This is a genomic window from Acidobacteriota bacterium, from assembly GCA_026707545.1.
GTDB lineage: Bacteria > Acidobacteriota > Thermoanaerobaculia > Multivoradales > Multivoraceae > Multivorans.
The window spans coordinates 2,940,147-2,997,203 of record JAPOWR010000001.1; the positions used below are offsets into that span (position 1 = coordinate 2,940,147).

The window sequence follows — 57,057 nt, forward strand, 5'->3', positions numbered from 1 at the left end:
GGAGCAACAGCGTGTTCATCCGGCCTCGGGTCTCGGTGTAGAAGCGCGCCCGCTGAGGCTGGTCCGGATCGACCTCGGCCCACTCGAGATAGGGGTTCTTGAACCCGGGTGACTCGATGCCGAGAAGTCGCGCCCCCGTGACCTCGAGCACACCCGTCCACACCCTGTAGACGCGCGGATTGTCCCGGTCGGGGGCGAAGACCTCCGAGGACGACTCGAAGCCGATCTGCAGCCAGGCACTCGATTCGAGCGGCGCCGACAGGTAGCTGCGGCTGCACAGGACCCGCCCGTTCCTGATCAGGTCGATGCGATCGATCGGCGACGTGCCGGAGACCCGGCAGGAGAACTCGCGCCGTTCCGTGTATGGCTGCCGCGTTCCCATCGGCTCCCCGTTGAGGGTGGCCGACAGCAGGATGCGCTGGCCCGACGTGGCGTAGGCACGCCGCGAACGGAGGGCATCGAAGACCCCGTCCGTCGTCTTCTCCGGCGCTACCGCCGCTGCCAGGCCGGGACCCTGGACGTGAGGCGAAAAGAAGAGCCCCGGGTTGTAGCCCGGCTTCGCGCGGTGATCGTCTGACGCCGAGATGAAGCCGATCTCGAAACCGTTCTGCAGGTAGCGGTTGCCGAACCACTCGAACGTCCCATGGTGTGACGTGATCTCCACCAGCGTCTCGAGATCGCCCGCGCTCTGGTTCCAGTCGCCGGCCTGGTGGGCATGGGGGATGACCAGCACCTCCGACGGAGCGTTCTCGGCCCGCAGGCGTTCGTACATCTCAGCCAGGGTCGGCGCCTCCTGGTTCGGCACGCGGGGACGGTCCCGGGAACGGAAGAAGACGTTGTGGTGACCGCCCAGATCCCGCCTGGCGCTCCATTCGTAGCCGAGGATGGCCAGGAACTCGCCCTCTTCGGTGAAGTCGCGGCTGAGTTCCTGGAGATGGCGCCACTCCAGGTCGTCCATCGACGAGTCGTGATCGGTCAGGGCGACGAAGTCGAGCCGCGCGTCGTCGCGGGCATAGCGATAGAACTGCTCACCGCCGCCCTGGCCCTCGGCGAAGCCCGCGTGCCCGTGCAGCTCGCCCCAGTAGATTCGCTCTGCCGGCGCCGCCTCAACCCAGACCGGGTTGCTCTCGGCCTCCAGCCGGCCGTCCGCGGAACGCACGACAAACCGAGCGACCCCCGGATCGCTCACGGTCACCCCCTCGACCCGGGCAGCCGCCGCCGAACCCGCAGGCACCGTGGCGACCGTCTTCCCGTCGAGCAGAACGACGTACTCCTGGCTGGTGACGCCGCGGGAACGGTTGACGTAGCGGTCCTCGCTGCGCACGACCAGATCGATCTCCTCGCCCACCGCGACGACCGACGGGGCGAAGACCGCCAGGGATTCGACCTCGTCCAGGCTGACGACTTCGTGGTACGGCCAGCTCGGCGTGAAGTAGACACCGGCGCCTTCGAGATCGACGTAGACCGGCAGCACCAGCGCTTCGGTTGTCAGCGTCTGCAACCTGAGTCCGCCCGACCCCTGCGACCGGTCGCCGTAGGTGAAGGTGACGGTGTCGCCCTGCTCGAGAGTGCCGTCGGCGAGCCGGAACACGACCATCGGCTCCTCGTCCTGGAAACCGCCATGCTTCCCCGACAGCGGAATGCGGTCCTTCTCCCAGCGTGTAGCCATGTTCGACGAACGGAGCGACACGTAGTTGTCCGCCATCGGATCCTCGTGCTGCATCGACTCCTGGTCGGCCATGATCTGTGCGCCGAGAAGGAACGAGCCGCCGGTCGCCATCCCCATTGAGCCGACGGTGTAAGTCTGCTCGACTTCGGCCCACTCGCCGGCGACCAACGACTCGCCCGTCCTGACCGTCACGTCGCCGATGGCGTCCGGGCGTTCGTCGCGAATCGCCAGTTCGCGGATCTTGTCGTCGAGAGTTCCGAGGATCCGTTCCGAGATGCCGCGGCCCTGTTCGTGCTGGCTGACAACCCGCATGACCGTCGTCGTGCTGTCCATCGGCAGGGTCCGACCCGTGACCGCGTAGGCGTTCAGCCACTCCCAGAACACGCCGGCGCGCCCGGTCGCGTTCTCCTGGTCGGACGGCCCCTCCTCGACCTCCAACTTGAGCTTCTCCACGCGCGACCGCAGGTCCGCATCAAGGTAGTCGTCACCGGGCGCCGGCGCACAGCCGACGACGACGGCGAGCGCTGGCAGGGCCCTCCTGAATGGAACGCTCAACACTCGAATCCGACGCTCCTTCAAGTCTGAATAGCGGCAATCAAGGTAGCACGGCCAGCCGGCCACCCCCACGACGGCGGCAGAATCCCGGCCGGTAGTATGTGCTGTTCCAACACGAAACAGGACAAGCGGAGGGGCCATGGGACTGCTGGACGGCAAGGTGGCCATCGTTACCGGCGCGGGCAACGGCCTGGGCAAGTCGCACGCCCTGCTCCTCGCCAGTGAAGGCGCCCGCGTTCTGGTCAACGACCCGGGCTGTGCACGGGACGGTTCGGGCGAAAGCGACGTTGCGGACGAAGTCGTCGACCTGATCCGCACCGAAGGCGGTGATGCAGCCGCCAGCAAGGTTGCGGTCGGACCGTTCGAGGCCGCCGCGGAACTCGTCCAGCAGGCAGTCGACGCCTTCGGCGGCGTCGACGTCCTGGTCAACAACGCAGGCATCCTGCGCGATCGCACGGCCCTCAAGATGAGCGAACAGGAGTGGGAGGCCGTTCTCACGGTGCATCTGAGCGGCACCTTCTCCTGCCTGCAGGCCGCCGCCCGCGTGATGCGCGAACAGGGGCGGGGCGGCCGGATCATCAACACGACATCCGTTGCCGGCATGCAGGGCAACTTCGGTCAGAGCAACTACTCCGCCGCCAAGGCCGGCATCTACGCCGTGACGCGCACCGCCGCCATGGAGCTCCAGCGCTACAAGATCACCGTCAACACGATCTCCCCCACCGCCTACACACGGATGACCGCGGACAATCCCGGTGTCACCGAGAGCTTCGGGGATCGCTACGGCCCCCAACACGCCTCGCCCCTGGTCGCGTTTCTGGCCTCGGACCACGCCGCCCACATCACCGGTCAGACGCTGGGAGTCGAAGGCACGCACATCTTCGCCTACCGGATGATGAGCACGGTGGGCGTCAAGCAGTACGTGGGCGACGACCCCTGGAAACCATCCGCGATCCGGCATGTCATCGACCAGGTGATCGGCCACTGATGTCGCTCCCCCGCCGTGCCGCGGCCGGAGTGGTCGCGTCGCTGGCGGTGCTGTCGATCGGCTGCCGACAAACGTCCGAGTCGGCTCCCGCCGACCGGGATCTGAACCGCCAGATCGCGCAGCTGATCGCGGACATCGAGCGCGAGCCCACGTCGGCGGCCAACGTCTTCCGCCGAACCGACACCTTGTGGGACTGGGCAAACCGCTTCGCACTTGACGGCCGAGTTCTGCCTGCCGACCTGCCTCTGGCGGTGGCGCTGATCCGCTTCGCCGAGGCGGACGGCGGTGAAGTCGATCTGCCGCCGGCTATCGACCTGTACCTCGAGACGCACCTGGAGCGCTTCGACCGGTACGTTCGCGAACTCGAACTGAAGGAGTCCGAGCCCCAGGCGGTCGGCGAGTTGCGCATGTCGACGCCCGGCCCCCTGATCGCCGGCGGCGCGGCCACCGTCGAGCAGACATACATCGTCGGCTCCCGCGGTCTCGCAGCGGGCGGTGGACTCCTGGTCGGCAAGTCGGGAACCGGCAACGAGACGCGACCCCAGAACCGGGATCCGGCCGGGGACAACTTCGTGTCGGTACGAAGCTCCAACCCCGATGCCCGGTTCGAGGCCGTCCAGGTTGAGTGGAACGGGGTCCATTCGCACGTGCCGGGCAAGCGCCCGCTGCCCGGTTTTCGGCTTGAAGGCTCTGCCCTACAGCCCGGTGACACGGTCACGTTGACGTACGGTGGCGGGTCCAGCCGTTTCCACGTGCCGGCCTTCAGCAACGACGAGTTCGTGCTCCCGGTCTACGTGGACATCGCCGGCAGCGGAACCTACCTGACTCCCGCCTTGCCCGGAATCGAGGTCGTCGGCGAGCCGGAGGTTCACGCGGTTCGGATCCTGGCGCCCTCCGTCGTGGCTGCGGCCGAGCCCTTCGAGATCACGGTGCGCAGCGAGGATCGGGCGATCAATCGGGCCAGCGGGCCGATCCCCGCCTACGAGGTCCTCCTGGAAGGCGACACGATCGCCACGATCGAGGGCGGACAGGGCGCTCTGTCGGTGGTGGAGGGAATCGCGATCGAGGTGCCCGGAGTCCACCGACTCGAGGCGCGCTCACTCGACGGCAGCCTGCATGCCAGCAGCAACCCGATCCGCGTCGAACTCGAGCCGGAGCTCCGCATCTACTGGGGCGACACGCACGGCCACACCGGACTGGCCGAAGGGACCGGCTCGGCGCGGGCGTTCTTCGAGTACGCCAACCGCGACGCCCGGCTCGACTTCGCCACCCTTTCCGAGCACGACATCTGGATGGATGACAGGGAGTGGCTGGATCTCCAGGAACTGACCCGCGAGTTCACCGAGGAGGGCCGCTTCATCGGCATCCTGGGCTACGAATGGACGGCGTTCAGGAACCGGGGTGGGCACCACAACGTCTTCTTCCGCGATCCCGGAAGCCGGCGTGTCCCGGTTCAGGAAGCGACCCGGCTGCCCGATCTCTACCGCGGGCTGCACGAGCTCTACGATCCGGACGAGGTCCTGGTCATTCCCCATGCCCACCGCGCAGCCGACTGGACGCGCAGCGATCCGGAGCTCGAGAAGCTGGTCGAGCTGTACTCGGTCCACGGCAGCTTCGAATGGTTCGCCAACCGCTATCTCCAGAGCGGTTTCGAACTCGGGTTCGTCGCCGCTTCCGACGACCACCACGCCAAGCCGGGACTGGCGCCCGGCCCCGTCTCGAGCGTCTCCCAACCGGGCGGTCTGGCCGCCGTCGTGGCGCCCGAACTCAGCCGGGATGCCCTGTTCTCGGCGCTCCGCAACCTCTCGTCCTACGCTACGTCGGGACAGCGCATCCTCCTCGAGGCGACCGTCAACGGAGCTGCCATGGGCACCCGGCAAGAGAACGCCGAGCGGCGCGAAATCCGGGTCAGGGTGTCCGGCACGTCGCCGATCGACGCCATCGACGTGGTCCGCAACGGCGAGATCATCCTCACCAAGCGCTACATGACCGCGGCGCTCGGCTCCAGAAGCTGGCTCCAGGTGTCCTTCGAGTCATCCTCCGAGGTCTTCGGAGAGCAGGTCGACAACCCACGCGGCTACCGGCTCTGGGAAGGGACTCTCGAGGTCGAGGGAGCCCGGGTTCTGCAGGTTGTTCCGGCTGGCCTCGACAACCCCCTCCGGGACCAAGTCTCACGACTCGCTCCGGGCGCCGGTCACGGCGCGAGATTCCGCATCCTGACCCGCGGCCGCTCTGATTCGTTCCTGGTCGAACTCGACGGAGCGGGTCCCCACACGTTGCTGAGTTTCCACCTGAACGAGAGCACCGAATCCGGTTTCGCACCGGGAATCCGGCCAGCAGCGCGGATAGCCGCAGCCAACGTCGCGATCCGGCTGGACGAACTCGAGGCGGGCCGGCTCGACGTCGAGCTACCCGTCGGACCGCATCCGGATCGCCTCAGTGTGCAGGTGATCGATCCCGCCGCCGCGCTCGATCGGGAAGTCGAGTTCGTCGATCTGGACGGGGTCCAAGACGGCGACTACTACTATGTCCGCGTAACACAGCTCGACGGGGGCCGCGCCTGGTCCAGCCCCTTCTGGGTCGGAAACCGACCTGCCAGCAACGGAGGACAATAGGAACTTGGCTGGAATCGTCACCTACGGCGCCTACGTACCGTACAACCGGCTCGACCGCGGTGCGCTGGGTGGCCGGGGCGAACGGGCCGTGGCGGGCTACGACGAGAACTCGGTATCGATGGCGGTCGAAGCAGCGCGCGAAGCCCTGCGTGGCGGCGCCCCCATCGACACGCTCTGCTTCGCCACGACCACACCCGGCTACGCCGAGAAGCTCGACGCCGCCACGATCCACGCGGCGCTCGACCTGCCGGCCAACGTCGGAGGGCACGACCTCGGCGGCTCCGGCCGCGCCGGACTGGCTTCGCTGACGCTAGGCAACGACATGGCCCTGGCGGGGCGGAGGCCGCTCGTGTGCCTGAGCGAAGTGATGGTCGGCGCCCCCGGCGGCGCCCGCGAGGCGAGTGCCGGTGACGGCGCCGCGGCATTCACCTTCGGTCCCAGCGCCGAGGCCTGCGCCGAAGTCCTGGCCGCCGGCTCGATGACCGACGAGTTCATGGACGTTTGGCGAGCGCCGAGCGAGCCGTTCGCCAACCAGTGGGAAGAGCGCTTCGGAGCCCAAATCGTCGTGCCGCTCATGCTCGGCGCCCTGGAGTCGGCTCTATCGAGCGCCGGCATCAGCGCCGACAGCCTGTCCAAGGTCATCGTGGACAGCACGAACCCACGCGCGGTGCGCGGTTTCGTCGCTACGGCCGGAATCCCGGTGGACCGCCTGGCCGACGATCTCGCGGCTTCCGTCGGCCGTGCCGGCACGGCACATGTGGGTCTGGCCCTGGCCAACGCGCTCGACGAGGCCGACCCCGGCGACCGGATCGCGGTCATCGCCGGCATCGACGGCGCCGACGCGATCATCTTCGAGGTGACCGACAGGATCGCCGCCAACCGTCCCGAGCGCAGCGTCGAACGCTGGATCGAAGCCAAGCGCAACGACCTGGACTACAACACCTACCTCAAGTGGCGCGGCGTGCTTCCGTTCGAGAAGCCCCGGCGCCCCGACCCGAAGCGGCCTGCGGCCCCGCCCTCGTACCGGGCCGAACGCTGGAAGTTCGCCTTCGTCGGATCCCGCTGCACGAACTGCGGCACGGCGAACCTGCCGCCCCAGAGAGTGTGCGTCGAGTGCGACTCGGTCGACGAGACCGAGCCCGAGTCCTTCGCGGACGCGGCCGCACAGGTCGCCACCTACACGCAGGACAATCTCGCCTACTCCCTGCAGCCGCCGGTGGTCGTCGCCATGCTCGACTTCGACCAGGGCGGCCGGCTACCGTGCCAACTCACCGACATCGACCCACACAACATCAGAATCGGCGACCGGGTCGAAATGACGTTTCGCTGCCTGCACACCGCCGAGGGGATTCACAACTACTTCTGGAAGGCCAGGCCGCGACGCTGAACAGGGGACCGTCAGGCCAGGAACAGGGAGAAGATCATGCCGAGTCACGGAATCAAGGATCGCGTCGCCATCATCGGAATGGGCTGCACCTCCTTCGGCGAGCACTGGGACCAGAGCATCGGCGACCTTTCCCTGTCGGCGTCGCAGGAGGCGCTGCGCTCAGCCGGCCTCGACCGCGACCAGATCGACGCGTATTGGCTCGGCAGCGCCGGCACCCTGGCCTCCGGACTGCTCATCGCCGAGCCGCTCAAGATTCGCTACAAGCCGGTCACCCACGTCGAGAACTTCTGCGCCACCGGCAGCGAGGCTCTTCGCAACGCGGCCTACGCCGTGGCCAGCGGCGCCTACGACATCGCGATGGCGCTCGGAGTCGAGAAGCTGAAGGACTCGGGCTACTCCGGCCTCTTCGACCTGAATCCGACGACGGACGGCACCGAACTCGAGATGACGCCGCCGGCGGCGTTTTCCATGATCGTGCCGGCCTACGCCGAGAAGTACGGCGTCAGCGAGGACACGCTGAAGGATGTGATGTCCCACATCGCGTACAAGAACCACGCCAACGGTGCCAAGAACCCCAAGGCCCAGTTCCGGCGCGAGGTGCCGCTCGAACGGATCAGGTCTTCTCCCACGATCGCCGGCAAGCTCGGGCTCTTCGACTGCTCGGGAGTGAGTGACGGCGCGGCCGCTGCGATCCTGTGCAGGGCCGAGGACGCCCACCGCTACTGCGACGATCCGATCGTGCTCAAGGGCGTCGGATTCGTGGTCGGGCCGGCCGAGGGAGTCAAGAAACCGGAGTACGACTTCACCACCTTCCCCGAAGTCGTCGCCAGCGCCGAGGACGCCTACCGGCAGGCCGGCATCACGAATCCGCGCGAGGAGATCAGTCTCGCGGAGGTGCACGACTGCTTTACGCCGACCGAGCTGGTCCTGATGGAGGATCTGGGCTTCTCCGAGCGCGGCAACGCCTGGAAGGACTGCCTGGACGGCCGCTTCCAGCTCGACGGCCACCAGCCGGTCAACCCCGACGGCGGGCTCAAGAGTTTCGGCCACCCGATCGGTGCCAGCGGCCTGCGCATGATGTACGAGGTCTGGCTGCAACTGCGCGGCGAGGCCGGTGAGCGGCAGATCGCCGACCCGCAGATCGGGCTCACCCACAACCTCGGCGGCCTTCCCGGCAACTGCGTGAGTTGCGTCTCCGTGGTCGGCAAGGCAGCGTAGACCCAACAACGTTCGGATCTTCTGGTACAGTGCACCAGCACCTTCGAACGAGGAGAACTCACGATGAAGCGTTGGATGACGATTGCAGCTTGCAGCGCCGTCGCCGCTGTTGCGCTGGGGTGGGGTGGCTTCAAGACGTACCGCTTCATGCTGGAGAGCGGACTGATCCGGTTCAACGAGTACGACATCCGGACGGAGGGCATCCTTCAGGTCGGCGAACCCGCGCCCGACCTTCCGCTGGCCCTGGTCGACGGTGGCGAGGCGCGTCTCTCCGACTTGTGGGCAACGAAGCCTCTCGTTCTGGTCTTCGGCAGCTATACGTGACCGCCCTTCCGGGCCCGTGTGGCCCGGCTCGAAGAGATGCGGGAGGAGTGGAAGCCGGCCGTCGAGTTCAGCTACGTCTACATCAAGGAAGCCCACCCCGAGGATGAGTGGCAGGCACCGAAGAACGTAGAAACGAACCTGATCTTCAACCAGCCCAGGACGATGGTCGACCGCATGGACCTCGCCAAGAAGTTCGTCGAAGCGATGGATGTCAAGACACGAACCCTGGTCGACGACATCGCCAACACGGCCAATGCCTGCTACGCCGGCTGGCCGGAACGCATCTACGTGATCGACCGGGGAGGCACGATCGCCTACAAGGGCGGCATGGGGCCCTTCAACTTCGATACGGACGAACTCGCGGAGTTCCTCGAGGCCAACTACGGCGGGCTGCGCGGCGCGAGCGAGGCGACCGCGGGCTAGCGCGGGTTTGGCGGCTAGAACGCCTACTCCTTTGCTCCCGAGTCTGACCGGTCAGCCGGCTTGTTGACCCGGTAGGTCAGCCGCGCCGCGGCGCGCCGCGTCAGGAGGCGCATCAGGAAGATGACCACCCGGTTGCGCCAGCCCGGCACGACCGAGGACCTTCTGCCCAGCCCCCGGAGGCTGGCTTCCACGACCTGCTCCGGACTCGTCCATCCGGTGATCGGCTGAGGTTCGCCCATCCCCGCTTTCTGCTGATACTCGGTGGGCGTGAACCCCGGGGAGAGCACGATGACATCGATTCCGTGCTCGGCGAGTTCCGCCCAGAGCGCTTCGCCGAACATCAGGTTGAACGCCTTCGACGCGCCGTAGACGGCCTCGAACGGTACCGGCTGGTAGGCGGCCGTGCTCGAGAGGAAGATCAGCGCACCGCCCCCTCGCTCGACCAGACGCGGAGCGAGAATTGCCGCCAGACCTACGGCCGCCCGGTTGTTGACCTCGGGGATCTGCAGTTGAAGCTCGGGATCCTGGTCGATGAAGCGGCCGTAGGTGCCGAAGCCCGCATTGGACACCAGCATGCCGACTTCGATTCCGAGACGGTCCACCGCATCGAACACAAGCCGCGGACCCTCGCGGTCCATCAGGTCCTGAGGAACCACGTGCACGGTGACTCCCCAGGCGGAGCGCAGTTCCCGCGCCAGTTTCTCGAGCCGGTCGGCGCGACGGGCGACCAGCACGAGAGCCATGCCCTCCGCTGCGAGCCGGCGCGCATAGGCCTCGCCAATACCGCTCGACGCGCCAGTGATCAAGGCGGCGCCGCCGTAAGCCTTGATCTCGCCGACTCCTAGACGACCGCCTGAGGCGTCGCGACCCGGGGATCGTTGACGCCCATGCCATCCACCAACTCCTGGAAGCGCGGTTCGCCACGCAGGCAGTCGAAGGCCGGATGCACCTTGGTCCAGAGCACAGCCCCGAACTTCGCCCCGAGCGCGGTCTCCAGGCAGTTCAATGCAGCTTCCTTTTCGTCCAGCCAGGCGTAGAGCATCGCCAGGGCGGCGGACCGGTCCTCACCGTTGCTCGACCGCTTCAACTGCCAGTCCACCATCCAACGAAGAACGCCCGGCTCCCCGTCCTTCGCGTAGACGCTCCCGATCGCTTCGGCTTCTTCGTGGCGCCCAGTGTTCCGCAGGTGAAGCTGACGCTCACGGACTGCCTCGTCCGTTCGACCCAGAGCGCTGTAGCAGGCCGCCAGCAGCGAGCGCACGATGGGATAGTCGCCTTCCAGGGCGAGTGTGTGACGAGCCTGCTCGACGCCCTCTTCGAAACGGCGCCCGTAGTACAGGATCTGGCACAACCCCTGGGCGAACACGGGTGCCAGGGGATCCAGGTCGACGGCAACTCTGATCTGACGCTCCGCTTCCTCGACACGCCCGACCGGCGCCAGGAAGTGGTTCCCGTACGAGTAGTGGGCCATCGAGTTGCCCGGGTCGAGTTCCAGAGCCCGAAGGAACGCCCGCTGCGATGCCGCCCAGTCCCATCGAAACGCCGCGCTCAAGAGACCCTGGGCCCGATACGCGAGGACGCTCGAGTCGTTGAGTTCCAGCGCCCGGTGGACCGCGGCTTCCGCCTTGGCCACCGTCTCCGAGACCGGCAGGTAGCCGTACACCGCCAGGTTGACGTAGCAAACCGAGAGTTGGGCATGGCCGCGCGCGAACCCCGGCTCCAGCTCGATCGCCCGCTCAAGGAAGCCGATCGCCTGCTGGAGACGGCTGCCGGTCTGCTGATTGGCACAGTAGCGGGCCTCCAGGTAGAGCCGATAGACCTCCTGGTTGTCGGTGTAGCGCGGTACGAAGGGGCCGGGATGCGGATCCAGGAGCTTTGTACGCACCCGCGCGACGATCGCTTCAGCGATGTCCTCCTGGATATCGAAGACATCACCGAGCTCCCGGTCATAGTGCTCGGACCAGAGCTGCGTGCCGTCCGAAGTCCGGATCAGTTGCGCCGAGATGCGGAGGCGTTCACCAGCCTGGCGCACGCTACCTTCGAGAATCGACGAGACGCCCAGGCTCTCGCCGAATCCGGAGGCGCCGAGATCGCGCAGGCGACGGTCGAACGACGACGTCCGGCCGACAACCCGCAGACCCTCGACCGCCGCAAGAGCGTCGATGATCTCTTCCGCGACACCGTCGCAGAAGAAGTCCTGCTCCGGATCGGGAGTCATGTTGGTGAAGGGCCTGACGGCGATGGACCCTTCGAGAGTGGCTTCGACGGGAGCAGTGAACCGGTAGCCGCGGCCGGGAACCGTGACGACGTACTGGGTTTCCTTGTCCTGCCCCAGGACCTTCCGCAGGACCGAGAGATTGTGCATCAGATTGCTCTCGTCGACCGCGGCGTCCGGCCAGACGATGGCCATCAGCTCCTCCTTGTGCAGGAGCCGGTCACTGTTCTCGACGAGTGCCCGCAGCGTGTCGAAGATCTTCGGGCGAATCGCGACCTTCTGCCCGTTTCTGAGCAACTGCCGCTGATCGACATCGAGCAGATAGGGCCCGAAGGTGTACGAGCGGCGGTCAGGCAGGGTGGACATCGGCGATCGGGAAGAACGGCCCGTCGCCGCACCCTATCTCCCGTCGTGCTCACGCCGAATCCGGGGACAGCCCGGACCAGGGGCCGCACCACGGGCACCGGGCGACAGCCGCGACGGAGCCTGTGATCGACCGATCTTAGCGTCTATTTGAAAACCTGTGCGTCAACGCTTCTCGGGAAGCGCGAAAACGTACACGTTGCCGCCGCGGGCGCGGGCAGCACCCTCTGGCGTGTGGCGGAGACTTCCCGGCCCGGTCGAGATGGCCACGTACTGGCGACCGTCGACGGCGTAGGAGATCGGGTAGCCCATGGCGGGAGCGCCCAGGTTGACTTCCCACAGCACTTCGCCGGTCTCGTGGTCGAAGGCGCGGAAGCCCCCGCTCGAATCGCCGCCGAAGATCAGGCCGCCGCCGGTTGCGACGACCGAGTACGTCGCGCCCTCGGTCTCGAACAGCCACTTCGTTTCGCCCGTCACGGCTGAGATCGCGTACACCGTGCCGAGGTACTCCTCGCCGGGCGCCTGGATGTGGTCCGCGGCCAGGTTGTAGATCGCGACCTGCTGTTCGAACGCCTGCGCCCGCGGACTGTTCGTGTCGCCCGTCACCAGCATCCGCGCGCACATGTTGCGCAGCGGGTAGTACATCGTCCGGGTCAGCGGGCTGTAGGAGCCGGCCTCCCAGTCCTTGCCACCGATCCAGGTCGGGCACACGAGCATCTCCTGCTCCAGTTCCGTGAAGATGATCTCGGTGTTCTCGACCGCGCGGCCGGTTTTCTCGTCGATGTCGACGACCACGTTCTGCGGCACGGTCGGCCGCGCCCACAGGAACTCGCCGGTCTCACGGTCCAGCGTGTAGACGAAGCCGGTCTTGCCGGGGATGCCCGTCATCAGCTTGCGGGTCTCGCCCGGTTCAAGGCCCTCCCGGATCCAGCGCACGGCCTCCGGGTCGGGCGAAACCGGGAGGTCGACGAGGATGCGTTCGAACGGATGGTCCAGGTCCCAGTGGTCGTTCAGGTGCTGGAAGTACCAGCGGATCTCGCCGGTGTCCGCCTCGAGCGCCAGGGTCGAGTTGTGGTAGAGGTGGGTCAACTCCGTGCCGCCCAGCATGAACTTCGGCGCCGGCGATGTGACGGCTGTGCCGAAGTAGATGAGTTCGAGTTCCGGGTCGTAGCTGGGCACCATCCAGGTGCCGACGTGGTGCCGCTTCTCGAACGGCACGTCCCCCCAGGTCTCGTCCCCGGGCTCGCCCGGCGCCGGCATCGTCCGCGTCCGCCAGAGTTCCTTTCCCGTCAGCGCGTCGAGCGCGATCATGATGCAGGACTCCGGCCCGCCCCAGGGACGGCAGCTCCTCCCCGAGACGACGCGACCGTCCGCGACGATCGGGCCCGAGCTGTGGGTGGCGGGATTGACCTTCCAGTCCAGGATCTGCGTCTCCCAGACCAGGTCTCCGGTCTCGGCGTCCAGGGCGAAGGCGTGGTTGTCGTCGCTGTTGTTCAGGATCAGCCGGTCGTAGATCGCGATGTTCCGGTTGTTCTTCGCGTTGAAGCCGACCTGCGCGTAGAGGTCCTCGGGCTGCTCCCTCGTGTAGCGCCAGATGAAGTCCCCGGTCGTCGAGTCGACCGCCTCGATCGTGTCTTCGAACGAGGGGATGTAGAGAACGCCGTCGTAGGCCAGGGGCGTGATCTCGGAGGTTCCGACGGCGACCTCCCGTGACCAGATCAAACCGAGCTGTTGGACGTTTCCGCGGTCGACCTGGTCCAGCGGGCTGTAGCCCCAACTATCGTGCGTGCGGCGAAACATCAGCCATTCCGACGCCGGCGGATTCTCGAGCATCTCGTCGGTGACCGGCACGAACGTCGATGCTGCATCCTGAGCTGACGATCCAACGCCGAGCCCGATGCTCAAGGCCAGGGTCAGAACCGCCAGCCCGCGGCTGGGCAGGCGAACACTCTTCACCGCGGCGCCTCCGTTCCTCACTGTCTTCAAGACGAACCGGGGACTGTAGCAGCCGCGACAGGCCGCGATCCGGGTGACATGATCGACCAATCCCATGCGGATCGAAGTGGACGGAGCGACGCTCTACGTCGAGGTCGCCGGCGACCGTGAAGCGTCGGCCGTTCTGTTCTGGAACGGCGGCGGCTGCACTCTCCGCATGTGGGACAGGATCGTCGAGCGGCTGGGCAGCGGCTATCGAACTGTCCGCTTCGACATCCGCGGCACCGGTCAGAGCAGTCCAGCGGCGGACCCCTCCCAGTACACACTGGAACGGTACGCCGCGGACGCAGTCGCGATCCTCGACGCGCTCGAGATCCAACGTTCCCACGTCTGGTCGATGGCCTGGGGGTCGCGCGCGGCTCTCGCCTACGCCGCGCTCCGGCCCGAACGAGTCGACCTGCTTGCGCTCTACGACGCCGCCATCGACCCGCCGGACGTTCCGGCACAGCGGGAAGGCAGCCGCGAGGCCGTCCGCAAGCAGGAGGCGGCGGGCATCAGGCGTTTCGAGCGCCCGGTCGGCTGGAACCAGCACGCCAACCCCGACTCGGTCCGACCTGCGATGCAGGCGATCTTCAGGGGTTTCGACCTGGCAGCAGCGGCGCGGGGCCTGGCGATGAAGACCCTGGTCGCAACCGGGGACCATGACCCGAACCTGCCATCCAGCCGCGATCTGGCCGCCATGGCACCCGACGCGGAACTCGTCGTGATGGAGAACGTCGGCCACGGTTCAGTGCTCCAGCGCCCCGACCTCGCCACCGCGATCTTCACGGACTTCGTCGAAGCGAACACATAAGGAGAACCCGACATGAGGCAGCACGACACCGCTGGAACCGGCGAATCGAGCCGCCGCGACTTCCTGAGCCGGAGCGCCGGCTTCGCGGCGCTGGCAGCCTCGACCGGCTTCGCGGGCGCCGTCTCACCGGCCGCCGCTGCGGGCAGGTCAGCCCAGGAAGAGGCCGGTCCGGATCGAATCACGATTCGGTCGGTCGACGCCTACCCCGTCTACATCAACCAGCGTTCCGAGGGCCTGCTCGATCCCCCGGTCTTCGACGGTGACGACGACCCGCGCCGCTGGCGCTACGGCGGACCCTTCGAGCAGCTTCCCTCAGCGATCATCGCGATCATCAAGACGGACGCCGGGATCACCGGCTTCGGCATGGGCGCCGGCGGCAGCGCCGCGGTCGAGATCATCGACGGCCATCTCAAGCACCTCCTGGTCGGCACGAACCCCCTCGACGTCGACCAGCTCTGGGACCAGATGTACAGCTCGGCGGTGCTCTACGGCCGCCGCGGCATCTTCGCGATGGCGCTCTCCGCCGTCGACACGGCGCTCTGGGACATCAAGGGCAAGCACGCCGGCAGGTCGGTTCACGCGCTGCTTGGCGGAAGTCCGGACGACCGTGTCGCCGTGTACCAGACCGGCGGCGACATCGCCGCCGGCAAGGCCCTGGGGATCAGGCACTTCAAGCGCATCCTGCCAATCGGGCCGCACAGCACGGAGGCCGAAACCGAGCGATACATCGAGGACGTTCTCGCCGCCCGCGAGGCGATGGGGCCCGAGGGCAACCTGATGACGGACTGCGTCTCGCGCAACGGCACCGTCGAGTGGGCGGTCGGCGTCGCCGAACGGCTGCGTCCGGCGAACCTCTACTTCATGGAGGAACTCCTGTCGCCCGACAACGTCTTCGGCTACGCCGAGCTGGTCGAGAAGATCGGCGGCGGAGGACCGGGCTGGACGAAGGTGGCCTGCGGCGAGCACGAGTACACCGAGCACGGCTTCGAAGTCCTGGTACGGCTGGGATCGGCCGAGGTCCTGCAGCCGGACATCACCTGGTGCGGCGGCCTGACGGCGGCGAAGCGCATCGCCGACCTGGTCGAAGCGGCCGGCCTCGAACTCGTGCCACACCGCGGCGGCAGCCTCTGGGGGCTCCCAATCTCGCTGATCGCCCCGAGCTGCACGATGGCGGAGAGCTTCGCCACCGGTTCGCCGATCCTCGACGCCATGCAGGCGCCGTTCGAGAACGGCGACTTCCTGGCGCCCGGTGAGCCGGGCTTCGGCACCGCGCTGACCGAGGAGATGGTCCTCGACCACCGGCTCCAGCGCTGAACCAGCCGTGAAGTAGCATCGCGCCTTCCGCATGAAGTCGTTGACGCGCCTCGCCTGCTCGCTGGCCGCGATATCGCTCCTGAGCGCCGGCCCGGCCGCCCAGGACACAGCCGCTCAGGAGACCGCCTTCGTGCCGGTGACCCAGGAGATGCTGAACGACCCGGAGCCGGGTCAGTGGCTGCATTGGCGCGGCACGCAGAACGCCTGGGGCTACAGCCCGCTCGACCAGATCACGACCGCGAACGTCGGCCAGCTTCAACTGGTCTGGGCGTGGGCGATGGACGACACCGGTCCCCAGGAGGCCGCGCCGCTGATCCACAACGGCGTCATGTACCTGCCGAATCCCGGGGCCGTGGTCCAGGCCCTCGACGCCGCCACAGGGGACCTGCTCTGGGAGTACCGGCCCGAGCCGGTGGGCGACGGCTCGGGCGCCTTCGGCCGCGGCGTGCAGAAGAACATCGCGATCTTCGGCGACCGCATCTTCGGCGCCAGCCCCGCCGCGACGATCTTCGCGCTCGACGCCAGGAGCGGGAAACTGATCTGGGAGACCAGGACCGCCGACACGAGCCTCGGCTACCGCTACACGGCGGGCCCGATCGTCGCCAACGGCAAGCTGGTCACCGGCATCACCGGCTGCGGCCGCTACAAGGACGACGTCTGCTTCATCACCGGCCACGATCCGGACACCGGCGAGGAACTCTGGCGCACGTCGACGATCGCGCGGCCCGGCGAGCCGGGGGGCGACACCTGGGGCGACCTGCCGCTCCGCTTCCGCGCCGGCAGCGACGCCTGGATCGCCGGAAGCTACGACCCGGAACTCAAGATCGTCTACTGGGCCACCTCCCAGGCCAAGCCCTGGGCCCGCGCCGTCCGCGGCACGGACGGCGACGCGCTGTACACGAACTCCAGTCTGGCGCTCGACCCCGACACCGGCGAGCTGCTCTGGTACTACCAGTACCTGCCCGGCGAGACCCACGACATGGACGAGGTGTTCGAGACCCTCCTCATCGACGTCGACGGTCGCAAGAAGCTGTACAAGATGGGCAAGCTCGGCATCCTCTGGCAGCTCGACCGGGAGACCGGCGAGTTCCTGGACGCGATCGACATCGGCTATCAGAACCTCGTCGACGTGGACCGCGAAACGGGCGAGGTGACCTACCGCCCGGAACTCATCCCGGAGATCGGCGTCGAGATCAACATGTGTCCGAGCACGTCCGGCTTCAAGGGCTGGCGCGCCATGTCCTACGACCCGAACACCGGCGCGCTCTACATCCCGGTGACGATGAACTGCGAGCTCGCCACCTTCGGACCGGTCGAACGCGTCCTCGGCGGCGGCGGCGCGGGTCCGGTCAAGCGGATCAACACGCTGCACCCCTACTCCGGTGGCAACCTCGGCGAACTGCTCGTCATCGACGTGCGCGAGGGGGACATCATGTGGCGGCACCGCACGGAGTCGCCGATCAACACGGCCGCGCTCGCGACCGGAGGCGGCGTCGTCTTCGCCGGCGACTACGACCGCTACGTCTACGCGTACGAGGCGAGGACCGGCGAGATCCTCTGGCAGACCCGGTTACCCACGTCGGCCCAGGGCTTCCCCGTGTCCTACCTCGCCGGCGGCCGCCAGTACGTGGCGATTCCGGTGGGAACGGGCGGCGCCAGTTGGGCGACGATGCTGCCGCGCGACCTGACTCCCCACATCCGGCGGCCAACCAACGGTAACTCGATCCACGTGTTCGCCTTGCCGGCGGATCTGCCGGTTGCGACCGCGCGGAGCCGGACGGCAGCAACCGACCGCGACGGGGCAGCGGTCGGGGCCGGCACCTCACTATCCGTCTGGGACGGCGTCTACACCGCCGCGCAGGCGGAGCGCGGCGCCGCGCCGTACCTCGAGAACTGCGCCACCTGCCACGGCGAGGACCTCGGCGGCGGCAGCAACTCGCCGGGCCTCCGCGGCGTCAGCTTCCAGTTCCTGTGGGGAGGCAAGACGCTGCACGAACTCTTCGAGGCGATCCGAACCACCATGCCGACCGACAATCCGGCCAGCCTGCCGCGCGAGACCTACCTCGACATCCTCACCTACATGATGCAGGTGAACGAGTTCCCCGCGGGCGACGGGGAACTCGACGCCGAGGGTCTGGGCAACATCCTGATCACCGAAGAACCCGGCGCGTAGCTGACGTAGGACACAGCTCGCCGGTATTGCGAACTGCTACGGATCGTATTACGATCCGTAGCATGCACGCACTCTCCGTCAAGCTGCCGACCGAGCTCCACGCTGCCCTGGCAAGCGAAGCGCAACGACGCAACATCACGCGGTCCGCTCTGCTGCGAGAGATCGTCGGGGAAGCGCTCGACCGCGTTCCGACGCCAGCGACGCCGAGTTGCGCCGAACTGGCTAGCGATCTGATTGGCGCCGTTCGAAGCGGCCGCCGCGACTTGGCGACGAATCCCGATCTTCTCGAGCAGGCTGTCGTCTCGGACGCTCGACGTGCCGCCGACCGTCGTCGCTGATACCGGTCCGATCGTCGCGCTGCTCGACGCGGATGAAGCCCATCACGAGTGGGCCCGGGAACAGTTCCAAACGCTCGCGGCGCCACTGCTCACCTGTGAGGCAGTCCTCTCCGAAGCCTCCTTTCTCCTGGCGCGCGTCGGTGAGGATCCGAGCCTGCCGGTGACGCTCGTCGAACGAGGAGTACTGAACGTCACCCGAGTACTCGCGGCGTCAGAGGACGTTCTCGCCGTCGGTCGCCTGATCCGCCGCTACCGCAACGTGCCGATGTCCCTCGCCGACGCCTGCCTGGTGCGGATCGTGGAACGCTCGGACCAGGCTTCCGTGCTAACCCTCGACTCCGACTTCCGGATCTACCGGCAGGGCGACCGCCGCGTGATTCCCGTGCTCACTCCTTCGTAGCTTCATCGAAGTCGGGCACGGTCTCGACCAGATGGGCCAGACTGCCGAAACGGAACGTCTTCGACGGCACGGGAACCAGCCTCACAGCGGGCTTGCCCCTGCGGGCGATGATCACCTCGTCGCCTGCTTCGGCCGCCACGATGAGCTTCGACAATTGGGACTTGGCTTCGTGCATGTTGACGAGCATCGCTGTTCCTCCTGGCCGTCAGCCCCCAACCAAGGCCCAAACGAGCCTACTCCTCGACGGCTACTGGAATCGCCTCGACCAGCAGCGCCAGCGCCGTCTGCAGCGAGGCGTCGGCACGCCCGCCGAACGAGCCCTCGTACAGTCCGAGCCGGACGACCACCATCTCGTGTGACGGCACGATGATCGTGCTCTGGCCGCCGGCGCCCTGCATGCTGAACGCGCTGTTCGGCAGCGACGGGTAGCGCTTGCTGCCGCCGCGCGGCGGGTTGTTGATCCAGAAGAAGCCGCCGTAGATCGGCCGGCCGTCGGCGACCCAGGCCGGTGCGGGAGTGCTGACGAACTCGACGAAACCCTCGGGCAGCACGCGCTCCCCGGTCGGCGCAACGCCGTCGTGGAGGTAGAGCTGGCCCAGCCGCGCCCAGGTGCGGCCGGATCCGAAGCCGTAGCCGTTCAGCAGGAAGTTGCCGTAGGGATCCGCCTCGGCGACGAAGCGCCGGACGCCGATCCGGTCGAAGAGGTGCTTCTGGGGGAACTGGTGGTAGTTCTCGCCGCGGCCCTCGACCGCCAGCCGTACCAGGTGGTTGGTCAGGATCGGGTCGCAGTTCCGGTAGCGGCCGATCGTGTTCGGCGGCCATTGCGGCGGCCGTTCGGTGGCCCAGAGGTGGGAGTTCACCGTGCCGGTGTAGAGGTAGAGGTGGTCCGGATAGCCCATGGCCACCTCGTCGTACTCCGGGTCCCCGGCGTTCACGCAGCGCAGGCCGCTCGACATGCGGAGGATGTCCTGGATGCGGATCGTGCCGCGAACGTCGTCCGGGTCCTCGTGCCAGGAATCGACCGGCGCCAACTGGTCGAGCGTGTACTCGCCCTGCGCGATCAGCACGCCCATCAGCGTCGCCGACAGGCTCTTGTTCATCGACCAGCTCTCAAGGGGCGTGTCCTTGTCGATCCCCTCGCGGTAGCGCTCGGCAATGAGCCGGCCGCGATGGAGCACCACGAACGCCAGGGTCATCGCCTCCGGGTCGAAGGCGGCGTCTACGGCTGCGACCAGCTTCTCCGCGTCCACGTCGTCCGGGACCGGCTCGTCCGGCAGAGCGTCGCCCATCGGCCAGGGAGCGTCCTCGTCCAAGGTGCTCGTGACCGGAACCGTCTCGTAGAACGGCGCGTCCTCTCCCTTCGGCAGGGCTACGCAGCCCTGGTCGCCGTGGAGCATCGCCGTCCGGGTCACGCCCGAGTCGGTGGTGATGTGGACTTGCCCGTTCTCTCGGTCGAGCCGACGTCCAAGCAACCGATCCCGGTACCGATGACGGGAAGTGAAACCGCCGATCTGTGTCCAGGCGTCCTCGAAGTCGAGCCCGGTCAGGAACACCGCCGAGCACAGGACCTTGGCGAACCCGGCGGCTTCGTGCTCGATGAAGTCGCCGGGCGGCGGCACGCGAACGGTGTCCAGCTCGTGTTCCTGGCCACGCGCCACGAGGCTCTTACCCAGCGTCGGTTCCTGGGCGGCGGCCGCGGTCTGATTGCCGCCGGCGTCGGCGCAGCCAGCGAGCAGCGTGACGAGGAGAACTGTCAGCACTCCAGACCGGCGCTTCGCGCCGGATGCCGGCGGGGACGCCGGCGCACCCAGTTCCGGAGTTTCGGCCACGCTGTCTGCTACTCCGGCCGGTACCAGATCGGCGACGTCCAGGCCATCTCCTGGATCGTCTCGGGGTAGGAGCCGTCCGAGCACACGGCCGGCCGGTCTTCCGGTGCGAGCCGCCGGCAGTCGTACCAGCTCCAGCGCAGACTGGGGTTCTCGACCACCCGCAGATAGTAGTAAGCGTGCTGGCCGGGATCGAACGTCTCGTCGCGATAGACGGTGCAGAGGCTGTCGTGGCCTTCGCCGCTTCGCTCGCCGGTCGCCGCGTCGACGGTCGCCCCGTTGTCGGACGATCCGGCGATCGGGATGACCTCGGTACGGCCCGTCCCGTCGGCGTCGATCCAGCCCTTGACGAGCTGGAGCTGCTGCAGGAGTCCGGCGCCGTCCGCCGGGTCGCGGGCGGCGAAGGCGAGGAAGGTCGGCGCGGCGCCGTCGCCGGCCTCCGGCAGGTCGCCGCCCATCGGCACGCCGCCGGCGTACGCCTGTTCGAGCAGGTCCGTCTGGTCGCACAGGTTCTCCGAGTAGCCCCAGCCGCCGAAGAACCGCGGGCGGATTCGCGGCCCCGAGGTGCCGAACACCTCGCGGCGCTCCATCGCCTCGAAGATCGCGTCACGGGAGTTCTCCACCGCCCAGACGCCGGCCAGACCGCCGGCATTGCCGTCGATGCCGCTGGTCAGGAGACCCGGCTGAAGGCGCTCCTCGGGCGTCGACTCGACGGAAACGGCGCCGCGCCAGTCCTCTTCGGCCACCGCCCCCGGGGTCGCGGTGTGTGTGTCGGTCGAAGCGATGATGCCGAGCTTGACCGGATTCAACCCGGTCTCCATCTCCTCCTCCAGGCCGACGACGAGCGCGGAGCGAACGAAGTCCGTCCGGTCCACGCAACCGGCCCCGAGCATGCCCTGGTTGCCGTTCTCGCCCTCCGGACACTCCTCGGTGCGCAACGTGGTTTCGCCCGAGAGCAGGGACTGGACCGTCTCTTCGCGGCCCAGCACCCGCACCGCCTCCACGTCGCAGAGCTCGTCCGGCTCGGCGAACACGGAGGACAGGCCGTTGATGCATTCGGATCCGCCCTTGTGCTGGAAGATCTCGATGATCGGCTCCCGTTCCAGCCGCTTCTCCGCGTACGCGCGGCGCGCGTCCAGCCTTCCGTCCAGTCCCCGGTACGGCGCCATCCGGCCGTTCGCGAGGTTGCTGTTGTGCGGGATCGTCAGGTAGTCGCAACCGGGCCTCGCCGACCCGTCGCCGCAGACCTCGTCGAGCCGCTGCCAGAGCAGGCTGTCCGTCGGGGCGTCGATGTACGAGACCGGCAGCTCCGGCACATCCGCGCTCCGGAAGACGACGTTGCGGTGGTAGTTCGAGATCCCCGGCGTGCCGGTGTACTCGTAGCCCACGAAGGTGGTGAAGCTGCACGCCTCCGTCCGGTCGTAGGCGTCCTCGGCCGCTTCGATGATCTCCTGCCATGGGCTCATCGCCCACTCGCGGCAGAGCGATCCGTCCTCGCCGCACAGTTCCTCGGTCCTGCGCGGCGTCTCGGTCGTGATGACGGCGCCGAGCATCTGCATCCCCACGCGCTGGTCCGAGCGGAACGTGGTGCAGAACTCCGAGCCGTAGCGCGGCGACTCCGGATCCCTGCACAGGCGGCGTTCGCCCAGGAACTCGCCGTGGTCGGTCACCGCGACGAAGTCGAGCGGCCGGTCGATCGTGATGCTGCCCGTAGGCCTGCCGTCCTCGCCGATGGGCCAGAACGGGATCGCCTCGCCCTTGGCGAACCGGTAGGCGTCCGCCGGCGTCGCGCCCGTGCTGTTGGCCGCCGCGTCGAACGAGAAGCTGGTGTGGACATGGAGATCGCCGAACAGCGCCTGGCGGAGCGGTGTGGCGTCGACGCAGCCGGGCCGATCTTCGGTGCGAGTGACGGCGGCCCCAGAGACGCCTCCGTCCGGAGTTCCGTCTTCGCCCTGTGCCGCGTAGGCGGGGACGGCGAACGCAAGAAGCGGTAGCAACAGGCGGCACGGCTCGGATCTCATTCGGTCTCTCCAGGTCTGCGGCTGTGGTGACCGACCGTCCGGGGCCGGCGCCCGACGCTATCGCCCTCTATAGTGACTTCAACTCACTTCACAAGGAGAACGAAGATGAAGCCTTCGCTACCGGTGGTCTCCGCCGTGGCCTTCGCCTCCCTCGCCGCCAGCATCGCGGCCCAGCCCTCCCTGAGCGACGACGTGCGCTCGAGGTGGGAAACCTCCTGCATGATCCGGCACGACAAGTTCGACTACGTCTTGCCGGGCGCCATGCGCCGCAACGACATCGACATGTGGATCGTGATCGACCGGGGCCGCGGCACCCAGCCGATGACGCTCGACTTCGCCATCTCCACGGTCAATGGCCAGGGGTTCTTCATCTTCACCGACCGCGGCGGCGACCGCATCGAACGGATCCAGCTCGGCCGCGAGAACGATCTGGCCACGGAATGCGGCGCCTACGACCGGTTCGGACGGTTCGAAGAGCTGCGGTCGATCGTCGAGGAGCGCGATCCTCAGACCATCGGTCTCAACTACCTCGCGGTTCCCTACAGAGCCGAAGGCCTCCACGTCGCCGACGGACTCACGCACACGGACTTCAAGTTCCTCGCGAGCGAACTCGGCGAGAAGTACGCGGCCCGCTTCACCTCGGCCCAGCACCTGATCGCCGACTTTCGCGGAGAGCGGGTCGCCGGCGAGATCGTCGAATTCGCGAAGGTCGGCGACCTCACCCGGCGGCTCCTGGAGCGGGCGCTGTCCAACGAGGTCATCACCCCGGGCAAGACGACGCACAACGACGTCGCCCGCTGGCTGGAGCAGAAGCTGCACGACCACGACCTGCTGCGCGGCTGGTTTCCGACCGTCTACACCCACCTCCCGGACGGCGGCGAGATCGGCGGCACCGAGCGCGTGATCCAGCGCGGCGATGTCCTGCAGATCGACTGGGGCACCGGCCGCAACCACTTCTCCACGGACATCAAGCGCTTCGCCTACGTCCTGCGCGAAGGCGAGACCGAGCCGCCCGCGGGTGTGCTGAACACGTTCGCCGAATCGAAGAAAGTGCAGGAGATCATCCGCAAGCACGTCCGCTCGGGCCGCACCGGCCGCGAGCAGCTCGACGAACTGAAGCAGGTCATCCGGGACGCCGGCTACATCTACACCGAGCTGGAAGTGGCCGCCCAGGACGCCCCCGGCATCGAGGTCAACGTCGGCATGCACGGGGCCGGCAACATCGGCCACGAGATGGCCGCGAGCCTGTTCGAGATCTACCCGGAACGCACGAAGTACGTCGTCCGCCCCAACTCGATCATCTCGCTCGAGTACATCGTCTTCATGCCGGCGGAGGAATGGGAAGGCAACAAGATCCCGATCAACGTCGAGGAGAACGCCCTGATCACCGAACGCGGCATCGAGTGGCTGCATCCGCCGCAGTCGCGGGTGCTGGTGATTCGGTGACGCGGCGGCGGGTGACGACGCTATCGCCCTCTATAGTGAGTTCAACTCACTTCAAAGGAGAACGAAGATGAAGCCTTCGCTGCCGGTGGTCTCCGCCGTGGCCTTCGCCTCCCTCGCCGCCAGCATCGCGGCCCAGCCCTCCCTGAGCGACGACGTGCGCTCGAGGTGGGAAACCTCCTGCATGATCCGGCACGACAAGTTCGACTACGTCTTGCCGGGCGCCATGCGCCGCAACGACATCGACATGTGGATCGTGATCGACCGGGGCCGCGGCACCCAGCCGATGACGCTCGACTTCGCCATCTCCACGGTCAATGGCCAGGGGTTCTTCATCTTCACCGACCGCGGCGGCGACCGCATCGAACGGATCCAGCTCGGCCCCGAGACGGATCTCGCACGCGAATGCGGCGCCTATGACCGGTTCGGACGGTTCGAGGAGTTGCGGTCGATCGTCGAACAGCGCGATCCTCAGACCATCGGCCTGAACTATCTCGCGGTTCCGTACGAGAGCGAAGGCCTTCACATCGCGGACGGCCTCACGTACACCGACTTCAAGTTCCTCACGAGCGAACTGGGCGAGAAGTACGCGGCCCGCTTCACCTCGGCCCAGCACCTGATCGCGGACTTCCATGGCGAGCGGGTCGCCGGCGAGATCGTCGAGATGGCGAAGATCGGCGACCTCACCCGGCGGCTCCTCGAGAGAGCGCTTTCCAACGAGGTCATCACGCCGGGCAAGACGACGCACAACGATGTCGCGCGCTGGTTGGAGCAGAAGCTGCACGACCACGATCTGCTGCGCGCCTGGTACCCGACGGTCTACAGTCACCGTCCGGACGGCAGCGAGATCGGCGGCACGGAGAGGGTCATCCAGCGCGGCGATGTCCTGCAGATCGACTGGGGCGCCGGCCGCAACAACTTCTCGACGGACATCAAGCGCTTCGCCTACGTCCTGCGCGAGGGGGAGACCGAGGCGCCGCCCGGAGTGCTGAGAACGTTCGCCGAATCGAAGAAGGTGCAGGAGATCATCCGCAAGCACGTCCGCTCGGGCCGTACCGGCCGCGAGCAGTTCGACGAGCTGAAGCAGCTCATCCGGGACGCCGGCTACATCTACACCGAGCTCGAGGAGGCGGCCCCCGACGCGCCCGGCATCGAGGTCAACGTCGGCATGCACGCGGCCGGCAACATCGGTCACGACATGGCCGCCAGTCTGTTCGAGATCTTCCCCGAACGGACGAAGTACGTCGTCCGCCCCAACTCGATCATCTCGCTCGAGTTCATCGTCTTCATGCCGGCCGAGGAATGGGACGGCAACAAGATCCCGATCAACGTCGAGGAGAACGCGCTGATCACGGAACGCGGCATCGAGTGGCTCCATCCGCCGCAGGGGCGGGTGCTGGTGATTCGCTAGTGCACTCGCCAGTCCGATCCTCGATCTCCGTACTGGTCCTGTGTCTGTGCGCAACAACGGTTGGGGCCGCCCAGACGATCCAGGAAGAGACCCTCCAGCGGATGCAGCAGCAGATCCGCAACGACAAGTTCGATCACGTGCTGCCGAAGGCGATGCGGGACAACGGCGTCGACATGTGGATCCAGGTGATCCGTGCTCGGAATCCCGATCCGATTGCCAGGAACCTGGGCGGCGAGTCCGGCGTCTTCGTGTTCACCGACCGGGGTGGCGGCCGGATCGAACGGGCGATCCTCGGCGGGACCGACGAGGCGCTGTGGGGAGACGAGGCCTACGACCTGTTCGTGGGCGAGGAGGGGATCGAGGGAGATCCGGGCTGGCAGAACGTCGTCGGCGACTTCGTGGCCGAGCGCGACCCCGAGCGGATCGCGGTCAACTTCTCGAAGCAGAACCCCGTCGCCGACGGCATCTCCCACACGGACCACGAAACGTTGGTCGCCGCGCTGGGCGAGAAGTACGCGTCCCGGATCGTCTCGGCGGAAGGCGTGATCGGCGATTTCCTGGCGGGCATCGTGGTCGGCGAGATCGCGCTCGCCGGCTACTTCGGGATGCTCACGATGCAGACCCTGGACGAAGAGTTCGCGAAGATCGAGCCTGGCGTCACGCGGCTCGAGGAGCTAGACGGCAACGTCTTCGTCCGGGACCCGGACGGCAACGAAGACAACAACAACGAGTACGTGCTGCAGCGGGGCGACATCGTCACGATCCTGAACGGCGCCGGCGAGGGCTACTTCGTCGCCGACCTGGGCGGCAATGGCTACGTGTTGCAGGAGGGTGAAACGGAGTTGCCTCAGCGCGTGCAACGGATCTGGGACCACGCGATGCAGGTCCGTGAGATCCTGCGCGCCAACATTCGGGTCGGCCCCACAGCCGGCGAGACCCTGTCGCTGCTGGCCGGGAAGATCGAGGAGGCGGGCTTCCTCTACATCGACCGGGACCAGTACGACCCGACGCTCGATCCCACGAAGACCCAGGTCCACCTCGACCTCCACGCCCAGGGGCGCCGGGACATGGACGCGCCCCGGATCTCGCCGCTAGGCGGCGACTGGCAGCGCGAGATGAAGCTCCCCCTGTTTCACAGCTTCACGCTCGAGTACATGGTCCACATGCCGGTGCCCGAGTGGGGTCCCGGCAAGCACCTGTACATCGCCTTCCACGACGGCGCGATCGTCACCCCGCGCGGGATCGAGTTCCCCTATCCACCGGACCCGGGGATCCGGGTCATCCGCTAGCTATAGCTAGTCGTCGTCGCCCCACCAGCGGCGTAGACGTTCGGCGATCGCCTTCTCGGAGCCCTGGTCGGACGGCTCGTAGTAGCGGCGGCCGGAAAGGCCGGGCGGCAGGTACTCCTGCTCTTCGAAGTGGCCTTCGAAGTCGTGGCCGTACTTGTAGTCCCTGCCGTAGCCCATGCCGCGCATCAGCCCCGTGACCGCGTTGCGAAGGTGCAGCGGCACCGGTTCGTGCGGTGCGTTCCGCACGTCCTCCGTCGCCCGACCCAGGGCCACGTAGGCGGCGTTACTCTTCGGCGACGTCGCCAGGTACACGGTCGCTTCGGCCAGCGGAATGCGGCCTTCGGGCAGGCCGATGAAGTGGACCGCCTGCTGGGCCGCAACCGCGACCGGCAGGGCGCCCGGGTTGGCGAGCCCGATGTCCTCGGCCGCCAGAATGACCAACCGGCGGGCGATGAAGAGCGGATCCTCACCGGCCTCGAGCATCCGGGCCAGCCAGTAGAGGGCGCCGTCGGGCGAGGAGCCGCGGACGGACTTGATGAACGCCGAGATCGTGTCGTAGTGGCTATCGCCGGCCTTGTCGTACTGGGGTGTCCGGCGCTGTAGTGCGTCCGAGATCTCCTCCACACCAATCCGGCGGGTGCCGTCCTGGCCCGGCTCGGCGGCGACGACCGCCATCTCCAGGGCGTTCAGAGCGACCCGGGCGTCGCCGTTCGCGATGTTCACGAGGTACGCCACCGCGTCCGGCTCCAGGTCCGGGGCTAGCAGGCCGAGGCCGCGGTCCTCGTCCGACAGCGCGCGCTCGACGATGCCGGTCATCGCGTCTTCGTCCAGGGCGTGCAGCGTGAACACGCGGCAGCGCGAAAGCAGCGGCGCGTTGACCTCGAAGGACGGATTCTCCGTCGTCGCCCCGATGAACGTGATCGTGCCGTCCTCGACGTGGGGCAGGATGACGTCCTGCTGAGCCTTGTTGAAGCGGTGGATCTCGTCGACGAATAGGATCGTCGGGCGGCCGTAGAGCGAGCGGAGGTCGTTGGCGCCCTTGACCGCCTTGCGCAGGTCCGCGACGCCGGCGGACACCGCGCTGACCGGCTCGAAGTGGGCGCGGGTCGTCGTCGCGATCAGCCGCGCCAGGGTCGTCTTGCCGGAACCGGGGGGACCCCAGAACAGGAGCGACGGCACGCGGTCCGCCTCGATGGAACGCCGCAGCACCTTGTCTTCGGCGAGGATGTGCTCCTGGCCGACGAACTCGTCGAACGTGGCCGGACGCATTCGCTCGGCGAGCGGCGCGGCCGCACCGGAGCTCGGCTCCGCAGCGTCTTCGAACAGGCCGCCGGTCGTAGGTTGGCTGGTCACGTTCCTAGGCTACTGTCGCCTTGCTCCAGCGCCGGTCCCTCGAGGAACGCCTTGACCGGCGTGTAGAGCGTCTGTTCGCGCACACCGGTTAGCAGTGTGCCATGAGTACCTCGTGCTATGGTCCGCCGCCCATGGATCGGACCCGCGCGACGCAGAACCTCACTTCCGGCGCCACCCTGATGTGCGGCGCCCAGGGAGAGGTCCGTCCCGTCGGCCACCATCCGACGTCCTGAACATCACACCAGACGGACCTCTCCCCTCCCGGAGTGGCCGTCTCGTCGATGACTCCTCCGGTACGTGACTGTCCGGCACCGAGGAGCATCATCGTGAGCGACAACCCGACTTCGTCCCTGCTCAACGAAGCGAACGACTACTACAGGCGATTGCTGCGGCCCGTCTTCGAAGGCCGCAGATTCGTGCTGCCCGGCAACATCGCCGTCGGGCTCGGCAACGTGGCAAGCGAACTCCGCGGGCTCGGCGCAGCGCGGCCTTTCATCGTCGCGGGGAGCCGGGGCACGGGAACCGTACCCACCGAAGCCGAGGCGGCTCTGCGCGTGCTCGACGTTCGAGGCACGGATCCGCTGGACCACAACCGCAACGTCCAGCGCGCCCTGGCCCACCTGCCTTCCGAGGTACAGGACGCCGTCGACGCCTGGGATCCGGACGTTTCGGCGAGTACCCTGCACACCGACCCGCTCGCCGAACCCCGGCCGGTGGCCGGCCGGGCCGCCTATGCCGCACGGCCCGCGGCATGGACGGCCCTCGAAGACAAGGTCGTCATCGATGCCTTCTGGGACGCGGTCGGCGTACCGCGTGCACCGTCCCGGGTGGTTCCGGCCGAGTACCCGGCGCTTCGCGCCGCCGCCGACGCTCTGGACCGCGGCCACGGCACCGTCTGGGCGCCGGACGCCCGCGAAGGCACCAATGCCGGCGCCGTCGCCCTGCGCTGGGTCCGACCCGGCGACGACGGACGGGCGGCCTCCGCAGACCTGGCGCGGATCGCCGACCGCGTCCGCGTCATGCCCTTCCTGGAGGGGATTCCAGCGAGCATCCATGGCGTCGTGTTTCCGGACGCCGTCGTCGCCTTCCGACCCGTCGAGATGCTGGTCCTGCGGCCGGCGACCGGCGACCGCCTCTTCTACGCCGGCTGCTCGACCTGGTTCGATCCGAAATCCGAAGACCGCGAGACGATGTGCGAGCTCGCCCGCCGCGTCGGCGTCGCGTTGCGCGAGCACGTCGGCTTCCGCGGGTCGTTCGGCATCGACGGCGTCCTGGCCGAGGAGGGGTTCCTGCCCACCGAACTCAACCCGCGCCTCGGCGCCGGAATGGGCACCCTTGCCGGCGCACTCGGCGGCCTTCCGCTCATCCTCCTCTGCCTGGCCATCGCCGACGGCGAACGGCTCGACTACCGGCCGGACCTCCTCGAGCGCGCAGTGATCGAGACGGCCGACGACCACCGTGTCTGCGGCGGCGGCCGGACGACGGAACGGACGCTCACCGACACCGGCACCTTCGATCTGGTAGCGGACGGCGACGACTACCGCGAGGCCGAGGCGAGCGAAGACCCCGAAGCCACGCTCCTGTTCGGGCCCGGGCCCATAGGCGGGTTCCTGCGCTTCACGCTGAATCCCGACCGCCACGAACCGGGCGCGGCGTCCGCACCGCAAGCCGCGCGAGCCTTCCGCCTGGCGGATCGCCTGCTGGGCACGGACTTCGGCGATCTCGTGGCAGCACGAAACGTGAGGCCGTGACCTTCAGCTCGATCCGCCAGAACCCGAGTCACGCCGGCTTCGCTGGTACAGAAACGACACCGCCACCAGCAGCGCGCCGACGATCAGGAACGACAGGATCCGGTAACCCTGGTCGAGGAAGGAGAGGTCGATGAGGAATGTCTTGCCGACCACCACGAGCAGCAGCGCCAGACCCTGCCAGCGCAGGCCGGGGGCGCCGCGGCGGATGCCGGCGGCGATGAAGCCCGCCGCCCATAGGAGCCAGACGGCCGACAGGACGACCTGGGCGGCCAGGTCGAGATCGAGGTCGACGTCGAGTCCGTGGACGACGTCCCACATCTCGGTCGACACGGCAACCAGTGCGACCACGTTGGCGATGCCGAGCGCCACCGCCCAAACCGGCGCCTCCATCCGAACCTTGGTCTTCAGCCGGGCCTGTACGTAGAGGCCGGCGACGACCAGTCCGGCCGCCACCCCGGCCAGGGTCAGGAAGCGCAGGTTGAGGAAGAGGAGGTCACGCTGTCCGCCGAAGGCGGCCGGCGTCATCAGCAACACGACGCCGAAGAGCGCGACCGAGAAGATGCGCATCCAGATGGACGGCAGGCGAGTCCCGGCAATCGCCAGTGCCACTGCCTCCGCGGTCCACGCCAGGGTGACCCAGTCGCCCTCGAGCCGGATGGGGAACGCGATCGTGGCCAGCAACGCGGCGAGGACGGCGAACAACGATTGCAGTTGCCGGGTTCTCCGCCCTTCCGCGGCGCTCCAGCTCCCGAGCGCGCGGGACACCGCCAGATGGACCGCCGCCAAGGCCAGAACGGCGCCGGTCAGGAACCACCGCTGGTCCTCGTAGAGGAGTTGCTGAAGCAGCAGAACGTAGAAGCCGAGCGCCAGAATCAGCACGCCGAGCTCGGTCGGGCGCAGCCGCCGGGCCCGGCGCACGCGCGCAAGCGGCAGAGCGAAGTAGATGGCGTAGAAGAGCGTGCCGAAGAGAGCGGTCGACAGAAGCCGCTCGCCCTCGTAGAACTCGACGTACCAGGCGATGAAGTAGGCGGCCGTCGCGACCAGGGCGGCCGGCGCCAGGACGCGGAAACCGCGGAGGAGGGCCAACGCGAGCAGGCTGGCGCTGAGCAGGGCCAGATAGCTGAAGAGCACGACCTGGGCGTCCGTGCCGGTACTGAGCAGCGCGGGCGTCAGATAGCCGCCAGCGAGCGCCAGGGCCGCCAGCCGCTGCGAGTCGCGCCGCACCGACAGGCCGATGACCGCGGCGGTGACGAGAGCGAGAAACGCGAACGCCGCCGGTTGCGGCACGAGGGCGTAGAAGTCCCACGCCGCGTAGCCCGAGAGATAGACGACGCCGGCGCCGAGTGCCGTCATCCCCTCGGCGAAGTAGCGCATCTTGCGCCTGGCGAGCCACTCGCCGTAGCCGGCGAGGGCAAGACCGCTCACGAGCCCGATCAGAACGCGCCCCGTCGGCCCGATCCACTCGTTCTCGAAGGCGTAGCGGAGGAAGAAGGCGGCCGCGATCAGGAGCGTGAGAATGCCGATCCGGTTCAACCAGCGGCCGCCGATCAGCGACTCGAAGTCGATGTCGCGCCAGGCCGCGGACCTGGGCTTTCGGGGTTTTCGCGCTGACGGCGCGGGCTCTACGGGTGTCGCCGGCGCCGAGGCAACCTCGGCCTGTGACGCCATCGCGGATCGGTCGCGTGTGCCCTCACCCCGCAGAGCCGCCACTTCCTCCTGCAGCTCGCGGACTCGCGCCTCGAGCGACTGCACGCGCTGATCGAGAGACTCGAGCACGCGCTCCTTACCCTCCGTCAGCGACTGGGGGCTGGCGCAGTGGTGCCCGCCTTCGCCTCAGTTCGGTCGGCTTGACCTGCACGCCGTAAGTTGCCGCCAGGTAGTCGAGGATCGGCTTCTCCAGGTCACCCAGCGGCTCGAGACCCTCTTCCTTCTCCATGCGCCGGATCGTCCGGATCCAGCCGTCGCGACTCGTGCGGTTCTGGGACAGCAGCGTGGCGGAGTGGCACTCGGTGCAGTGGTCGCGGGCTACCTTCCAGGTCCCGGCTTCGTCCTTGACGAGGCCGCTTTCGGCGTCCACTGGAGTGGCTGGCTCCTGCGCGGCCGCCAGGGACGTCAGGGCGACGAGCAAGGCCGGCCAGAAGGCCGGCGCACCCAGTTTGTGCAGGCCCCTAAGCCACATACACGGCGATCCGGTGGCAGGCGTTGTTCAGGTAGCCGCGCGGGTTCCAGCCGGGGAGGACCACAGGCTGCACGTCACCGTTCGCGTCGGTAGCCCGCGCCCAGACTTCGTAGTAGCCGGCCTCCGCGAACTCCAGGTCGAGATCCCAGTTCTGCCAGGCGAGGCGGTTCACCGGTGGCTGAAGATCGGCCCGCGTCCACGTACGGCCGAAGTCGATCGAGACGTCCAGCCGTTCGACCCGGTTGTCGCCGGTCCAGGCATGGCCGTGCAGCGGCAGGGCCTGGCCGAGCCGGTGCTGGAAGCCGCTCTGCGGATGGGTGATGAGCGACTTGACCGGCATCGCCTCGATGATGCACATCTCCTCGGGGGCGACTTCGGTACCCGGCGCCACCGGTTCGCAAGGCACCTTGTACGACATGCCGGTCATCTTCGGGCCGTCGTGGACGACGTTCCGGATCGCGATCCTGCTCAGCCACTTCCCGGAAGTGGATCCCGGCCAGCCGCCGAACACGAGGCGCAGCGGATGGCCGTTCATCGGGTGGAGCGGCTCGCCGTTCATGCCCCAGGCGATCATCGACTCGGCTTCCAGGGCCTTGGCCATCGGCACGCCCCTCGAGATGGGGACGCCTCCATCGGCCGTGCGGTCCACGCCGTAGTAGGCGACATACACCGCGTCGGCCCGGAAACCGCAATCCTCAAGGACGTCGCGCAAGCGGATGCCGTCCCAGCGGGGACACCCGACCGCGCCGACGGTCCACTGGTTCCCCGAGGCCGGCGGGTCGTACTCCGAGCGGCCGTTGCCGCCGCACTCCATCACCAGTTGGTGGCTGACGTTCTCGAAGCGCTCCTTCAGATCGCCCAGAGAGTACGTCTTCGTGTCGGCAGCGGACTCGCCGTCGACCGTCAAGGTCCAGCTCCGCGGGTCCACGTCCTGCGGCGCGATGCCGTTGTTGCGGACGAACAGCCGGTTCGCAGGCGTCACGTCGTCGTTCAGTAGATGAGCCGGTGTCTCCGCGCACAGCGGCCGGTCGTTCAGCACGGTCAGGCCGTCCTTGCCTTCGAGGGTGAACGGCTCGGCCTGGTTCGCGTACGCCGCCGGAATCAGGCCGGCGGGCATGAAGTCCGAGAAGACGATCTTCGAACCGACCAGCGCGGTCATCGCGCCGAGACCCTTGAGGAAGCCACGCCGCGTGCGGGGATCGGCCTGTCGGCCCCACACTTCCCAGTCGGCTCGTGCCGGCTCGGCGGAGAAGACCTCGTGAATGCCCCGCACCCGCTTCCTCATGGTGACCCTCCCCGTTTCCTGAACCGATTCCAAACGCTACCAGTACGTGGACAGCCAGAAACGCGGGGCGCAGCTCCGGTTACTCTCCTCCTTCGGAAAGAAGATGACGACGGGAAACAGATGCCAGGCCACCGTCGCAAGAGCCCGCGGCGCGTTCAGGCAAGCTGCAACGGTTCCAGCCCTTGCCCTGGTGTTCGTTTCCTCCGCGTGCGGACCGAAGTCCGGTACCGGGCCGTCCGCGGCCGGGGAAGCCGCGTCGCCGTCACCCAACGTCGTCATCATCCTCGCCGACGACATGGGCTACGGCGACCTGTCCTCCTACGGCCACCCGCTGATTCGCACGCCCCACATCGACCGGCTCGCGGCCGAAGGCCAGCGCTGGACGTCGTTCTACGCCTCGAGCCCGCTGTGCAACCCGAGCCGGATAGCGCTGGCGACCGGCCGGATGCCCATCCGCATCCAGGGCGGCGAACTGAATCGCTGGTCCAACCTGCCGGCGGAAGAGACGACCCTGGGCGACATGTTCCAGGCCGCCGGCTTCTCGTCCTCGAATCCTGGGAATCGCTGGGCAAGGAGGGCGAGCTCGCCTGGCGGGGCTTCGACAACGAGCAGATCCACGACCCGCCGCTCCTGTTCAACCTGGGCACCGACCTCGGAGAACGGTTCGACATCGCGGCCCGGCACCCGGAGATCGTCGAACGCATCGAGAAGGCGATCCGCACGCATCGGGAGTCTCTGAACGCAGCTCCGTAGCCGGCCCGGACGCTTCGCCGGGCTACAATCCCCTGCATGAGCTGGTTCTTCAACAAGGCCCGCATGCCGGAACCGGGAGAGGCGCTTCCCGGCCGCGCAGACACGATGCCAGTCGCTCCGCGACACTACGTCCTCGACGCTCCGATCGCGCCGCCCTACCCGGAAGGAAACGAGCTGGCGATGTTCGGTCTCGGCTGCTTCTGGGGCGCCGAGCGCAAGTTCTGGGAAGCCCCGGGGGTCATCACGACAGCGGTCGGCTACGCCGCGGGCGCCACCCCGAACCCGACCTACCAGGAGGTCTGCAGCGGGCTGACGGGACACAACGAGGTGGTCAGGGTCGTCTTCGACCCGGAGCGGATCTCTTACGAGGACCTGCTCCGCATCTTCTGGGAAAGCCACGACCCGACGCAGGGCATGCGCCAGGGGAACGACGTCGGCACCCAGTACCGCTCCGGCATCTACGCCTGCTCCAGGAAGCAGCGACAGGCGGCGAAGGCCTCGCTGGCGGCGTACCGGGAGCGGCTAGCCGCCGCCGGCTACGGCCCGATCACGACCGAGATCCTCGACGCTCCCGACTTCTACTTCGCCGAGGACTATCACCAGCAGTACCTGGCCAAGAACCCCGGCGGCTACTGCGGCCTGGGCGGCACCGGCGTGACCTGCCCCGTCGGTACCGAGGTGGCCGTCGAGCAGGCGGTCTGAGATCACACACAGGAGGCACAGCAATGGCGGATACCACGGTCGGCATCACCCGCGGTCTCGGCTGGCTGCTCTTCCTCGCCGGTGTGCTGGCGCTGGGCGGCGTCGCGATCTACGCCCTCGTCATCGACGACGGGGCGCCGCTCTACATCAAGCTGGGCGTCGGCGCTCTGTACGGCGGCCTGGCTCTGCTGCTGCTTTCCGTACTCCGGCAGCAGTTGATCGCCCGCAAGACGGACAAGTACAAGGACGTGCAGCGATGAGGGCCCCTGAATGCTGATTGCAACCACCGAGACGATCGCCGGACACGACATCACGCAGACGCTGGGACTGGTGCGCGGCAACACGATCCGCGCTCGCCACGTAGGCAGGGACATCACCGCGGCGCTCCGCAACCTGGTCGGCGGCGAGGTGACCGAATACACGAAGATGGTCGCCGAGAGCCGCGAGCAGGCGCTTGACCGAATGGTCGCGGAGGCAGAAAGCCTGGGCGCCGATGCCGTGGTCGCAGTGCGCTTCACGACGTCGGTGATCACCAGCGGCGCCGCGGAGCTGCTGGCGGTCGGGACTGCAGTGAAACTGCAGCGGCGTTAACGCAGGCCCATCCGCTCCAGCACGCCGGCCACGAGCAGCGGCCACACGAGCGTCGCGTCGGCGGGGACCTCCGCGAAGCGGCCGCCCTCTTCGACCGGGACGAACTTGCCCCAGGACACCCCCTCGCTGTAGCCGCAACCCGAGAGACCGCCCCAGTGCTCCGGCTCGGGGCAGATCCGCACGCCGTAGCGGAAGCGTTTGGGAGGCGCGTCCTCTCCCGCCCGGCGCGCCGCCGCCTCCAGGTAGGGCGCCACCTGCTGCGCCCAGTTCCGCGGCACGCCGCCACCCACCGTGAAGATGCCGAGCCGCTTCGCCCTGGCCACCAGTTCGGTGTAGTGCTCCAGGTCGAGGAAGGGATCGAACCGGAGCGGCGCCTCTCCGCGCCGGCGACGGGCCCGGTTGAAGAGCGCGAAGTCGAGCCCGATCTCGGAGTCGGTGAACGCGGGCACGTAGACCGGCACGCCGCGGCGCCAGGCCGAGGACAACACGCCGCGGACCGGCGAGACGTCTTCGTCGGCTTCGGTCAGCCACCGCCCGAACGCCTCGTTCATCAGGCGCGAGCAAACGACCTCGCCCTCGGGCCACCGCTCCAGGACCGAGTGGACGATCAACTCGACCCGATCCAGGTTGCTCTCCAGTTCCAGTGTGTCGTAGATCCGGTCGTAGCCGGAGTAGTACGCGCTGCGGTCGTCGAGCTTGCCCGGCGGCGCCTTGAAGTGGATCATCCCGGCGGATTCGACGAAGCCGTGGACCATCAGCGCCCCGGTGCAGACGATCGCGTCGAGAAGCCCGTGGTCGATCATGTCGCACAGGACCAGTCCCTGCTTCGCCGCGGTCATCGCGCCGGTGAACGTGCCGACGACCAGGCAGTCCGGATCCTCCGCCATCACCTGGAGCACATCCGCCGCCTCGCCGAGCTGACGGCCACCGAAGGAAGTCGACTTCATCGCCGCCAGCAGGTCCGAGAAGGAACCGACGGCACTCAGATCGAGCGGCGCGAGCGGTTCCAGTCCCTTCCCATCGGCGAACTCTGCCGGGCGGCGCGCGTCCCCCGGAGATTTGCGCATTGGGTCGTTCATGGAGGCAGGTTCAAAGCTATCGCGGCGGCCGGCGACGCATGCCGCCCCGGTTCGGCTCGACTCTTGCAGGTCGCGCCGTAGAACGCAGCGAAGCAAGTTCTATGACGCGAGTTGCAGGTGAGGTGGGGGCTGGGGCCAAACATGGAGCCTGCGACAGGTTTGGCGGCGCTTGCTGCAAACGACATTTGTGACCGACCGGACTCGGGCTGTGACAGGATCGTCACCCAAGGCAACGCACGTTTCGCCGCCGAAGGAGGGAGAGGGCGGACGCGATTCCGCGGCGAGCTTCGCCCCGACTACGCCGGCGATCGGCTGGACCGTTGTGAACTCACGCGAACCCAGGGAACTCGAGCTCCTCTACCGGCTAAGCCAGACCCTTGGCGAGAGCCTCGAACTGCGCGACGTCACCCGGCCCGCGCTCGAGACCCTGGCCGAGCACCTGAACCTGAAGCACGGCACGATCACGCTGCTCAACCGGAAGACCGGCGAGATCCGGATCGAGGTCGCGCACGGACTGAGCGGCGAACAGATCGCGGAAGCCCGCTACCGCCTCGGCGAGGGCGTGACCGGCCAGGTGATCGAGACGGGCGAGGCCCGGGTGATCCCGAAGACGAGCGAGTCCGAAACGTTCCTCGATCGCACCCGGCGCGGCAAGAGCGCGGAAGTCTCCTTTCTCTGCGTGCCCATCCGCACAGGCAACGAGACCTACGGCGCACTGAGCGTCGACCGGACCTACGACCCGGACCATGACCTGAACGCGGACGTCCGGCTGCTTCTGATCGCCGGCTCGCTGATCGCCCAGGCGGTCAAGCTCCGCCGCACCGCCGAGGAGGAGAGGGAGCAGCTGGAGGAGGAGAACGAGCGTCTGCGAGCCCAGCTCCGCGACCGCTTCCGGCCCGCGAACATCGTCGGCAACTCGCACGAAATGCAGGAGGTCTACGACCAGATCGCCACGGTCTCGAGCAGCAACACGAGCGTCCTGATCACGGGCGACACCGGCACCGGCAAGGAACTCGTGGCCCAGGCGATCCACTACAACAGCGCCCGTTCGGACCGGCCCTTCGTCAAGGTCCACTGCGCCGCGCTTCCCGATGGCGTGATCGAGAGCGAGCTGTTCGGGCACGAGCGCGGCGCCTTCACCGGCGCGATCCAGCAGCGGAAGGGCCGCTTCGAACTCGCCCACACCGGCACGATCTTCCTCGACGAAGTCGGAGACGTGCCGCTCCTGATCCAGATCAAGATGCTGCGGGTGCTGCAGGAACGCGAGTTCGAGCGGGTCGGCGGCACGCGGACGCTGCGGGCGGACGTGCGGATCATCGCCGCCACGAACAAGGATCTGTCCGCGATGACCGTGAACGGCGCGTTCCGCGAGGACCTGTTCTACCGCCTGAACGTCTTCCCCATCCATGTGCCGCCGCTGCGAAAGCGCAAGTCGGACATCGTCCAACTGGCCGACTTCTTTCTGGAGCGCTACGCGCGCGTGAACGGCGGCAACGTGCGACGGCTGTCGAGCGCCGTGATCGACATGCTGATGAGCTATCACTGGCCCGGCAACGTGCGGGAACTCGAGAGTTGCATCGAACGCGCGGTCCTCGTGGCGAAGGACGACGTCGTCCATCCACACCACCTGCCGCCCACGCTTCAGACAGCCGAGAGTTCCGGCACCGAGCCGCCGGGGAGTTTCCGCTACCTGGTCGAAAACTACGAACGGGACCTGCTGCGCGATGCACTGAAGAGTTCCCGCGGCAACATCGCCGCGGCGTCCCGCAAGCTGCGCACGACGCCGCGCATCACCGGCTACAAGATCAAGAAGTACGGCATCGACCCGAACCGTTACGCCGGTTAGCGACCACGTTGTCTGTGCTGCTCCACGTCTGCAACAAAATTGTACGCATCGGCCGTGTGCCGATCCAGACCGGACGCAAGGCCACGGGCTCGAAGCCCTTGACCTGCAACGGTTACACGCCAGAATGCCCGACCCTGGCTGCCGTTGGCACCCGAGTTGCTTTCTCCACGCGCTACCGGCAACTGCGCCCTAAAGGAGGCCCACCCCAATGATCCGAAAGTCAGCGATTCTCGTCCTTCTTCCTCTGCTCAGCCTCGCCGCCGCTCCGGCAGCGGCCGACGCAGAGTACGCCCTGGACTTCGCGTCGGCCTATGTCTGGCGCGGAATCACGTTCACTGACGGCGCCGTGTGGCAGCCCTCCGTCACCGCCTCGAACGACAGCGGCTTCGCCATCAACGTCTGGGGCAACCTGGACCTCGACGACGCCAACGACATGAGCGCCGAGTTCAACGAGATCGACCTCACGGCCTCCTACGGCTTCGGCACGGACGCCGTCTCGGCCGAGGTCGGCTTCATCGAGTACCTGTTCCCGAACACGGAGTTCGCCGGCACCCGCGAGGTCTACCTCACGCTCGGCTGGGACATCACCGCCTCTCCCAGCCTCTCCGTCTACTACGACATCGACGAGGTCAAGGACTTCTACGCCAACTTCGGCATCTCGTTCGGCGGCGACGTGAGCGACGCCATGGCCTGGAGCGTCGACGTCTCGGCTGGCTGGGCCGGCGACGACTTCGCCACCGCCTACGGCGGCGTTTCCGGTGGCATGTACGACGGCAACGTCACGTTCGGCCTCTCCGGCGGTGCCTGGTCGGCGTTCGTCAGCTACGTCGACGCCCTGGACGACGACGCGCTGCCCGAGCAGCCGGTCGACTTCCTTGCCGGCATCGGGTTCTCGTTCTAGCGTCACCGTCCCGTGAAGTTCGGCGCCCGCTTCTCCATGAAGGCGGTCACACCTTCGCGGTGATCGTCGGTCTGGCCGCAGCGGATGTGCGAGATGGCTTCCCGGTCGAGGATCGTCCGGAAGTCGGAGTTGACCGCCAGGTTCACGTTCTCCTTCATCCAGCGGTAGCTCACCAGCGGACCGTGAGCGAGCCGCGACGCGAACTCCATCGCCTCCTCGCGGAACGTGTCCGCGTCGTAGACGCGGTTGACGAGCCCGATCCGCCGCGCCTCCTCGGCATCGATGATGTCGGCGGTGAAGAACAGTTCCTTGGCCACCGCCGGTCCCACGAGTCGGGTCAGTTGCCAGGTCGTTCCCCAGTCGCCGCCGAAGCCGACCTTCGAGTACGCGGTGCCGAACCTCGCCGAGCTGGAAGCCAGGCGCAGGTCGCAACTTGCCGCGAGACCGAGGCCTGCGCCCATCGCGAAGCCGTTCACCATCGCGATCGTCACCTTGGGCACCGAATGAACGAGCCAGGCCGCCTCCTGGCCGCGCCGCAGGCTGTCAATCCGTTCCTCGAGGGTCGAAGGGGCGCCGCTCGACTGGCCCATTCCCGAAACGTCGCCGCCGGCGCAGAAGGCGCGGCCTTCGCCGGTGAGAACGATCACGCCGACGTCGGGATCGGCCGCCAGGCGCGGCACTTCTTCCTGGAGACCCTGAGTGATCTCGGCGGATAGCGCGTTCAGCTTCTTCGGACGGTTGAACGTCAGCAGGGCGACGCGATCCTGAACGTCGACCTTGAACTCGGGCTCAGGCGCGGTCTTCATCTCGGCTACGGTCATTCGGGCTCCTCCTTGTTCCTTTTCTCGATGGAAGAGCCGGAGTGTAGCCCGCGGGAAGCCGGCTGGCGCATTCTCGCGCCAGACGCGTCACAGTCCAAGCGGCCGTCTTCGGCCGGTTGGATGTCACCCGGATGGCGCGTTCTGCGCCATCCGTGAACCCGCACCGCGCGAGTCACCGAGCGCGGAGCGGGAACAAACCGGGTCTTCGGGCGTTACACCACTGAGATGCCGGTGGCCGTGCTCAGGCCCGACCCGCTGGCGGCGCCGAGGAAGCCCCGAAGCACCGCAGTGCAGATGACCGCCAGGGCGGACGCGGTCACGGCGGACCGCGCCCTGGACGACGGAGCGCTCATGGCCCGCGTGAAGCAGGGCGATCAGCAGGCCTTCGCCGACCTGGTCGACCGCTACAGGCACCCCCTCGTGAACTACCTGACCCAGATGACCCGCAGCCGCGAACGCGCCGAGGACCTAGCGCAGGACGCGTTCGTGCGCGTCTACCGCTCGGCGGGCCGCTACCGCGAACGGGGCCAGTTCCAGGCGTTCCTGTTCCGGATCGCGACGAACCAGCTACGGAGCGAAGCGCGTCGCGCCGCCCGCTGGCGGAACCTTCTGCCGTCCCTCGCGGCCGAACACCGACTGCGGGCGCCGGCGCCTTCGCCCCAGAGCACGGCCCTGGGCGCCGAAGCGGTGGACGCCGTGACCATGGCGCTGCGCCGGCTGCCTCTTCACTACCGGGCAGCCGTCGTGCTGCGAGAGATCGAAGGCTGGCCCTATGCCCGCATCGCCGAGACGCTCGGCTGCCGCGAAGGAACGGTCAAGTCGCGGGTGCACCGCGGCAAGGACCTTCTCCGAGACGACCTGAGCGGCTACTGGAACGGAGAACGGAAATGAGAGATCAACTCGACCTGAAACGCCTGCCCCGCGTCGAGGCCTCGGACGGCTTCACGGCCGAGGTGCTCCGGCGCGTCCGGAGCGACGCCAACCGACAGGCCACGCCAGGGCTGCGACTGGCCCTGGCAGCCGCCGCGGTCGTCGTCGTCTCGGCCGGAGCCGGCGCGTGGTGGGCGCGCCAGTCCGCGCCCGAACCCGTTCCGATCACCACTGAGAGCATCGAACAGCTGAGGTCCGCCTATCAGGAACTGAACCGGGAGTTCGAGTCTCTAAGCCGCCTCGCCGACGACACGCAGCCCTTCGTACCGGTTTCCATCAATCCTCAGACCGAGGTTCTCTTCGACCTCCGCGACATCGAACCTCTTCCCGTGAGCTTTGCGTCCGTGGGGAGCCGCAGAATCCAATAGGAGCATCCGTCATGATCACGAGCAGTTTTCGCGCCCCCGCCTTCCCCTACCGACTCACTCTCGTCACGACCCTGGCCGCGGTCCTGGCGGCAGGTTCGGGCGTCGTAGCCTCCGCACAGGAATCCGAAGAGAAGAAGCGTTCCGTCCGGGTCATGGTGCTCGGGGATGGGCAAGTCGAGGTCGTTGAGGATGGCGAGGAAGCCCGCGCGCTGGCGGTGAAGCTCGCCGCTTCGGCCCAGGAGAAGGCCCAGGTGTTCCGGGAGCTGGCCGATGGAGTCCGCCCGACACTCGCCCTGCATTGGGGCGGCGCGTATCTCGGTGTCGAACTCGTCAACCTGAACGAGCCGCTCCGAGCTCACTTTGGCGTGCCCGAGGGCAGCGGAGTCATGATCTCGAACGTCGTCGACGACAGCCCGGCAGCGCGTGCCGGCGTCCAGGTCGGCGACATCCTCACTCGCTTCGACGGCGAGGACGTAACGAGTTCACGGAAGCTGACGACCATGGTGCGGAAGGCGGAGGCCGGAGCTCCGGCTGACCTCGAGATCTGGCGCGACGGCAAGGTCGAGACGCTCAGCACCACTCTCGACGAACGGCCCCGACCCGAACTCAAGGCCAACTACTTCTCCTTCCTCCGCGGGAGCGAAGACTTCGACGGCGACGGCGAGATCGACGTGTTCGTCAGCCCCGAGAACGTGCACGAGAAGATCCAGGAGTACTTCAACGGCGATGAGTGGAAGGAGCGCCACGAGCACATGCAGCGCTTCCTCCACGAGCGACGCCCCGACATGAAGGCGTTGGAGGATCGCCTGGCGACCCTGAAGGAGCAGCTGGAAGCTCTGGAACGCCGCCTGGAAGAGAAGGGTCTCGCCGAAGAGAACTAAGGGACCGCGTCCTCCCACTCGGACAAGGAGGTCAAACGGATAGGGTTGCCGGCACCCACTTGAGGCTCCCTATGAGATCGGGGTACACGGTTGCCATCATCGGCGGTGGGGCGTCGGGGATTGCTCTGGCGGCCAGGATCGTCGAGCACCTTCCAGCCGGCCTGAGCACGGCCAACCTGTCCATCGCGCTGTTCGACGCCCGCGGCTGCGACGGCGGCAACGCCTACGCACCCGACGCGCCCAGCAACCTGATGAACACCACCTGCGGTGCGATCGATCGAGTCTTCGGCGGCAGCTTCGGGATTCTCCATTGGGCCGAGGAGAACCCAGCCAAATGGCGGCCCTACGTCGAGCGAGCGGACCTCGAGGCCGGCGCCTACATCCCCAGGCCGGTGGTGGGTCTGTACCTGTCGGACCTCCTCGACCATGCCCGACGACAGGCCGCCGATCGCGGGTTCTGCCTCGACCTGATCGTCGACGAGGTAGTCGATGTCTCGCCTCCCGGCGATCCCGACGCCGACTACGTCGTACACAGCCGCTCCGGCGGCGACTGCAAGGCCCGCTACGTCTACCTCGCGGTCGGGCACCTGGAACGATGCCGCACAGAGGACTACCAGCATCATGCCCGCTACCGCCACAACCCCTATCCGATTGCCGGCCTGGTCGAGGAGATTCCCGAGCGGGCATCCGTCGGCGTGATCGGAACCCGGCTCACCGCGATCGACGTGGCGCTCGGCCTCGCCGCCGCGGGGCATTCGGGGAGCATCCATTGCGTCTCCAGACGCGGACGTCTGCCGGCCGTACGGGCTGACCGGGGCAAGTACCGCTTCAAGGAACTCGAACGCGAGGATCTGCGGCGGCGACTTCTGCGCGAGACGCGGTCGAAACTCCGTCTCTCCGACATCGCCGCGATGCTCGGCAGGGAGATCGAGCACGCCGAGGGGCGCCACCTGTCTCTTGGCGGGATCGTCCACGACGATCGGTCGCCGATCGACTACTACGAGCGGGAAATCGCCCTGGCGGCCGGTAAGGCCAGACCCTGGCAGGCAGTGCTGTACGCGACGAACCGCAACATCGACCTTCTGTGGCATCACCTCCACGAAGACGACAGGCAGCTCCTGATGTCCGAGTGGCTGAACGACTGGCTGACCTATCGCGCGTCCATACCACGAGAAAACGCGGAGAGAGTGCTGGCGATGATGAAGTCCGGTCAACTGACGGTCCAGGGCGGGGCCCGGAAGTTCGAGTACGACTCCGAGGCCGGTTCGTTCCGCATCCAGCTGGCCTCCGGCGGCCCCCTGCAAGTGGAGTACCTGGTGTCCGCCACCGGCTTCGCCAACCGTATCGAGCAGGCGGACAGCCGGCTGATGAAGAACCTGCTGTCCAGGGGACTCGTCGTGCCCCATCGGTACGGCGGCGTCGACTGCGTCTTCGAGACGGGACAGGTTCGCCCGCGTGCCGGCGCGGTGGCGGGTGAATCGCGGATCTTCGCCTTGGGCCCGCTCACCAGCGGCGTGTACTTCTTCACGACCGCTCTCGAGATCATCGCCAGACAGGCGGCCCAGCGGACACACGACCTGGCGTTCATGCTGGGTGTGGAATGGCTCGATCAGCCGGAAACCGAGGCGTGGGTCGATGACTTCCAGGCCGGACGCGCCGGAGACGCCGAAGGTCCCGGTCTACGACATGGCGAAGGTCCGGACCTCCTCGGACATCTGCTGTCGAGCGATCAGACGGAGTTCATCGACTTCAAGCAACTCCGGCTTCTGAACGATCAGATCCGGGACGAGGACTTCGAGACGGCGGTCGACCGCGACCCGTCCGCTCCCTGACGATCGGGGACCGGCGCCGCGGCGGATGCCTCGCTATTGCTAGCGGAGCTCCGGCAACCGGTACCCCGCGGCGCCAAGGTCGGCGCGCACGGTCTTCTTGTCCATCTTCCCGGTGGACGTGAGCGGAATCGAATCGACGACCAGGACATCATCCGGCAGTTGCCACTTCGCAAACCGTCTGGCGCAGTGCGTGAGCACCCGTTCCCGGTTGACGCTGGCGCCTTCGTCGAGAACGATGAGCGCGACCGGACGTTGCTCCCAACGGGGATGCGGCTGTGCGACCACGCATGCCTGGGCAACGCCATCGAGCGCGAGGATGTGGTTCTCCAGATCAACCGAGGAGATCCACTCGCCGCCGCTCCTCACGAGATCCTTCGAGCGATCCGAAATGACCAGGCACTCCCGGCGGTCGATGCTGCCCACATCGCCGGTGATGAGCCAGTCGTCATGGAACTGCTCCGGCCGCGGGCTCCGGTAGTACTCCGAGCACACCCAGGGTCCCCGGACCAGAACGTCGCCGGTCGCGCGGCCGTCGTGCGGCAGGCGATTGAAGTCCGGGTCGAAGATCTCCACCTCCACGCCGGGCAACGCCTGGCCGGCCTTCGCCACCTCCGCAAGGTACGCCTCAGGCGCCGCCGTCGCGCGCCGGCCGCTGTCGGGACGCGCGACACGACGGGAGAACGTGACCAGCGGGCTCGTCTCCGTCATGCCCCACTCCTGGATCATCTCGACGCCCAGGGCCTCCCAGTACCAGCGTGCGAGGGCCGCCGGCACGGCGGAGCCGCCGCTGACGATGCGCGACAGCCTCGACAGATCGAACGCACCGGGGCGATCCACGCAGACCGCGCGGACGTCCTGCCATACGGTTGGCACGCCGGCGGCCAGAGTGACGCCCTCCTCCGCGATCAGTCGGACGAGCCGCTCGGGGCGCGTGAAGCGATGCGGCATGACCTGCTTGCACCCAAGTGTCAGCGCGGCCCAGGGAAGGCCCCAGCCCATGACGTGGAACATGGGCACCACGCCGCAAACCGTGTCGGTTGCGGAGAGGCTCATGGCGTCCGTCATGCACATCGCCATGGTGTGCAGGTACTGCGAGCGGTGCTCGTACTGCACGCCCTTGGGATGTCCGGTCGTACCGCTCGTGTAGCAGAGGCCGAGCGGCGCGGTTTCGTCGATTCGCGGCCACTCGAAGCGCCCGGACCACGGGGCGATGAAGTCCTCGTAATCGACGGCGCCCGGGAGCGACGTCGACCAGCCCTCGCCCCCTTCCTCGACCGCGACCACGACCTTTTCGACCGTGGGCAGGCGGTCCGCCAGCGGTTCGAGCCGCACAAGCAGGTCGGCGTCCGAGACGATCAGACGAGGCTCGGCATGGTTGACGATGTAGGCGATGTCCCTGCCATGCAGACGGACGTTCAGGTTGAGCAGAACCGCGCCCATTCCCGCGAGTGCGCAGTAAACCTCAAGGTGGCGCGACCCGTTCCACATGAAGACGCCGACCCGGTCACCGACGCCGACGCCGGCATCCCGGAAGGCGTGAGCGAGTCGATGCGCCCGAAGCAGAGTCTCGCGCAAGTCCTGGCGTCGCGTGCCGTTGGCTGTTGCCGTGACGATCTCGGCGTCCGGCGCGAGCCGGGCCCCACGCTCGATCAGCCGCGACATCAGCAGCGGAGTGCGTTGCATCCGTTCCGCCGACCCACCGCCGCTACAGGACCGCGTCCTCCCACTCGGAGAGCATCGTCAGCAACCGGCCCATCATCTCGTCGACCTCGTCGGCGTTGATGGAGAGAGGCGGCGCCACCCAGATCGGCAGGCCGCGGGCCATCGCGGGATGGCGGGCGGCGCCGTAGAGCGAGCTGTACATCGCCAGACCATTCTTCAGCGCCAGGGACTGGAAGAGGGTCTGGGCATCGACGCTCTTGTCGAAGAAGGCCATCGTCTCCTTGTCGGCGACGAGTTCGATCGCCATCATCAGACCCCAGCCCCGCACGTCCGCGACGGTCGGATGAGTTAGCAGTTCGTCGCGGTAGGAGAAGAGCCGCGGGCTCTGCTCGTTGCAGTTCTCGATCAGCCTCTCGTCCCGGATGATGTTGATGGCCTCGCAGGCCGCCGCGCAGCCCAGAGGGTGACCGCCGAACGTGAAGCCATGCACGAAGGAGTAGCCCTTCTCGAAGGGTTCGTTGAGCCTGCGAGACACCGACACCGCGCCGAACGGCACGTAGCAGCTCGTGATGCCCTTGGCCATCGTCATGATGTCGGGATCGACGCTGAAGTGGTCCATGGCGAACCACTTCCCGGTGCGGCCGAATCCGGTGACGACCTCGTCGGCGATGATCAGCACCCCGTGGCGGTCGCAGATCTCCCGGATCGTGCGCCAGTAGCTGTCCGGTGGCACACAGGCGTAGTCCGCGCCGCACCCGTGGGGCGTCGCCAGGAAGGCGGCCACGGTCTTCGGGCCGGCGTAGTGAATCGCGGTCTCCAGCGCATTGGCGCACTGAACGCCCCACTCTTCGCGGCTCATCCCCTCCGGCCGATCGAAGTCCGAGTACTGCCGGATGCCCGGCCACTTCGGCAACATCGGCTCGAACCGCGACTGGCTGGCGGGGTTGTGCGACACGCCCAGCGTGGCCAGCGTCATGCCGTGGTACGAGTCCCGGTGGCTGACGATCTTGTACTTCGTCGGATTGCCCAGCGCGATCTGCGCCTGGCGGGCCAGCTTGATCGCGGTCTCGACGGCCTCGGAACCGCCCGAAACGAGGTAGGTGTGGTCGAGGTCGGCCGGCGTGATCTCGGCGAGCAGCCGGCAGAACTCGGCCCGTTTCGGGCTGGCGAGAGAGGGATGGGTGTAGGCGTACTCCTCGAGCTGCGCCGCAATCGCGCGCTTCATCCTGGGGTGGTTGTGAGGCAGGTTGACCGCCATCGGCCCACCCGAGGCGTCGAAGTAGCGGTTGCCTTCCCGGTCGTAGATGAACACGCCTTCGGCGCGCTCGATCTCCACGTCCATCGGGTGGTACGAGAAGACGTGACGCCAGTCGCCTTCGGGGCGGAGGGGGCGAGACAGCGGTTGCGTTTCTGGCACGGTTGCGGGCGCGGTGGCCATCGATGCTGCTCCTGTTCGGGGTAGAGAAGAGGGCATCGTAGCAAGCTGCTACCGTTTGCCGTCGCCGCCGTTACGGCGGCCGGAGGTGAATCGTGCCGCAACCCACTGGCAGCGAACGGATGGAACGGATCGTGGCGCTGGCGAAGCGCCGCGGATTCGTGTTCCCGGCCTCCGAGATCTACGGCGGCATCAACGGCTTCTGGGACTACGGGCCGCTCGGCGTCCAGCTCAAGAACAACCTGCGCGACGCCTGGTGGCATGACATGGTCGAGTGCCCGCCGCTCGGCCCGGACGGCACGCCGCTCTCGATTGTCGGCATCGACTCGTCGATCATCCAGAACCCCCGGGCCTGGGAGGCGAGCGGTCACGTCGGCGGCTTCTCCGACCCGATGGTCGACTGCCGCGAGACGAAGGCGCGCTTCCGGGCGGACCACCTGCACGTGCTGCGGCCGAAGCGCGAGCTCGACCCGCCTGCGTACTTCGCCCACCTCGAGGGCGAACCGGAACCTGCCCTCAGAACCGCCCGCAAGGCGATGCGCGGCCGGCCCAAGGAGGACGACTTCGAATCGATGCCCCTGGCCGAACTCGACGACGCCGAACGTGCCCACGTCTGGGCCCCCGGCGCCTCGGAGGCGGGCACCCTGACCGAGGCGCGCGACTTCAACCTGATGTTCAAGACGTTCGTCGGCGCCGCCTCCGGCGAGGAGAACACCGCCTACCTGCGCCCCGAGACCGCCCAGGGCATCTTCCTCAACTACAAAGGCGTGCTGGACACATCGCGGGTCCGGCTGCCGTTCGGCATCGCGCAGATCGGCAAGGCCTTTCGCAACGAGGTCACGCCCAGGAACTACACCTTCCGTACCCGCGAGTTCGAGCAGATGGAGATGGAGTTCTTCTGCCATCCGTCCGAGGCCAGGCTCTGGTTCGAGTACTGGACGAAGCAGCGGATGGAGTGGTGGAGCGATCTCGGTCTGGCCGGCGACCGCCTGCGCCTGCGCCGCCACGAGGCGTCCGAACTCGCCCACTACGCCCAGACCGGCGAGGGCACCTTCGACGTCGAGTACCGGTACCCGTTCACCGAGCCGGACTACGGCGAACTCGAGGGGATCGCCCATCGCGGGAGCTTCGACCTCGAACAGCACCAGCAGTGGAGCGGTGTCAAGCACGAGACCTTCGACCAGCAGACACGGGAACGCTTCGTGCCGCACGTGATCGAACCCGCGGCCGGTCTCACCCGCGGGGTGCTCGCGCTGCTCTGTGAGGCGTACACCGTCGACGAGAGCCGGCCGTCGTCGGAGATCATGCGCTTCCCGCATCGCCTCGCACCAATTCACGCCGGCGTCTTCCCGCTGGTCAACAAGGGTGGAATGCCCGAGGTCGCGGAGTCGCTCTACCTCGAACTCCGCCGCTACTACCGCATTCAGTACGACGCCAAGCAGTCGATCGGCAAGCGCTACGCACGAATGGACGAAGCCGGCACTCCCTGTTGCTTCACCGTCGACGGCCAGACCCTGGACGATCAGACGGTGACCGTGCGCGACCGCGATACCGGTACCCAGGAGCGGATCGCAGTCGACGCCGTATCACGGTACCTGCACGACCGTCCCTGAGAGCCTCTGCCGCGCTTGCGCCGGGTGCGCCATCCTGGCGCGCCGCGCCGCCGCGATCCGTCCACGTTGGCGTGCACGGCGCGGCGGCTCTACGGTTCGATGGAAGCGGAGCGGAGGAGGTCCGTTGGAAGGATCCTGGAAGGCTCGCCCGGCGTCACCGAACGAGTTGGAAGATCCGAGCAGGAGGCTGAACCGGCAAGTAGTGGCTAGGCGAACGGCTGGAACAAGCGTCGTTTGCACGCGGCCTCGCCGCCGGTCGGCTCTCGGGTTACTAGGCAGGAACGGTTGGTGAGGGACCTCCTCCGGTGTGTTCCACATCACTCGGGACGACGCTTGCAGTCCCGATGCACACCAGGATGAAGCAAGCCCCGTGCCAAACCGTCAGCCCCGTACCAAAGCGCTAGGCCTGGTCCGTCGCGGCCTCTCCCGCCGTCCGCCGCGGATCCACCGTGCGAATCAGCCTCCGCAACGCCAGCAGATGGAGGACGGTGGAAACCAGGAAGACGCTCTCGATCGGAGCCAGCTGGCTGATCGTCCCGGCGCCCAGAAAGCCCACCACTCCCGCAGCTTCGGAGAGCGAGTGGGTGGCCGCAATCCGCATCGGGCGGTCGCGCTCCCGCCCGAACTCGAGCACCAGGTTCTGCGACGCCAGCAGTACACCGCTCAACCCCGCGCCAACCAGCAGGAAGACCGCGTACGCGACCGGGAAGACCGGCGCCCAGAGAACGATCAGGCTGCCCAGGATCCAGGCGCCGAGCCCGAGCACAAAGACGGCGCGAAAGCCCGACCGGTCGCCCAGCAGGCCCCACATCAGCGCGCAGACCGACTGCGCCGCCACGAAGACGACCGTCAAGGCGGCCAGACGCGCTCCGTTGACCCCGAACCGCTCGCTGACCAGCACGATGTAGAACGGCAGGGCGCCCCGGGCGGCACTGGTCAGCAGGCGCGCCTCCAGGAAGCCCGCGTAGTGGCGGTCCGAGCGGATGAGATCCGGCAGCTTGCCCAACCTCGCCCGCAGGCTGAGTCCCGGCGCGTGGACATCCGTGGCGGCGGGTTCCCGAATGAGTCCCATGAAGGCGAGCCCGATCGAGGCCATCACCGCCGCGCCGAGGAAGGTCAGACCGTAGCCCCTCGGAAAGCCGTACCGGTCCAGCACCCATCCTGCGACGATCGAAAGGAGGATCACCGAGATGCCGGCGCTCAGATTGCGTGTCCCCTGCAACCGTCCCCTCCGGGTGACGGGCACCGACTTCGCGAACAGCAGGTTGAACACGACCATCTGCATGCCGCTCGAGAGGCCCCACATCACTAGCACCGGCCAGACGAGGAACACCGCGACATCGACCGGCGCGAACAGCGCCAGCAGGGCCAGGACCAGGACCTGCAGCCGCATCACGCCCCCGAACAGCACCGCGGCCCACTTCACGTGGCTGCGGTGCTCGGCGAGAGCCGCGCTCAGGAGCGGCGATACGAACATCCCCAGGCTCTGACAGGCGGAAGCCGCGCCAACAGCCAAGGGGGCACCCGTCAACAGGAGGATGTAGGTCGGCAGGAAGGTCGGCGCCTGGAGCAGGCGGAACCCCGTCATGCCGAGCAGGCCGTGGGCAAGCAGGGCGGCGTAGTTGCGCCGCCGGTCGAGGCGGCTGTGACCTCGGTCGGCGGAGGACATGCTTGGCCCGACGAAGGTAGCAGAATGGGTCGGAGGAGAGCCTTGCTAGTAAGGTTTCCCAACATGGCCGCAAGCGAACATCCAGGCACGAACGGCATCTACGAGACCTTCCACCGCATCGTGCGCTGCATTCCCGAGGGGCGCGTCGCCACGTACGGCCAGATCGCCGCTCTCGCCGAACGTCCCCGCCACGCCCGCCAGGTGGGCTACGCCCTTGCGCGACTCGGCGACGACAGCGTGCCCTGGCACCGCGTGGTGAACGCCGGCGGCGAGGTCAGCCAGCGTGGTCTCGACCCGCTGGAAAGCGTGGACCGGCAGCGCTTCCTGCTCGAAGAGGAGGGCGTCCTGTTCGACCGCCGCGGCCGCATCGACCTGGACCGCTTCGGATGGGCGCCGTGACCGTGCTGCGCTGCGCACGTCTCCCGGCGCTGCTCGCTTCGATCGCGGTCGTCGCCGTCGTCGGCTGTGGCACTCCCCCGGAGGAGCCGAAGCAGACCGTAGCGCCGGCGCCGGCACCTTCGACCCCGCCCGAACCACCGCCGGAGGGCATGGTCCGCGTGCCTGCGGGCGCCGTGCCCCGCCCGGACGGCCCACTCCAGGTTGCCGCCTTCGACCTCGATGTGTACGAGGTGACGAACCGCGACTTCGCGACCTTCGTCGAGGCAACCGGGTTCGTGACCGAGGCGGAGAACTGGGGCTGGTCCCTCGTCTTCCACCCACAGGCCACCCCGAACCCGGAATCGGAGCAGCGGGTGCAAGGCACGCCCTGGTGGCTGGCCGTCGATGGCGCCTACTGGCGCCAGCCCCGCGGAACCGGCTCTCCCGCGGACGGCAGCCTTCCAGTCGTCCATGTGAGCTGGGGAGACGCCAGCGCCTACTGTGAGTGGCGTGACAAACGACTGCCCACAGAAGCCGAATGGGACCTCGCGGCGGGGGCCGGCAACGACGGCGAAGGCCACGCTCACTACCCGTGGGGCGACGAGCCGGCACCCGAAGGCCGCTGGGTAGCCAACGTCTGGCAGGGTGACTTTCCCGTCCAGGACGACGCGGCCGACGGCCACACCTACCTGGCGCCGGTCGGTTCCTATCCCCCGAACGCGCTGGGCCTTTTCGACCTCGGCGGCAACGTCTGGGAGTGGTGCGACGACTGGTACCGGCCCGGCGGCGCCGGCGGCGAGAAGGTCCTGAAGGGCGGTTCCTGGCTCTGCGCCGCGAGCTACTGCGAGGGTTACCGGAACGCGAACCGCAACCATTCGGCTCCCGACTCAGGCCTCGACAACACCGGCTTCCGCTGCGCCCGCAGCCTTCGCTGAACGGCCCGCGGACAACGCGCCGCAAGCGGCGACGATCAGCCCATGAGTGCGCCCCAAGAGGGGACTTTCACGGATTCCTGAAACTTCCAATAGTTCAGGTACGTTTCGAAAAGAAAAATGTACACGACCGATTTTTCTTGTGCTACGGTACTCCACTCTAATCCTTTCGTAGCGAACGGGCCGACGCCTCCTCGCTGCGATTCCGCTGATCGAGTGCCCCGCAGAGCGGGCCACGGCCACGAAACGGAGAACCGGAATGACCAAGGTCGAAACAGGCATCGCATCCATCGGTCTACACCTGCCACCTCTCGCCATGCCGGTCGAAGAACTCGCCTCGCTGCGCGGCGTCGATCCGAACAAGTACCTCATCGGCCTGGGCTGCTCGGAGATCTCCCTCTGCCCGCCCGAGTTCGGCATCGTCGACCTCGCCTCCGAGGCCGCCCGGCGTGCTCTTTCCCGCTGGGACGGTGATCTTGACGACATCGGCATGATCGCCGTCGGCACGGAGACCGCGGTCGACATGAGCCGGCCTCTCTCCGCCTTCGTCGCGGACGAACTCGGTCTGGCCGGCCACATCCGGTCCTACGAAGTGAAGCACGCCTGCTACGGCGGCACGCTGGCGCTGCGCCAAGCCTGCGAGTGGCGCATGTCGGGCGCGGCCCGGGACAAGGCGGCCCTGGTGGTCGCCGCCGACATCGCCCTCTACGAGCAGGGCGACCCGGGCGAACCGACCCAGGGCGCCGGGGCCGTCGCCTTCGTGGTCGACCGCCCCGAAATCGCCCAGGTGGGCCTGGACTGCCACGCCTGGAGCGAGCCGGCCTTCGACTTCTACCGCCCGGTGGGCGAGTCCTACCCGCGGGTCGACGGCAAGCTGAGCCTCGAGTGCTACAAGAAGGCGGCGGTGGAGTGCTTCAACGCCCTCGCCGACGGTCGGAACCCGGCCGAGGTGATGGAACGGTTCTCGGCGATCTGCTTCCATGTCCCCTTCCCCAAGATGGTCAAGAAGGCGTTCCACCTGGTCGGCGAGGTGGCCGGCTGGTCCGCCGAGCGGATCCAGCAGATCTACACCGACAAGGTCGAGCCGGCGATGCGCTGGAACAGGCTCTCCGGCAACTCGTACACGGCCTCCCTATGGATCGCGGTCGCGAACGCCCTCCAGGGCCTGAAGACCGGCGAACAGGTGGCCGCCTTCTCGTACGGCTCCGGCTTCGGTTCCGAGATCCTCTCCCTGATCGCAGGCCCACGCGCCAAGGACGCCGAATGGGCGCAGGACATCGAACGCGACGTCTCCAGTCGCGGACGAGTGGACGCGAGCGGTTACAACCTCCTGCGCGCAAAGGTTCGTACGGCGGCCGCGTAAAGTCGACCCGCGGCCGTCGTCCGGATGGCCGCGGGCTACGGTTCCCTGGACACCGTAGCCCGCGCCATCCGCTTTAGCTGCTCGGCGTACCCGTCGAGCACCTGAGCGGCGATGTCGATCTGCGTCTGGGCCTCCTCCCAGTCGCCCTGCTCGATCGCCTCGCGAACACCCGGCAGCGTCTTCACGCCGTAGCCAGTGTAGAGACCGGGCGAGTACAGGTGATGCCGGAACCAGGGACGGCCCGGCAGGCCGTGGTCCCGCGTCAACAGCCGCTCGCTGCCCAGGATGAGCTCGTCGATTTGCACCTGGACGGCCTCGTCGCCGCCCCCGGCCGCCGCGATCAGCGACAGGTCGGCCTCTCTGGCGCTGCGCTCGAGCCGATCGTGCGCGTTCCGGAGCGGCGCGAAGTTCAGGTAGGGCGCAGGCTCTTTCGCATCAGGCTCGACGAAGGGCCGGGTCGGATCCGCCGCCAGCCGGAAGGCGCCGCTCCGCGCCAGTTCTCCTTCCTGTTCCAGGCGGCTGCGCTCGTTCGCGGCAAGCTCGACCACTTCGTCGACGTAGCGGCCCACCGTCGCCGCGGTCGCGCCAAACTCGAACGGCAACACGTCGGCATTCGCCAGCCGCAGGACGAGACGCAGACCCGTGCGGGCCAACGCGACGCCATAGACGGCGCCCGGATCGACGAACCGCCGGTAGAAGTCGAACGTGTCAAAGGCAGTGTGGTACTCGCCGCCGGACGACTCGCCGCCGTAGCTGACGTTCAGGGACGACACACCGATGTGCTGTAGGAACGGGGAGTAGTCGGACCCCGAGCCCAGGGCGGAGATGCGCAGCCGGTCCGAGGCCTGAAGCCGCTCGTAGACGGCGGAGCCGCCGTGCACCTGTCGCGACGCTCGCAGCCGCTCGCCGACGCTGACGCCGGTCTGTGGATCCTCGACCTCACGCGCAACCTGATTGACCAGCGTCTCCAGGGAGTGCGAGCCGCCGGCGCGCAGAAAACCGCGGCTATTCGAGTCCGAGTTGATGTAGACCGCCGCGTGCTCGCGCAGGGCGTCTGCGTGGTGCTCCGCCCACTCCGTGGAGCCGAGCAGACCCGGTTCCTCGGCATCCCAGGCGGCATACACGATGGTGCGGCGCGGTCGATGACCCTCCCTGGTCAGGCGGCCGACCGCCCGCGCCTCCGCCATCAGAGCGACCAGGCCGCTGATCGGATCGCGGCCGCCGATCACCCAGGCATCGTGGTGGTTCCCGCGCAGAATCCACTGGTCCGGACGCTCGGAGCCGGTCAGGCGCGCGATCACGTTGTGGGCCGGCACGAGATCCCAGTCGAACTCGAGCTGAAGGCGGACGCGAGCGGGCCCGGGGCCGATCCGATAGGTGATCGGAAGGCCGCCGCGCCAGTCTTCGGGCGCGACCTCGCCGCCAAGCGCCGCGAGAAGGGGCTGCGCGTCGCGCCAGGCGATCGGCAGCACGGGTATCCGCATCAGTGTCTCCGCCTCGCTCCGGTCGAGTCGCTCGGCTCCCTCGACGGCGCCGCGCATCGGCGTCAGCGGATCCCCCGGGCGTACGGGGAGATCAAGCACCGAGCCTCGCTGCACGGCGCTCGCGTGCTTGTACGAACCCTCCGGGTAGGCCGCGCCCTGGCTGTATCCGTCGTCGCCCGGATCGTTGAAGATCAGGCAGCCCACCGCTCCGTGCTCGAAGGCGACCTTCGGCTTGATGCCGCGCCACGAACCGCCGTAGCGGGCAATCACGATCTTCCCGGCGACGTCGATGCCGAGCCGTTCGAGCACTTCGTAGTCCGCGGGAATGCCACGGTTCACGTAGACCAGTTCCGCGGTCACGTCGCCGTCGGCCGAGAAGGCGTTGAAGGGAGGCAGCCCCTCGGCGACCGCGAGCTGTGCCGTGGCGTCGTCGGCCGCGGGCTCCTCGACCAGGGACGCCTCGAAGCGGGTCGGCTCCAGGAGGGTCAGCTTCCGCAGCCGGGGTGTCGGGAACAGCACGTGGAAGGTCTCGATCCCGGCTTCGAAGCCCCACTCCCGAAACCGGTCGACCATCCAGCGGGCGTTCGCCTCCGTCTGCGGCGCTCCGGCATGGTGGGGCCGCGGCGTCATGCTGCGGTTCCACGCAATCAGGTCTTCGGCCACGATCCAGCCGTCCGCCCGCTTCTCGATGGCGCGCTGTTCGGCCGCGCGATCGGGGTGAAAGCCGATCAGTTCCTGGGCGGCGGACGGCGCGGCCGCCACGGTGAGCGTCAGGGCCAGCAGACGTTTCATCTCACACCTCCCGTTCCGACGCCGCCAGCACCGTGTTCCGCAGCAGCATCGCCACGGTGGTCGGACCCACCCCCCCGAGCCGGGGCGTGATCCAGCTAGCGACTTCGCCGACGGACTCGTCGACGTCGGGCAGGAGCTTCCTGCCCTCCCAACTGATGCCGCCGCTGACCACGACCGCGCCCGGCTTGATCATCTCCGGCACGACGAACCGGGGCACGCCGAGCGCGGCGACCACGATGTCGGCGCGGCGTGTGAAGGGCCTGACGTCCTTCGCACCCGTGTGCACGACCGTGACCACGGCGTTGGCGCCCGGCTGCTTCAGGGTCAGCAGCAGGGACAGCGGCCGGCCCAGGGTCGGGCCTCGCCCGAGGACGACGACTTCGCGGCCGCCAATGTCGATCCCGTAGTGCTGGAGCATCGCCTGGATGCCCGCCGGCGTGCACGGCACCGGCCCCCGCTCCTGCAGCACGAGCTTGCCGAGGTTCACCGGGTGCAGACCGTCCGCGTCCTTCTTCGGGTCCATGCGCGCCAGGGCCTCGTTGAAGTCGAAGCCGGCCGGCACTGGATGCTGGATGATGTACGCGTCGACTTCGGGGTCCCCGTTGAAACGGTCGACGGCGGCGAGCAGTGCCTCCTGACCGGCGTCCGCCGGCACCTGTTCGTGGAACGAGGCGACGCCGACCTCCTCGCAGGTTTCGTGCTTCTTGCGCACGTAGCCCGCGGATGCCGCGTCGTCACCGACCAGAATCGTCCCAAGGCCCGGCTTGACGCCTGCCGAAGCGAGCTCCTCGACCCGCTTCGCGACATCCTGGAGCACGGCCTCGGCGACCGGCCCGCCAGCAAGTAGTTGCGCCGTCATTCGTCGATCTCCCCCGCGGCGTTCGCCGCGCGTTCCCGTGCGTGGTCGTGATGGTGGTCATGACGATGATCATGCCCGTGGGGACGCCGCGCGAGCCGGCGGACGAGATGGTCGATCTCCGGCCGTTCCACCAACCCCGCAAGCTCCAGCGAGTCCTCGAATGCCTCCCGCCAGCGCTGCCAGTAGTCCCAGGTCTCGTCGCGGCTTCTCGTTTCCCAGTCCGTGATCCGCGCGATCAGGCGGCCGCGGAACATCTCCCAGTCGAGCTGCCCGCCTTCCACCAGCGCCATCGTCAGGCCGAACAGGCGGCTCTCCCAGGGCGCGTCGAAGGCCAGCTCCCCGTTCTCCCGCGGAGGCGCGGCGGCACCGTCCTCATCCAGGCGGACCGGCAGGCTCATGCGGTTCAACTACAGGCGCTCGACGCCGATCATCGAGTCGCGCGTGACGAGGGAGGCGAGTTCTTCCGCGCCCAGTCCAATCGTGCCCTCCGGGCGCTGCGGCAGGACCATGTAGCGCACCTCGGCGCTCGAATCCCAGACCCTCACCTCGACCTCGGGCGGCAGCTCGAGGCCCAGCTCCACGAGCAACCGCCGCGGTTCGCGCACCGCGCGCGCCCGGTAGGCGGGCGACTTGTACCAAGCCGGCGGCAGCCCGAGCACCGCCCACGGGTAGCACGAACAGAGCGTGCAGACGATCAGGTTGTGGACGGACTCCGTGTTCTCCTTGACCACCAGACGGGCGACGTGGGCGTCCGTGTTGTCGCCGAAGCCCAGTTCCCTGATGGCGGGCATCCCGTCCTCAAGCAGCCGCGCCCTGAACTTCGGATCGGTCCAGGCCT

The 57,057-nt window shown here is 67.8% G+C and carries 49 protein-coding genes and 1 pseudogene (2 of these 50 running past the window's edge); 29 read left to right on the top strand and 21 right to left on the bottom strand.

Going from position 1 to position 57,057, the window contains the following annotated elements:
* Positions 1-2,227, bottom strand: partial view of a DUF3604 domain-containing protein gene (locus tag OXG83_11660; GenBank protein MCY3965686.1) — the 5' portion only. 377 nt of this gene lie to the left of the window's left edge; the window shows 2,227 of its 2,604 coding nt (coding positions 1-2,227); it begins with the start codon at positions 2,225-2,227; its stop codon lies off the left edge, out of view.
* A 136-nt stretch (positions 2,228-2,363) separates the two neighbouring features.
* Between OXG83_11660 and OXG83_11665 the strand changes: the two genes are divergently transcribed.
* From OXG83_11665 to OXG83_11690, 6 genes and pseudogenes are all read left to right on the top strand, one after another.
* Positions 2,364-3,212: an SDR family NAD(P)-dependent oxidoreductase gene (locus OXG83_11665; protein MCY3965687.1), complete on the top strand. Its 849-nt coding sequence runs from the start codon at positions 2,364-2,366 to the stop codon at positions 3,210-3,212.
* Complete coding sequence (locus OXG83_11670; protein MCY3965688.1) at positions 3,212-5,827, top strand: DUF3604 domain-containing protein; 2,616 nt, start codon at positions 3,212-3,214, stop codon at positions 5,825-5,827. The genes OXG83_11665 and OXG83_11670 overlap by 1 nt, the downstream gene beginning before the upstream one ends.
* A gap of 4 nt (positions 5,828-5,831) precedes the next feature.
* Entirely contained in the window at positions 5,832-7,214 is a 1,383-nt protein-coding gene (locus OXG83_11675; GenBank protein ID MCY3965689.1) for an OB-fold domain-containing protein, read from the top strand.
* Between the two features lie 36 nt (positions 7,215-7,250).
* A complete protein-coding gene (locus OXG83_11680; GenBank protein MCY3965690.1) occupies positions 7,251-8,432 on the top strand; it encodes an acetyl-CoA acetyltransferase in 1,182 nt (393 codons plus the stop codon).
* 63 nt (positions 8,433-8,495) lie between these two features.
* The gene (locus OXG83_11685; protein ID MCY3965691.1) at positions 8,496-8,756 is read left to right on the top strand and encodes a hypothetical protein; all 261 of its coding nucleotides are present in this window, start codon (positions 8,496-8,498) and stop codon (positions 8,754-8,756) included.
* Between the two features lie 15 nt (positions 8,757-8,771).
* Positions 8,772-9,179: pseudogene (locus tag OXG83_11690) on the top strand (deiodinase-related protein).
* 23 nt (positions 9,180-9,202) lie between these two features.
* On the opposite strand, the gene OXG83_11695 reads toward OXG83_11690, so the two are convergent.
* From OXG83_11695 to OXG83_11705, 3 genes are all read right to left on the bottom strand, one after another.
* Positions 9,203-9,985 carry an SDR family oxidoreductase gene (locus OXG83_11695; GenBank protein MCY3965692.1) on the bottom strand — a complete coding sequence of 261 codons (783 nt, stop codon included), beginning with the start codon at positions 9,983-9,985 and terminating at the stop codon, positions 9,203-9,205.
* 35 nt (positions 9,986-10,020) lie between these two features.
* Positions 10,021-11,760 carry a winged helix-turn-helix domain-containing protein gene (locus tag OXG83_11700; GenBank protein MCY3965693.1) on the bottom strand — a complete coding sequence of 580 codons (1,740 nt, stop codon included), beginning with the start codon at positions 11,758-11,760 and terminating at the stop codon, positions 10,021-10,023.
* Positions 11,761-11,922: 162 nt separating this feature from the next.
* A complete protein-coding gene (locus OXG83_11705) occupies positions 11,923-13,713 on the bottom strand; it encodes a PQQ-binding-like beta-propeller repeat protein (GenBank protein ID MCY3965694.1) in 1,791 nt (596 codons plus the stop codon).
* 94 nt (positions 13,714-13,807) lie between these two features.
* Between OXG83_11705 and OXG83_11710 the strand changes: the two genes are divergently transcribed.
* The 5 genes from OXG83_11710 to OXG83_11730 all read left to right on the top strand — a co-directional run bounded on the left by OXG83_11710 (position 13,808) and on the right by OXG83_11730 (position 18,770).
* Positions 13,808-14,545 (top strand): alpha/beta hydrolase, encoded by a 738-nt coding sequence (locus OXG83_11710; GenBank protein ID MCY3965695.1) that lies wholly within the window; start codon positions 13,808-13,810, stop codon positions 14,543-14,545.
* Positions 14,546-14,557: 12 nt separating this feature from the next.
* The gene (locus OXG83_11715) at positions 14,558-15,859 is read left to right on the top strand and encodes a mandelate racemase/muconate lactonizing enzyme family protein (protein MCY3965696.1); all 1,302 of its coding nucleotides are present in this window, start codon (positions 14,558-14,560) and stop codon (positions 15,857-15,859) included.
* A gap of 31 nt (positions 15,860-15,890) precedes the next feature.
* Positions 15,891-18,032 (top strand): PQQ-binding-like beta-propeller repeat protein, encoded by a 2,142-nt coding sequence (locus tag OXG83_11720; protein ID MCY3965697.1) that lies wholly within the window; start codon positions 15,891-15,893, stop codon positions 18,030-18,032.
* Positions 18,033-18,094: 62 nt separating this feature from the next.
* Positions 18,095-18,370, top strand: a complete 276-nt coding sequence (locus tag OXG83_11725) for a ribbon-helix-helix domain-containing protein (GenBank protein ID MCY3965698.1) — start codon at positions 18,095-18,097, stop codon at positions 18,368-18,370.
* A complete protein-coding gene (locus OXG83_11730; protein MCY3965699.1) occupies positions 18,348-18,770 on the top strand; it encodes a PIN domain-containing protein in 423 nt (140 codons plus the stop codon). Before OXG83_11725 ends, OXG83_11730 begins: the two co-directional genes overlap by 23 nt.
* On the opposite strand, the gene OXG83_11735 is transcribed toward OXG83_11730, so the two are convergent.
* From OXG83_11735 to OXG83_11745, 3 genes are all read right to left on the bottom strand, one after another.
* On the bottom strand, positions 18,757-18,957 hold the full coding sequence (locus OXG83_11735; GenBank protein ID MCY3965700.1) for a type II toxin-antitoxin system prevent-host-death family antitoxin: 201 nt from the start codon (positions 18,955-18,957) through the stop codon (positions 18,757-18,759). The two genes, OXG83_11730 and OXG83_11735, sit on opposite strands and share 14 nt — an antisense overlap.
* A gap of 46 nt (positions 18,958-19,003) precedes the next feature.
* Positions 19,004-20,530, bottom strand: coding sequence for a serine hydrolase (locus OXG83_11740; GenBank protein MCY3965701.1), 1,527 nt, complete (start codon positions 20,528-20,530; stop codon positions 19,004-19,006).
* Between the two features lie 77 nt (positions 20,531-20,607).
* Entirely contained in the window at positions 20,608-22,617 is a 2,010-nt protein-coding gene (locus OXG83_11745; GenBank protein MCY3965702.1) for a DUF3604 domain-containing protein, read from the bottom strand.
* A 105-nt stretch (positions 22,618-22,722) separates the two neighbouring features.
* Here OXG83_11745 and OXG83_11750 point away from each other — a divergent pair, with 105 nt between their 5' ends.
* The 3 genes from OXG83_11750 to OXG83_11760 all read left to right on the top strand — a co-directional run bounded on the left by OXG83_11750 (position 22,723) and on the right by OXG83_11760 (position 26,760).
* Positions 22,723-24,063, top strand: coding sequence for a M24 family metallopeptidase (locus OXG83_11750; GenBank protein MCY3965703.1), 1,341 nt, complete (start codon positions 22,723-22,725; stop codon positions 24,061-24,063).
* Positions 24,064-24,130: 67 nt separating this feature from the next.
* Entirely contained in the window at positions 24,131-25,471 is a 1,341-nt protein-coding gene (locus OXG83_11755; GenBank protein ID MCY3965704.1) for a M24 family metallopeptidase, read from the top strand.
* 101 nt (positions 25,472-25,572) lie between these two features.
* Entirely contained in the window at positions 25,573-26,760 is a 1,188-nt protein-coding gene (locus OXG83_11760) for a hypothetical protein (GenBank protein ID MCY3965705.1), read from the top strand.
* A 6-nt stretch (positions 26,761-26,766) separates the two neighbouring features.
* Here the strand turns inward: OXG83_11760 and OXG83_11765 are convergent, their stop codons facing one another.
* Positions 26,767-28,029, bottom strand: a complete 1,263-nt coding sequence (locus OXG83_11765; protein ID MCY3965706.1) for a replication-associated recombination protein A — start codon at positions 28,027-28,029, stop codon at positions 26,767-26,769.
* 410 nt (positions 28,030-28,439) lie between these two features.
* On the opposite strand from OXG83_11765, the gene OXG83_11770 reads away from it, so the two are divergent.
* A complete protein-coding gene (locus OXG83_11770; protein MCY3965707.1) occupies positions 28,440-29,864 on the top strand; it encodes an ATP-grasp domain-containing protein in 1,425 nt (474 codons plus the stop codon).
* Between the two features lie 3 nt (positions 29,865-29,867).
* Here OXG83_11770 and OXG83_11775 read toward each other — a convergent pair whose 3' ends face one another.
* From OXG83_11775 to OXG83_11790, 4 genes are read right to left on the bottom strand one after another with little or no spacing between them, the layout of a single operon-like run.
* Positions 29,868-31,640: a DUF2339 domain-containing protein gene (locus OXG83_11775; protein MCY3965708.1), complete on the bottom strand. Its 1,773-nt coding sequence runs from the start codon at positions 31,638-31,640 to the stop codon at positions 29,868-29,870.
* Positions 31,641-31,647: 7 nt separating this feature from the next.
* Positions 31,648-32,043 (bottom strand): hypothetical protein, encoded by a 396-nt coding sequence (locus OXG83_11780; protein ID MCY3965709.1) that lies wholly within the window; start codon positions 32,041-32,043, stop codon positions 31,648-31,650.
* On the bottom strand, positions 32,033-33,328 hold the full coding sequence (locus OXG83_11785) for a sulfite oxidase (GenBank protein ID MCY3965710.1): 1,296 nt from the start codon (positions 33,326-33,328) through the stop codon (positions 32,033-32,035). Before OXG83_11785 ends, OXG83_11780 begins: the two co-directional genes overlap by 11 nt.
* Before the next feature lie 36 nt (positions 33,329-33,364).
* Complete coding sequence (locus OXG83_11790; protein MCY3965711.1) at positions 33,365-33,607, bottom strand: hypothetical protein; 243 nt, start codon at positions 33,605-33,607, stop codon at positions 33,365-33,367.
* 16 nt (positions 33,608-33,623) lie between these two features.
* Between OXG83_11790 and OXG83_11795 the strand changes: the two genes are divergently transcribed.
* From OXG83_11795 to OXG83_11810, 4 genes are read left to right on the top strand one after another with little or no spacing between them, the layout of a single operon-like run.
* Positions 33,624-34,067, top strand: coding sequence for a sulfatase-like hydrolase/transferase (locus OXG83_11795; GenBank protein MCY3965712.1), 444 nt, complete (start codon positions 33,624-33,626; stop codon positions 34,065-34,067).
* A 50-nt stretch (positions 34,068-34,117) separates the two neighbouring features.
* On the top strand, positions 34,118-34,783 hold the full coding sequence (msrA, locus tag OXG83_11800) for a peptide-methionine (S)-S-oxide reductase MsrA (GenBank protein MCY3965713.1): 666 nt from the start codon (positions 34,118-34,120) through the stop codon (positions 34,781-34,783).
* Positions 34,784-34,806: 23 nt separating this feature from the next.
* The gene (locus OXG83_11805; GenBank protein ID MCY3965714.1) at positions 34,807-35,043 is read left to right on the top strand and encodes a hypothetical protein; all 237 of its coding nucleotides are present in this window, start codon (positions 34,807-34,809) and stop codon (positions 35,041-35,043) included.
* 10 nt (positions 35,044-35,053) lie between these two features.
* The gene (locus OXG83_11810) at positions 35,054-35,374 is read left to right on the top strand and encodes a YbjQ family protein (GenBank protein ID MCY3965715.1); all 321 of its coding nucleotides are present in this window, start codon (positions 35,054-35,056) and stop codon (positions 35,372-35,374) included.
* Here the strand turns inward: OXG83_11810 and OXG83_11815 are convergent.
* Positions 35,371-36,453 (bottom strand): deoxyhypusine synthase family protein, encoded by a 1,083-nt coding sequence (locus OXG83_11815; protein MCY3965716.1) that lies wholly within the window; start codon positions 36,451-36,453, stop codon positions 35,371-35,373. The two genes, OXG83_11810 and OXG83_11815, sit on opposite strands and share 4 nt — an antisense overlap.
* A gap of 322 nt (positions 36,454-36,775) precedes the next feature.
* On the opposite strand from OXG83_11815, the gene OXG83_11820 reads away from it, so the two are divergent.
* Together OXG83_11820 and OXG83_11825 are read left to right on the top strand one after the other, a co-directional pair.
* Complete coding sequence (locus tag OXG83_11820) at positions 36,776-38,299, top strand: sigma 54-interacting transcriptional regulator (GenBank protein ID MCY3965717.1); 1,524 nt, start codon at positions 36,776-36,778, stop codon at positions 38,297-38,299.
* A gap of 208 nt (positions 38,300-38,507) precedes the next feature.
* Positions 38,508-39,200: an MltA-interacting MipA family protein gene (locus OXG83_11825; GenBank protein ID MCY3965718.1), complete on the top strand. Its 693-nt coding sequence runs from the start codon at positions 38,508-38,510 to the stop codon at positions 39,198-39,200.
* Positions 39,201-39,202: 2 nt separating this feature from the next.
* Here OXG83_11825 and OXG83_11830 read toward each other — a convergent pair whose 3' ends face one another.
* A complete protein-coding gene (locus OXG83_11830; GenBank protein MCY3965719.1) occupies positions 39,203-40,021 on the bottom strand; it encodes an enoyl-CoA hydratase in 819 nt (272 codons plus the stop codon).
* 225 nt (positions 40,022-40,246) lie between these two features.
* On the opposite strand from OXG83_11830, the gene OXG83_11835 reads away from it, so the two are divergent.
* The 4 genes from OXG83_11835 to OXG83_11850 all read left to right on the top strand — a co-directional run bounded on the left by OXG83_11835 (position 40,247) and on the right by OXG83_11850 (position 44,032).
* Positions 40,247-40,912 carry a sigma-70 family RNA polymerase sigma factor gene (locus OXG83_11835; GenBank protein ID MCY3965720.1) on the top strand — a complete coding sequence of 222 codons (666 nt, stop codon included), beginning with the start codon at positions 40,247-40,249 and terminating at the stop codon, positions 40,910-40,912.
* A complete protein-coding gene (locus OXG83_11840) occupies positions 40,909-41,319 on the top strand; it encodes a hypothetical protein (protein ID MCY3965721.1) in 411 nt (136 codons plus the stop codon). Before OXG83_11835 ends, OXG83_11840 begins: the two co-directional genes overlap by 4 nt.
* Before the next feature lie 11 nt (positions 41,320-41,330).
* Positions 41,331-42,200: a PDZ domain-containing protein gene (locus OXG83_11845; GenBank protein ID MCY3965722.1), complete on the top strand. Its 870-nt coding sequence runs from the start codon at positions 41,331-41,333 to the stop codon at positions 42,198-42,200.
* 71 nt (positions 42,201-42,271) lie between these two features.
* Positions 42,272-44,032: an FAD/NAD(P)-binding protein gene (locus tag OXG83_11850; protein ID MCY3965723.1), complete on the top strand. Its 1,761-nt coding sequence runs from the start codon at positions 42,272-42,274 to the stop codon at positions 44,030-44,032.
* A 39-nt stretch (positions 44,033-44,071) separates the two neighbouring features.
* Here OXG83_11850 and OXG83_11855 read toward each other — a convergent pair whose 3' ends face one another.
* Positions 44,072-45,715 carry a long-chain-fatty-acid--CoA ligase gene (locus tag OXG83_11855; protein MCY3965724.1) on the bottom strand — a complete coding sequence of 548 codons (1,644 nt, stop codon included), beginning with the start codon at positions 45,713-45,715 and terminating at the stop codon, positions 44,072-44,074.
* A gap of 22 nt (positions 45,716-45,737) precedes the next feature.
* Positions 45,738-47,132, bottom strand: a complete 1,395-nt coding sequence (locus OXG83_11860; protein MCY3965725.1) for an aminotransferase class III-fold pyridoxal phosphate-dependent enzyme — start codon at positions 47,130-47,132, stop codon at positions 45,738-45,740.
* Between the two features lie 119 nt (positions 47,133-47,251).
* Between OXG83_11860 and OXG83_11865 the strand changes: the two genes are divergently transcribed.
* Positions 47,252-48,742 (top strand): glycine--tRNA ligase, encoded by a 1,491-nt coding sequence (locus OXG83_11865; GenBank protein MCY3965726.1) that lies wholly within the window; start codon positions 47,252-47,254, stop codon positions 48,740-48,742.
* A 400-nt stretch (positions 48,743-49,142) separates the two neighbouring features.
* Here OXG83_11865 and OXG83_11870 read toward each other — a convergent pair whose 3' ends face one another.
* Positions 49,143-50,411: an MFS transporter gene (locus tag OXG83_11870; protein MCY3965727.1), complete on the bottom strand. Its 1,269-nt coding sequence runs from the start codon at positions 50,409-50,411 to the stop codon at positions 49,143-49,145.
* Between the two features lie 63 nt (positions 50,412-50,474).
* On the opposite strand from OXG83_11870, the gene OXG83_11875 reads away from it, so the two are divergent.
* From OXG83_11875 to OXG83_11885, 3 genes are all read left to right on the top strand, one after another.
* Positions 50,475-50,810, top strand: coding sequence for an MGMT family protein (locus tag OXG83_11875; GenBank protein ID MCY3965728.1), 336 nt, complete (start codon positions 50,475-50,477; stop codon positions 50,808-50,810).
* Positions 50,798-51,724, top strand: coding sequence for an SUMF1/EgtB/PvdO family nonheme iron enzyme (locus OXG83_11880; protein ID MCY3965729.1), 927 nt, complete (start codon positions 50,798-50,800; stop codon positions 51,722-51,724). Before OXG83_11875 ends, OXG83_11880 begins: the two co-directional genes overlap by 13 nt.
* Before the next feature lie 256 nt (positions 51,725-51,980).
* Positions 51,981-53,084, top strand: coding sequence for a hydroxymethylglutaryl-CoA synthase (locus OXG83_11885; protein ID MCY3965730.1), 1,104 nt, complete (start codon positions 51,981-51,983; stop codon positions 53,082-53,084).
* A 35-nt stretch (positions 53,085-53,119) separates the two neighbouring features.
* Here OXG83_11885 and OXG83_11890 read toward each other — a convergent pair whose 3' ends face one another.
* The 4 genes in view from OXG83_11890 to nthA are tightly spaced (at most 9 nt apart) and all read right to left on the bottom strand, a layout consistent with a single transcriptional unit that may run on beyond the window.
* On the bottom strand, positions 53,120-55,360 hold the full coding sequence (locus OXG83_11890; protein ID MCY3965731.1) for a M28 family peptidase: 2,241 nt from the start codon (positions 55,358-55,360) through the stop codon (positions 53,120-53,122).
* Position 55,361: 1 nt separating this feature from the next.
* Positions 55,362-56,219 (bottom strand): bifunctional 5,10-methylenetetrahydrofolate dehydrogenase/5,10-methenyltetrahydrofolate cyclohydrolase, encoded by an 858-nt coding sequence (locus OXG83_11895; GenBank protein MCY3965732.1) that lies wholly within the window; start codon positions 56,217-56,219, stop codon positions 55,362-55,364.
* Positions 56,216-56,617, bottom strand: coding sequence for a nitrile hydratase accessory protein (locus tag OXG83_11900; protein MCY3965733.1), 402 nt, complete (start codon positions 56,615-56,617; stop codon positions 56,216-56,218). Before OXG83_11900 ends, OXG83_11895 begins: the two co-directional genes overlap by 4 nt.
* 9 nt (positions 56,618-56,626) lie before the next feature.
* Positions 56,627-57,057, bottom strand: the 3' portion of a protein-coding gene (gene nthA / locus OXG83_11905) for a nitrile hydratase subunit alpha (protein MCY3965734.1). The gene runs 166 nt beyond the window's last position; only the last 431 of its 597 coding nucleotides appear in the window; its start codon lies beyond the right edge, outside the window; it ends in the stop codon at positions 56,627-56,629.

What these genes read in the sequence shown, in the direction of transcription:
- OXG83_11860 (MCY3965725.1), bottom strand. Translation starts at nt 47,132, where the DNA reads ATGGCCACCGCGCCCGCAACCGTGCCAGAAACGCAACCGCTGTCTCGC.
- OXG83_11835 (MCY3965720.1), top strand. Translation starts at nt 40,247, where the DNA reads ATGCCGGTGGCCGTGCTCAGGCCCGACCCGCTGGCGGCGCCGAGGAAG.
- OXG83_11850 (MCY3965723.1), top strand. Translation starts at nt 42,272, where the DNA reads ATGAGATCGGGGTACACGGTTGCCATCATCGGCGGTGGGGCGTCGGGG.
- OXG83_11735 (MCY3965700.1), bottom strand. Translation starts at nt 18,957, where the DNA reads ATGCTCGTCAACATGCACGAAGCCAAGTCCCAATTGTCGAAGCTCATC.
- OXG83_11720 (MCY3965697.1), top strand. Translation starts at nt 15,891, where the DNA reads ATGAAGTCGTTGACGCGCCTCGCCTGCTCGCTGGCCGCGATATCGCTC.
- OXG83_11845 (MCY3965722.1), top strand. Translation starts at nt 41,331, where the DNA reads ATGATCACGAGCAGTTTTCGCGCCCCCGCCTTCCCCTACCGACTCACT.
- OXG83_11760 (MCY3965705.1), top strand. Translation starts at nt 25,573, where the DNA reads ATGCAGCAGCAGATCCGCAACGACAAGTTCGATCACGTGCTGCCGAAG.
- OXG83_11745 (MCY3965702.1), bottom strand. Translation starts at nt 22,617, where the DNA reads ATGAGATCCGAGCCGTGCCGCCTGTTGCTACCGCTTCTTGCGTTCGCC.
- OXG83_11710 (MCY3965695.1), top strand. Translation starts at nt 13,808, where the DNA reads ATGCGGATCGAAGTGGACGGAGCGACGCTCTACGTCGAGGTCGCCGGC.
- OXG83_11865 (MCY3965726.1), top strand. Translation starts at nt 47,252, where the DNA reads ATGGAACGGATCGTGGCGCTGGCGAAGCGCCGCGGATTCGTGTTCCCG.
- OXG83_11870 (MCY3965727.1), bottom strand. Translation starts at nt 50,411, where the DNA reads ATGTCCTCCGCCGACCGAGGTCACAGCCGCCTCGACCGGCGGCGCAAC.
- OXG83_11815 (MCY3965716.1), bottom strand. Translation starts at nt 36,453, where the DNA reads ATGAACGACCCAATGCGCAAATCTCCGGGGGACGCGCGCCGCCCGGCA.
- OXG83_11890 (MCY3965731.1), bottom strand. Translation starts at nt 55,360, where the DNA reads ATGAAACGTCTGCTGGCCCTGACGCTCACCGTGGCGGCCGCGCCGTCC.
- OXG83_11810 (MCY3965715.1), top strand. Translation starts at nt 35,054, where the DNA reads ATGCTGATTGCAACCACCGAGACGATCGCCGGACACGACATCACGCAG.
- OXG83_11755 (MCY3965704.1), top strand. Translation starts at nt 24,131, where the DNA reads ATGAAGCCTTCGCTGCCGGTGGTCTCCGCCGTGGCCTTCGCCTCCCTC.
- OXG83_11780 (MCY3965709.1), bottom strand. Translation starts at nt 32,043, where the DNA reads ATGTGGCTTAGGGGCCTGCACAAACTGGGTGCGCCGGCCTTCTGGCCG.
- OXG83_11725 (MCY3965698.1), top strand. Translation starts at nt 18,095, where the DNA reads ATGCACGCACTCTCCGTCAAGCTGCCGACCGAGCTCCACGCTGCCCTG.
- OXG83_11790 (MCY3965711.1), bottom strand. Translation starts at nt 33,607, where the DNA reads ATGACGACGTTGGGTGACGGCGACGCGGCTTCCCCGGCCGCGGACGGC.
- OXG83_11900 (MCY3965733.1), bottom strand. Translation starts at nt 56,617, where the DNA reads ATGAGCCTGCCGGTCCGCCTGGATGAGGACGGTGCCGCCGCGCCTCCG.
- OXG83_11880 (MCY3965729.1), top strand. Translation starts at nt 50,798, where the DNA reads ATGGGCGCCGTGACCGTGCTGCGCTGCGCACGTCTCCCGGCGCTGCTC.
- OXG83_11895 (MCY3965732.1), bottom strand. Translation starts at nt 56,219, where the DNA reads ATGACGGCGCAACTACTTGCTGGCGGGCCGGTCGCCGAGGCCGTGCTC.
- OXG83_11765 (MCY3965706.1), bottom strand. Translation starts at nt 28,029, where the DNA reads ATGCGTCCGGCCACGTTCGACGAGTTCGTCGGCCAGGAGCACATCCTC.
- OXG83_11840 (MCY3965721.1), top strand. Translation starts at nt 40,909, where the DNA reads ATGAGAGATCAACTCGACCTGAAACGCCTGCCCCGCGTCGAGGCCTCG.
- OXG83_11795 (MCY3965712.1), top strand. Translation starts at nt 33,624, where the DNA reads ATGGGCTACGGCGACCTGTCCTCCTACGGCCACCCGCTGATTCGCACG.
- OXG83_11830 (MCY3965719.1), bottom strand. Translation starts at nt 40,021, where the DNA reads ATGACCGTAGCCGAGATGAAGACCGCGCCTGAGCCCGAGTTCAAGGTC.
- OXG83_11670 (MCY3965688.1), top strand. Translation starts at nt 3,212, where the DNA reads ATGTCGCTCCCCCGCCGTGCCGCGGCCGGAGTGGTCGCGTCGCTGGCG.
- OXG83_11685 (MCY3965691.1), top strand. Translation starts at nt 8,496, where the DNA reads ATGAAGCGTTGGATGACGATTGCAGCTTGCAGCGCCGTCGCCGCTGTT.
- OXG83_11700 (MCY3965693.1), bottom strand. Translation starts at nt 11,760, where the DNA reads ATGTCCACCCTGCCTGACCGCCGCTCGTACACCTTCGGGCCCTATCTG.
- OXG83_11665 (MCY3965687.1), top strand. Translation starts at nt 2,364, where the DNA reads ATGGGACTGCTGGACGGCAAGGTGGCCATCGTTACCGGCGCGGGCAAC.
- msrA (MCY3965713.1), top strand. Translation starts at nt 34,118, where the DNA reads ATGAGCTGGTTCTTCAACAAGGCCCGCATGCCGGAACCGGGAGAGGCG.
- OXG83_11825 (MCY3965718.1), top strand. Translation starts at nt 38,508, where the DNA reads ATGATCCGAAAGTCAGCGATTCTCGTCCTTCTTCCTCTGCTCAGCCTC.
- OXG83_11715 (MCY3965696.1), top strand. Translation starts at nt 14,558, where the DNA reads ATGAGGCAGCACGACACCGCTGGAACCGGCGAATCGAGCCGCCGCGAC.
- OXG83_11805 (MCY3965714.1), top strand. Translation starts at nt 34,807, where the DNA reads ATGGCGGATACCACGGTCGGCATCACCCGCGGTCTCGGCTGGCTGCTC.
- OXG83_11785 (MCY3965710.1), bottom strand. Translation starts at nt 33,328, where the DNA reads ATGAGGAAGCGGGTGCGGGGCATTCACGAGGTCTTCTCCGCCGAGCCG.
- OXG83_11750 (MCY3965703.1), top strand. Translation starts at nt 22,723, where the DNA reads ATGAAGCCTTCGCTACCGGTGGTCTCCGCCGTGGCCTTCGCCTCCCTC.
- OXG83_11875 (MCY3965728.1), top strand. Translation starts at nt 50,475, where the DNA reads ATGGCCGCAAGCGAACATCCAGGCACGAACGGCATCTACGAGACCTTC.
- OXG83_11855 (MCY3965724.1), bottom strand. Translation starts at nt 45,715, where the DNA reads ATGCAACGCACTCCGCTGCTGATGTCGCGGCTGATCGAGCGTGGGGCC.
- OXG83_11680 (MCY3965690.1), top strand. Translation starts at nt 7,251, where the DNA reads ATGCCGAGTCACGGAATCAAGGATCGCGTCGCCATCATCGGAATGGGC.
- OXG83_11885 (MCY3965730.1), top strand. Translation starts at nt 51,981, where the DNA reads ATGACCAAGGTCGAAACAGGCATCGCATCCATCGGTCTACACCTGCCA.